Raw genomic sequence first — 56809 nt, 5'->3', positions numbered from 1 at the left:
GGTGGGCCTCCGTCACGGCCGTGCCGAGCGGGTCCCAGCCGGGGTCCTTGCCCTGAACCCCGGTGAGAGACCGGGACCAGGGCTCGTGCGGGGACGGCCACAGCGCGTCGGCGGACGGTCTGACCTGGAACACGACGGTGTTCAGCCCGCGGGCGACGGCGAGGTCGAGACGTTCGAGGAGTTCGGTGCGCTGCCGGGCGGCCGACAGCCCGGTCCGGGAGGGCCAGTCGAGGTTGGCGACCGTCGCCAGCCACATGCCCCGGAACTCGCGCCGCGGGGCCGACCGGCCGTTCGCGGACGCGGCGCTCGCGTCCCCCGCGGTCACCATGGCGGCGACCGCTCCCGCCGCGGCCGTCACCAGCGTCCTCCTGCCGAGGCTTCCCCTTCGACCGTCACGATCCATGCGCCCCTCCGATACTCAGCCGACACGTCCTCCGACACGGCCTCGATGCCCGTCGGTCCACGGCACAGCATGCCTGCCGACAGGGCCTGTACGTCGGATCCCGCCGGGCTCGCGTGCCGCGGAACGCCACCGGAGCCCTCGGCCCGGGGCTCGAGAACACCCCGAGAGCGTCCGCGCCGGACCCCGCTCCCCGCCCCGTCCCGATCCGGCGAACAGGCCCCTGGCGTCGTCCTTTCCCACGCCCGGAGTAACGTCATGGGGTCGACGCGGGCACCGGACCATATGGGAGAACCCGGAACCATATGCGGATTCCCGCACCGAAATCTGCGAAAGGCACGAGGTGACGGACTCAAAGGCCGACATTGCACGCGTCGGAGTGGTGGGCTGCGGCCAGATGGGCGCGGGCATCGCGGAGGTGTGCGCCCGCAGCGGCCTGGATGTGAGGGTCGCCGAAACCACGGGCGAGGCCCTGGAGATCGGCCGCACCCGTCTCTACAACTCCCTCTCGAAAGCCGCCGAACGCGGCAAGATCACCGAGGAGGAGCGTGACGCCACGCTGGAGCGCCTGAGCTTCACCACGGATCTCGGAGAGTTCGCCGACCGCGATCTCGTGATCGAGGCAGTGGTGGAGAACGAGCAGGTCAAGACGGAGATCTTCCAGGTGCTCGATCAGGTGGTGACACGGCAGGACGCGATTCTCGCCTCCAACACGTCCTCCATCCCGCTGGTGAAGCTGGCCGTCGCGACCTCGCGGCCCGATCAGGTGGTCGGCATCCACTTCTTCAATCCGGCCCCGGTCCAGAAGCTGGTCGAGCTGATCCCGGCGCTGACCACCTCCGAGGAGACGATCAAGCGCTCCGAGGCCATGGTCCGGGACCTGCTGGGCAAGCACGCCATCCGTGCGCAGGACCGCTCGGGTTTCGTGGTGAACGCGCTGCTCATCCCGTATCTGCTCTCCGCGATCCGGATGTTCGAGTCGGGCATCGCCAGCCGCGAGGACATCGACAACGGCATGGAACTGGGCTGCGCGCACCCGATGGGCCCGCTCAAGCTCTCCGATCTGATCGGCCTGGACACGGTGGCCTCGGTCGCGGACTCGATGTACGCGGAGTTCAAGGAGCCGCTGTACGCCGCTCCCCCGCTGCTTCAGCGGATGGTGGACGCGGGGCGCCTCGGCCGTAAGTCGGGATCGGGGTTCTACCCGTACTCCTGACCCGCCCGCTGTCGTCGGTCACCGAGAAACCCGAAGGCGCTGCCACCGCTCAGTGCGGTGGCAGCGCCTTCCTTACGCGGGTGACGCGGGGCCCGGCGGCCGACGGGGTCAGGCTCCGCGCAGAACCGCGCCCAGGCGCTCGGCGGCGAGCGCCACCGCCGCGTCACGCGCGGCCGTGGCCTCCTCCACCGTCAGCGTGCGGTCGGCGGCACGGAACCGGAGGGCGTACGCCAGCGACTTCTTGCCCTCGCCGATCTGCTCGCCGGTGAAGACGTCGAACAGCCGGATGGATTCCAGCAGTTCACCCGCGCCGACGGCGAGCAGATTCTCCACGGCGGCGGCCGGGATCCTCTGGTCGACGACGAGCGCCACGTCCTGGGTGGCCACCGGGAAGGTGGAGATGCGCGGTGCGACCAGAGCCGGTTCGGCGGCCCGCTCCACCAGGTCCAGGTTCAGTTCCATGGCGCAGGTCCGGGCGGGCAGTCCGAGCGCCTTGACGACACGGGGGTGCAGCTCTCCCGCGTAGCCGACGGAGGTCTTCACCCCGTCGACGGCGACGGACAGCTCGGCGCAGCGGCCGGGGTGCCAGGGGCCGTACTGTGCCTGGTCGACGGTGAGTTCGGTCCCGGTCTCGCGGGCGATCAGACGGGCGGCCCCGACGGCGTCCGCCCAGTCGGCCGGGCGGCCACGGCCCCACCAGCCGGCCTGCTCGCGGGCTCCGGCGAGGACGACCGCGGCGTGCCGCGGCTGTACGGGCAGAGCCGCGTCCAGGTCCGCCAGTTCCCGGTCGGTCGGCCTGCGGTCGACGGGCAGGGCGGCGGCGACGCGGGGCTCGTCGGCGGGGTGGAAGACCAGCCCGGTTTCGAAGAGCGCAAGGTCGTGGCCGCCGCGGCCGTCGTTGCGGCGGAGCGCGCCGAGCAGTCCGGGCAGCAGCGTGGTGCGGAGCGCGGGCTCCTCGTCGGAGAGCGGGTTGACGAGCTTGACGAGCCGGCGGCAGGGGTCGTCGGCCGGGAGGCCGAGCTGGTCGAGGACCTGCTCCCCGATGAACGGGTAGTTCAGCGCCTCCGTGTAGCCCGCCCCGGCGAGTGCGCGGCCGACCCGGCGGTGCAGCCGCTGCCGGGAGGTGAGCCCGCGGCCGGACGGTGGCTTGGGCAGGGTGGAGGGCAGGTTCTCGTAGCCCTCCAGCCGGATGACCTCTTCGGCGAGGTCGTTCGGCGCGGCGAGGTCGGGACGCCAGGAGGGGACGGTGACGACCAGTTCGTCCTGGCCGTAGACGTCGCAGCCGATCTCCTGGAGGCGGCGTACGACGGTCTCACGGCCGTAGGCGACACCGGCGACCCTGTCGGGGTGGTCGGCGGGCATGGCGACGGTACGGGGCGCGGACGGCGCGATGACATGGGTGACACCGGCCTCGGCGGTGCCTCCGGCGAGCAGCACCAGCAGGTCCACGGTCCGCTGGGCGGCCGCCGCGGCGGCGAGCGGGTCCACTCCGCGCTCGAAGCGCCGGGACGCCTCGGAGGAGAGCTTGTGACGGCGGGCTGTGCGGGCGATGGAGACGGCGTCGAAGTGCGCGGCCTCGATGACGACCTCGGTGGTGCCCCGGACCTCGCAGGTCTCGGGGTCGGTCACGGCGTCGGCGATCTCGGTGTTCGCGCCGCCCATGACGCCCGCGAGACCGATCGGCCCGCGGTCGTCGGTGATGACCAGGTCCTCGGCGTCCAGGACACGCTTGACGCCGTCCAGCGTGGTGAGCTTCTCGCCGGGCTCCGCGCGGCGGACGCCGATCGCGCCGTCGATGAGGGTGCGGTCGTACGCGTGGAGCGGCTGTCCCAGCTCCAGCATCACGTAGTTGGTGATGTCGACGGCGAGCGAGATCGGGCGCATGCCGGCCTTCTGGAGGCGGCGGGTGAGCCAGATCGGGGAGCGGGCCTCGGGGTCGAGGCCGACGACGGTCCGCGCGGTGAAGCGGTCGCAGCCGACGGGGTCGGCGACCTTGACCGGGTAGCCGTACGAGTTGGGTCCGGGGACGTCGAGGAGCGCCGGGTCGCGCAGCGGCAGCCCGTAGGCGGTGGCGGCCTCGCGGGCGACTCCGCGCATCGACAGGGCGTAGCCGCGGTCGGGTGTGACGGCGATGTCGAGGACCTCGTCGTACAGCTCCAGCAGCTCGATGGCGTCGGTGCCGACCTCGTGCTCGGGCGGGAGCACGATGATGCCGCCGCTCCCGTCGTCGCCCATGCCCAGCTCGTCGGCGGAGCAGATCATGCCGCGGGACATCCGGCCGTAGGTCTTGCGCTCGGCGATCTGGAAGTCGCCGGGCAGGACGGCGCCGGGCAGGACGACGACGACCTTGTCGCCGACGGCGAAGTTCCGGGCGCCGCAGACGATCTCCTGGGGCTCGCCGGTCCCGTTGGCCCGGCCGACGTCGACCGTGCAGTGGCGGATGGGCTTCTTGAACTCGGTCAGCTCCTCGATCGTGAGGACCCGGCCGACGACCAGCGGGCCCTTGAGTCCCGCGCCGAGCTGCTCGACGGTCTCGACCTCCAGCCCTGCCGCGACGAGCTTCGTCTGTACGTCACGGCCGGTCTGCGTCGCCGGCAGGTCGACGTACTCCCGCAGCCATGAAAGCGGGACCCTCATCAGATCTCCATCCCGAACGGCCGGGTGAACCGGACGTCACCCTCGACCATGTCTCGCATGTCTTCGACGTTGTGGCGGAACATCAGCATCCGTTCGATGCCGAACCCGAAGGCGAATCCGCTGTACTTCTCCGGGTCCACACCGCAGGCGACGAGCACCTTGGGGTTGACCATTCCGCAGCCGCCCAGCTCGATCCAGCCCTCGCTGGAGCAGGTGCGGCAGGGGCGGTCGGGGTTGCCGACGGACTCGCCTCGGCAGATGTAGCAGACCATGTCCATCTCGGCGGACGGCTCGGTGAAGGGGAAGAAGTTCGGCCGCAGCCGGGTCTTCATCCCCTCGCCGCCGAAGAGCGACTGGACCATGTGGTCCATGGTGCCCTTGAGGTCGGCCATGGTGAGCCCCTCGTCGACGGCGAGCAGCTCGACCTGGTGGAAGACGGGGGTGTGGGTGGCGTCCAGCTCGTCGGTGCGGTAGACCCGGCCGGGGCAGATGACGTACACCGGCAGCTCACGGTCCATGAGCGAGCGGATCTGCACGGGAGAGGTGTGGGTCCGCAGGACGACTCCGGACTCGGCTCCGCCTTCGGGGCCCTGGACGAAGAAGGTGTCGGCCTCGCCGCGCGCGGGGTGGTCGGGGCCGATGTTGAGGGCGTCGAAGTTGAACCACTCGGCCTCGGCCTGTGGTCCTTCGGCGACCTCGTAGCCCATGGCCACGAAGATGTCCTCGATGCGCTCCGAGAGCGTGGTGAGGGGGTGGCGGGCGCCCGCCGGGACGCGGTCGTACGGCAGGGTGACGTCCACCGCCTCCTCGACCAGCACCCGTGTGTCGCGCTCGGCCTCCAGTTCGGCCTGGCGGGCGGCGAGCGCCTTGTTCACGGCGCCGCGCGCCTGCCCGACGCGCTTGCCGGCCTCGGCCTTCGCCTGTGGCGGCAGGGCGCCGATCTCGCGGTTGGCGAGCGCGAGGGGCGAGGTTCCGCCGGTGTGCGCGACCTTCGCCTGAGCGAGCGCGTCGAGGTCGCCCGCGGCGGCGAAGGCGGCGAGCGCCTCGTCCCGCATGCGCTCGATCTCTTCCGGTTTCAGTGCCTCGACCTCGACGGGGTCGTAGGACTTGTTGGGTGCCGACATCTCTTCCCGTGCTTCCGTTTGGCTGGTGGGCGCGGCCCCGCTCGACGACTGAGGACGCAAAGGTGCCAAGGGTCGAGTCTAAAGGTCGCCGGAGGGGTGCGATTGCGGGGACGGTCCCCCTGGCCCGGTGGCCGGGCCCTGTGATGGTGCCCGCGGGCTGCTCAGGCCAGATAGGCGGGAGCGCCGACGGGCAGGATAAATCGGAACTCGGCGCCGCCGCCGGGTCCGCGGCCGACGGTGATCGTACCGCCGTGCGCCTCGACGATGCCCTTGACGATATAGAGGCCGAGGCCCGTCCCGCCACGCTTGCTCCCCCGCCAGAAGCGGGTGAAGACACGGCCCATCGACTCCTCGGGGATGCCGGGGCCTTCGTCGCTCACGGTGACCGCCGTGCCCTTCTCGTCGTCCTTCGCCGCTGCCGGCGCCACTTCGATGGTGACGGTTCCCTCGCCGTGGCGCACCGCGTTTTCCAGCAGATTGCCGAGGACCTGGTCGATTTTGTCGGGGTCGGCCCAGAGCTCGGGCAGATCGCGCCGGATGCGGACGAAGAACCGGTCGGGGCGCTGACCACTGGCTATATGGGCATGGACATGGCGTCCGACGGCGGCGGCGATGTTCACGGGCTGGCGTCGCACTTCGAGGCGTCCGGAGTCGATGCGGGAGATGTCGAGGAGTTCGGTGATCAGCCGGGTGACGCGGTTGGCGTCGGCGTCGACGGTCTCCAGCATCAGCCGCTTCTGGTCGTCGGTGAAGCGTTCCCACTTCGCGAGCAGGGTCGCGGTGAACCCCTTGACGGAGGTGAGCGGGGAGCGCAGCTCATGGGCGACGGTGGCGATCAGCTCGGCGTGGCTGCGCTCGTTGCGGCGGCGGGCCTCGGTGCCGCGCAGGCTGACGACGAGCCGGCGCATCGGCCCGGTCGGGTACTCGCGGACATAGCGGGCGGAGACGAGGACCTCACGGCCGCCGGGGAGCAGCAGATACCGCTCGGGCTGGCCGACCCGGGTGGCGAGCCCGCCGTACGGATCGGTCAGCGCCCACCAGCGCCGGCCCTTGAGGTCCTCCAGCGGCAGGGCGCGCTCCAGGGGCAGTCCGATGGCGTCGGCGCGGGGGACGGCGGTGATCCTGGTGGCGGCGGCGTTGAAACAGATCACCCGGCCCGTCTCATCGGCGACGACGAGTCCGTCGGGGAGGTCGTCCGGGTCGATGGCCGATATCTCGGGATCGCCGGAGGAGCACCGCACCGTCCCGCGTGTCTTTGCAGGTCCGCTCGTCCCGACAGCCATGCCCGTACCCCACCTCTCCACCGGCGCACTGGGCCACCGGGCCCGTCACCCTACTAGTTCCGTATGACAGTGCTAGGCCGCTGAGCGACTCCGTCCCCCGCGATGGGCCGCCGCCCGGTGCGTCGGTCCGCCGTCGCGTTCAGCGAGCGCCACCGGCGCGCTGGGCGCGCGCCGAGGCGTAGAGACATACGGCGGCGGCGGTCGCGAGGTTCAGACTCTCGGCTTTTCCGTGGATGGGAACGCGTACGACGGCGTCCGCGAGGGCCCTGGTCTCCTCGGGCAGGCCCCATGCCTCGTTGCCGAAGATCCATGCCGTGGGCCCGCCCATGGTGCCCGCGTCGAGTTCGTCGTCGAGATCGTCCTCGCCCGCGCCGTCGGCGGCGAGCACCCGTACCCCGGCGTCCCTCAGCCGTCGTACGGCCTGTTCGACGGGTACGCCGACGGCGACGGGCAGATGGAAGTGCGAGCCGACCGAGGCGCGTACCGCCTTGGGGTTGTACAGATCGACGGAGGCGTCGGTGAGGACGACGGCGTCGGCCCCGGCGGCGTCGGCGCACCGGAGCACGGTGCCCGCGTTGCCGGGGTCGCGCACATGGGCGAGGACGGCGACCAGCGTGGGCCCCGACCGGACGATCTCCTCGAAGGGCGTGTCCAGGAACCGGCAGACGCCGACGAGCCCTTGCGGGGTGACGGTCGTGGAGATGTCCGCGATCACCGTCTCGTCCGCGAGGTGCACCCGGGCACCGGCGTCCCGTGCCGCGCCGATGATGTCGGCGTACCGCTCGGCGGCGTCGAGGGTGGTGAAGAGTTCGACCAGCGTGGGCGTGCCGCCGGCCCGGTGGCCGGCCGCTTCGCGTACCGCCTGCGGCCCCTCGGCGAGGAAGAGCCGCTCCTTGCCCCGGAAGTTCCGCCGCGCCAGCCTTCGCGCGGCGGCGACGCGGGACGAACGCGGGGAGATCAGCTCGGGAGCGGCCATGGGCTCACTTTCATGGGGAGCGGGGTGCGGGCGGGCTCTTCGCCGTACGGACCGTGTGGGCAGGAGCGCGCACTCCACGGGACGGACGCCCTGAACGGGCCCGGCCCGGTTCCGCGGGCGGCCGGCCCGCAGGGCGGCCGCCCGGCCGGACACACCGGACCCGCAGGCCCGTGAACTGCGGGTGCCTGCGGGTCCGAAGGTATGCGCCTCGGCGCGTGTCCCCGGAGCGCGCGCGGCGCTCGGGAGCACACGGCTCAGGCAGCGGCCCTGGGGGCGTTGACGTCGGCCGGGAGGGCCTTCTGCGCGACCTCGACCAGCGCGGCGAACGCGTTGGCGTCGTTGACGGCCAGCTCCGCGAGGATCTTGCGGTCCACCTCGATGTTGGCGGCCTTCAGACCCTGGATGAGGCGGTTGTACGTCATGCCGTTCTGGCGGGCAGCGGCGTTGATGCGCTGAATCCACAGCTGACGGAAGTCGCCCTTGCGCTTCTTGCGGTCGTTGTAGTTGTAGACCAGCGAGTGGGTGACCTGCTCCTTGGCCTTGCGGTACAGGCGCGAACGCTGCCCGCGGTAGCCGCTGGCCTGCTCCAGGATCGCCCGGCGCTTCTTGTGGGCGTTGACTGCCCGCTTGACGCGTGCCACTTGTTAACTCCTTGTAGCGGGGCTGGAATCCACGGTGTCAGTGGCCCAGCCCGAATTCGAATGGGTCCCGGTCCAGACGTCGCACCTCCGTCTCCGCCAGCGGAGACGGCAGCGACGTCACTTGCCGAGAAGCTTCTTGATCTTCTTGGCGTCGGCCGGAGCCATCTCGGCGTTGCCCGAGAGGCGACGCGTCAACGTGGACGGCTTGTGCTCGAGCAGGTGGCGCTTGCCGGCGCGCTCGCGGAGCACCTTGCCGGAGCCGGTGATCTTGAAGCGCTTCTTGGCACCGCTGTGCGTCTTGTTCTTCGGCATCGCGCCGTATCTCCTCGTCAGTGGCGCTTCCCCGGCACACGGGTACCGGCGTGCGGAAGCGTCAGGCTCTTCGTTTCTGGGTCCGGGCGGGACCCGGGGCGCCTTTGCGGGCGGCCCCCGGGGTCACCCCTCGGAGGGCGTCTCCGCGGGCGCGTCGGCGTGAGCCTTCGTCGCGTCGCGGTCTGCCTTGCGTGCGGCCTGGGCCTCACGCGCCTCGGCCATGGCTTCGGTCTTCTTCTTGTGCGGGCCAAGAACCATGATCATGTTCCGGCCGTCCTGCTTCGGGTTCGACTCGATGAATCCGAGTTCCTCGACATCGGAAGCGAGACGCTGGAGCAGACGGAAGCCGAGTTCGGGGCGGGACTGCTCACGGCCACGGAACATGATCGTGATCTTGACCTTGTCGCCCTGCTTGAGGAACCGGACGACGTGACCCTTTTTGGTGTCGTAGTCGTGCGGGTCGATCTTCGGCCGGAGCTTCATTTCCTTGATGACCGTGTGCGCCTGGTTCTTGCGCGCCTCACGGGCCTTCATGGCCGACTCGTACTTGAACTTCCCGTAGTCCATGAGCTTGCACACGGGCGGCCGGGCGTTCGCCGCGACCTCGACCAGGTCGAGGTCGTACTCCTGGGCGAGCTCAAGGGCCTTGGCGAGCGGGACGATGCCCACCTGCTCGCCGCTGGGTCCGACAAGCCGCACTTCCGGAACGCGAATCCGGTCGTTGATGCGGGGCTCGGCGCTGATGGATCCTCCTCGGTAGCACCACGCGGCCGACTGGGAGGCAGCCGCGTAACGTCTGTTTGTGAGACCAACCGCGCCGGAACGAGAAAACGCCCCGGACGGGACACAGGCGGCAGCTCCTCGAATACCGGAGCACCGCCGCGGTGAGCCGCGGGGCGCGCATCGGGCGACTTCCATCGTCCGTACGGAACGATGGCAGCGCCTGACCGGTGACCCGCCGTCCTGGAGGACGGCCAGGTGGGAGATCGGAGCCTCCACTTGTGGGCCGGACACACACGTGTCCAGCCGGTCGTCACACAAGGTTAGCAGCTCCGGCCGGAACCGGCTAACCGGTGGCCGCGGCCGTGTCGTGCGCGCCGGGGCATATCGTGTCCGTCATGAGTGACGCGACACCGACCCCCGCTTCCGACGTCTCCGGACAGTCGGCCGACTTCGACGCCATGACCCGCGACATCGCGGAGGTCCCCGCCGTCGAGGTGATCGTCACGGTCGCGGTGAATCTGATGAGCGCCGCCGCCGTGAAGCTCGGTCTCACCGAGGACGGCGCGGAGCACAAGGACCTGGACGAGGCGCGCAAGCTGGTGCACGCGCTGGCGGGCCTGCTGGACGCCGGGTTCACGGAGATCAGCTCCTTCCACGCGGCGCCGCTGCGTGACGGGCTGAAGTCCCTCCAGCTCGCGTTCCGCGAGGCGTCGCTGGTGCCGGACGCGCCGGGCCAGGGGCCGGGCGAGAAGTACACCGGCCCGGTCTACGGCTGAGAGGCCCTGGGGCCTCCGCCGACGGAGGGCGCGCGGCTTCATTCCCGTACCGCGGCTTCATTCCCGTACGAAGAAGGGCTCGCCCGGAGGGGTGGCGGCGGCCGGCAGCAGCGCCAGGTCGAGGCCCCGCACCAGGCGGGCCCTCAGCACGTCATGGCCGGCGAGCGCTTCGGCGACGCGGCGGGCGGCCCCGGCCGGGTCGGCGTCCTCGGCGAGCACGAGGGCGAGGGTGCCGTCCGTGTCGCCCGGCAGTAGATGGGCCCGGATCACCGAGGGCTCGGCGGCGGCCACCTCCCGTACCGCCCCGGTGACGGCCGGATCGTCCAGCGGGTCGGCGCTGGTACGGCCCTCGGCGAGCGCGAGCAGCGCGGAGCCGGTCAGCTGATAGGGAACGGGCCCGGCCAGATCCAGTACGACGGTGTCGGCCTGCTCGTGGGAGGCGGCCTGGAGCGCCCGGCCCAGCGGTACGGCGATGGGCCGGGCCCCGGGGTCCCAGCGGTGGAGCGACTCGATCGAGGTGAACGCGGGCAGCGCCCGCCGGTCCCCCGCGGTCAGCACCGGCACGGCCATGTCGCTGGTCTTCTCCCGGCGCAGCACCCGTCCCGGCTTCGCCGCGGGGCTGCCCGCGGCGACCTCGACCGTCTCGGCCTCGCCGAGCCGGGCGACCACGGGGATCAGCAGTCGTGCGCCCAAGAGCGCCTCCAGCACCGGGCGTTCGGCCGTCCGGTCCGCGGCCCAGGCGGCGAGCGCGGCCGCCAGCCGTGGATCGGCGGTGCCGTCGTCGTCGGAGAAACCGGGGTCGGGAATGTTCTTGAGCGCCACGGGTCGAGCCTAGTGGCCGGGCGCCTTCCCGGTGGCGGCGGGTGGGCCGGGCACCGGACGCCGTGGAGTGCCGCGGTGCCGGAGCCGACGGCTGTTCCCGTTGCCGGAGCCGGGGCTTCAGACGCCGCCGGTGCGGGAGGCGCGCCAGAGGACGGTCGCGGCGGCGAGCGCCAGTGCGCCGAGGCCGCCGACGAGCGGGACGAGCCACGCGGCCGGACCGGAGTCGGACGCCGACGTCCGGGGGCCCTGGCCGAAGTACTTCTTGGTGTAGCCCGCCGTGGCCGCCTTGGGGTCCCCCGGCCGGAGTTTCGCCGCGGCCTTGATCGCGGCCGCCGGATCGACCATGCCGTAGCCGCGCGCGTCGTCCCGGCCCGCGCCGGGGCTGTCGCCCGCCGTGTCGATGAGGAGCTGCTTGATCTGCGCGGGGGTCAGTCCGGGGTGGGCGGAGCGTACGAGGGCGACCGCGCCCGAGACGAACGCGGCGGCGATGCTGGTGCCCCAGCCCTGGTAGTACTTCCCGTCCGGTTCCGGTATCACCACGTCGACGCCGGGCGCGCTGACCGTGGCGTACCAGCGGCGCGTGGAGAACGGCGCGCGGTTGCCGAAGCGGTCGACCGCGGTGACCGCTATCACCCCCGGATAGGCGGCGGGGTACGAGATGTGGTCGCCCTTCTCTCCGCCGTTCCCGGCGGAGGCGACGACGGTGACGCCCTTGGCGAGGGCGTACTGGACGGCCGCGTCCTCGCCCGAGTCCGCGCGCGCGGACTCGCTGTCGTCGCCGAGGGAGAGGTTGATGACGTCCGCGCCCTGGTCGGCGGCCCAGCGGATGCCTTCCGCGAGCGCGTTGCTGCGGGACCCGCGGGCCTTCTGGCGGGCCGCGTCGGTGCCTTCGAGGATGACCCGTACGGGCAGGATCTTCGCCTCGGGCGCGATGCCGATGACACCGGCCTCGTTGCCGAGGCCGTGGCCGTGGGCGGCGATGATGCCCGCCATGGCCGTGCCGTGGAGGGCCCATTCGCTGTCGCCGCGCGAGGCGCCGAAGCCTATGAGGTCCTTGCCCGGCAGCACGGACTCCTTCAGATCGGGGTGCTGGTCGTCGACGCCCGTGTCGAGCACGGCGACCGTGATGCCCGCGCCCTTGGTCGTACGCCAGACCTCGTCCGCGTTCAGGGCCTCGAGGCCCCACTGCTGGGCCCGGATGCCGTCGGCGTGCGCGGGGACCGACGGGAGGAGGGTGAACAGCGTGGCCGCGGCGATCGCGGCCACCCTCCGGCGACGGCGGCGGGCTGTGGTCGTTCCGGTCATTTCGGGGGCTCCGTGGCCGGCGGGGTGAGGGTTCTGGTCAGCGTCCGTCCGATGCCCTCCGCGAGTCCCTTCGCCTCATGGCCGAGCCCGGCCTGCGCGGGCGCGGAGGTCGCTCCCCTGGCCTGGGCCGCGGCGGCGGGCTGCGGATCGGCGACCGGGCGGCCGTCGGCGAATCCCGAGACCGCGTAGAGGACGACGGGTGCTTCGGTGAGGACCGTGATGGCCCAGCTCGCGCGCTGCCGGTCGCCGAACCGGGCGGCGACGGTGCCCTCGGCGGGGAAGGCGCGGGGCATCAGATCGGGGCGCTCGGCGAGGCTCTCCCGTGCGAAGCGGGCCTTCAGGGCCTTCATGTCGTCCGCTTCTGCCTCGGTGAAGACCATGCCGACGGTGGTGACGTTGGTGGAGGTCGCGTCGGTGTAGGTGGCGCGGAGCACGCGGGCGCAGCCGACGGGCTTCAGTGTGGTGACGAGCAGGGGGGCGAGCGCGGTCGCGCAGTCGCTGTCGGGGGCGACGGCGACCCGTGTCCAGATCCGGTCCGCTCGGCCCGGTCCCGCGTTGTCGCCCTTGAGCGTGCGCGGGAAGAGGGTGTCCACGGGGGCGGTGTGCCAGAGGGTGTGGCCCTTGCCGTAGGCGGTCTCGGCCGCGGTCTCGGCGCTGGAGTCACGGATGAGCCAGCCGGCGGTGATCGCGCCGCCGATCATCCCGAGCCCGAGGACGGCGCAGGCGACGGCGCCGAGGGCGCGGCCCGGACGGCGCGTGCGTATCGGGCGCAGCCGGGTGGTCACCTCGCCGGGCCGCTCGGGCGGCGGCCATGGGATCCGTCCGGCGTCGGACGCGGCGCCCGGTGCGGGGCCGGGCCCAGCGGTCGATGTCCACGGACTCCATCCGCCGTCCGGTGCGGCGGTTCGGGGCGCGGCGGCGCGCCTCAGCCGGGTGGTGGTCTCCGTCGGCGGGGTGTCTGGCCGGGGCGGGGCCGCCGGGGGGACGGGCGGGGCCGTGGGGCGCGGGGAGTCCGGGGTGGCCGGACCGCTCGGACCGTTCGGGGGACGCTGTGGCACCGGCCCGGTGCTCGCGGCGGGTGGTGTTCCCGGCGCGTCGGGCGGTGCGGCCGGGGATCGCGGGGGCGGTGCGCCGGTGTGGACGCCGGCTGCCGCGCCGGCTCCCGGAGGTTCGGCGCGCAGGCGGCGGGTGTCCTCGTCGGGCACGGGCGTCCCCGGCCGGGGCGTACTCGGCCCGGCGGGGGGCGCGGTGGGCCGGGGAGGGGCCGAGGGGCGGTCGGGGGCGGCCGGGGAGTCCTCGCGGAGCCGACGGGTGTCCTCGTCCCGATCGGCGGACACGGCCGGGCGAGGTGTGCCCGGCTCCCGGGGCGCGGGGCGGCTCGCGCCGGAAGCGCGCCGCGGGCTGTTCGGCGGGGGGCCGGGGGCGTACGACGGCGCGGGGCCGTGGCCCGGCCGGGCCGGAGGTGTCGGGGGGCGCGGCGGCACGGGAGGACGGTCGCCGGACGCGGAGCCGGCGGAGCCGGACGTGTCGCCGCTCGGGTCCGGTCGGGGGGCCGCGTCCGGGCGGGGCGGGAGTGTGTGTCGCCCGTCGTCCGGCGTGTCCGTGTGGGGCAGGAGCGCGGCGATGCCCGATGGCCGGGGCGGGTCCGGGGAGCGGAGCGCGTCCGTGATGCGGGACCGCTGAGGGTGCGGCGGGTGCGGGGGTGTGTCGTCGGGTGGGCCGGGAGGGCGTGGTGCCTCCGTGCTCATGCCGACCCCCGTCTCTCGTGCCCGTACGGCGACGGACCGCCCCTGGGAGCAGGCCCGTTCGTCGCCGCGTCTGCGTCACTCTACGGGTTCGAACGGGGCCCGCGGCACCGAGAACGGGGCTCCGTGGGGATCTGCCCAGAACATCCCCCTACCCGGTGGTAATCCGGTCTGGCAAGCTCAGGACATGACTCCCCGCGCAGCCGACCGGGCCCGTTTCGACCGTGCCACCGTCCATCTCGACGCACCGCTCGCCCTGGTCGACCTCGACGCGTTCGACGCCAACGCGGACGATCTGGTGCGCAGGGCCGGGGGCAAGCCCGTCCGGGTGGCGAGCAAGTCCGTGCGCTCCCGCGCACTGTTGGAGCGGGTGCTCGCCAGGGACGGGTTCGCGGGGGTCATGTCGTTCACGCTGGCCGAGTCGCTGTGGCTGGCGCGGGCGGGGTTCGGGGATGTGCTGCTGGCGTATCCGTCGGCGGACCGGAGCGGGTTCGCGGAGCTGGCGGGCGATCCGAAGCTGGCCGCCGCGGTGACCGTGATGGTCGACGACACGGCGCAGCTGGAGTGGATCGACCGGGCGAGGGCGGGCGGCAAGGAGGAGATCCGGGTCTGTCTGGAGATGGACACCGCGCTGCGTCTCCTCGGTGGCCGGGTGAGGATCGGGGCGCGCCGTTCGCCGCTGCGGGAGCCGGCGCAACTCGCCGGGCTGGCGCGGTCGGTCGCCCGTCGTCCGGGGTTCCGGCTGGTGGGGCTGATGGCGTACGAGGGGCATATCGCCGGGGTCGGCGACTCGGTCGCGGGAAGTCCGGTGCGTTCGGCGGCGGTTCGGCTGATGCAGCGGGCGGCGCGTACGGAGCTGGCGGAGCGGCGGGCCGCGGTGGTGCGGGCGGTGACGCCGGATCTGGAGTTCGTGAACGGCGGCGGCACGGGAAGCGTGCAGCACACGGCCGCCGAGGACGCGGTGACCGAGATCGCGGCCGGTTCCGGGCTGTATGTTCCGCGGCTGTTCGACGACTACACGTCCTTCTCCGGCCGTCCGGCCGCGCTCTTCGCCCTGCCGGTCGTGCGCCGGCCCGGTGTAGGGGTGGTGACCGTGCTCGGCGGCGGCTACCCGGCGTCCGGTGCGGCGGGCCGGGACCGGCTGCCGGTTCCGTATCTGCCGGAAGGACTGCGCTACGACCCGCGGGAGGGCGCGGGCGAGGTGCAGACTCCGCTGCTCGGCTCCCCCGCCGACGATCTGCTGATCGGCGACAAGGTGTGGTTCCGGCACGCGAAGGCCGGGGAGCTGTGCGAGCGCTTCGACACGCTGGAACTGGTCGAGGGTGACCGGGTGGTCGGGAGCGTGCCGACGTACCGGGGCGAGGGGCGGACGTTTCTGTAGCGTCCGGGGACGGCTGGCTGCGGCGTCAGCCGGTCCGCGGCGTCAGCCGGTGAACAGCCCGCAGGCGTACGGGAGGCCGGTGCGGCGGGGTCCGGGACCGGTCGCACCCGCCGGAGTCGCCGTCCTCGCCCCGGCCCCGGGGGTGCTGGGGCGTCCCGGGGGTGCTGGGGCGTCGGGGTGAGGACGGGTCGACGGGTGGGGCTACAGAGGCGTGACGTACGCGCCCGCGATGCCGCCGTCGACGAGGAAGTCCGTCGCGTTGACGAACGAGGAGTCGTCGCTGGCGAGGAAGGCCACGGCGGCGGCGATCTCGTCCGCCTCGGCGAACCGCCCGACCGGGATGTGCACCAGTCTGCGCGCGGCCCGCTCCGGGTCCTTGGCGAAGAGCTCTTGGAGCAGCGGGGTGTTGACGGGGCCGGGGCAGAGGGCGTTCACCCGGATGCCCTCGCGGGCGAACTGGACGCCGAGTTCGCGTGACATGGCGAGGACGCCGCCCTTGGAGGCGGTGTACGAGATCTGGGAGGTCGCGGCTCCCATGATCGCCACGAACGAGGCGGTGTTGATGATGGAGCCCCGGCCCTGGCGCCGCATATAGGGGATGGCGGCCTTGCAGCACAGGTAGACGGAGGTGAGGTTGACGTCCTGGACCCGCTTCCACGCGTCGAGGCCCGTGGTGAGGATCGAGTCGTCGTCGGGCGGTGAGATGCCCGCGTTGTTGAAGGCGATGTCGACGGAGCCGTAGGTCTCGAAGGCCGTCCGGAACAGCGCCTCCACCTGTTCGGCGTCGGTGACGTCCACGCGGACGAAGGTGCCGCCCACCTCGTCGGCCGCGGCCTTGCCGCCTTCTTCGTCGATGTCGCCGCAGACGACGTTCGCGCCCTCGGAGGCGAGTCGGCGTGCGGTCGCCAGCCCGATACCGCTGCCCGCGCCGGTGATGACGGCCGTACGGCCCACCAGGCGGCGGCAGACCTGCTCGGTCCCGGTGTTGGGTGCCTCGGTCATGGGTGCTCAGACCTCCGTGCTGAAGTAGACGTTCTTGGTCTCGGTGAAGGCGGTGAGGGCGTCCGGGCCGAGTTCGCGGCCGAGTCCGGACTGTTTCCAGCCCCCGAACGGAGTCGAGTAGCGGACGCTGGAGTGGGAGTTGACGGAGAGATTGCCCGCCTGGACCGCGCGGGAGACGCGGACGGCGCGGCCGAGGTCACGAGTCCAGATGGAGCCCGAGAGTCCGTATTCGGTGGAGTTGGCCAGCCGGATCGCGTCGGCCTCGTCGTCGAAGGGCAGGACCGCCGCGACCGGTCCGAAGACCTCCTCGCGGGCGGCCGGGGCATCGGGCGCGATATCGGTGAGGACGGTCGGGGGGAACCAGAAGCCGGGCCCGTCGGGGGCGGCGCCCCGGATGCCGGGCAGGTCGTCGGGGACGTACGAGCGGACCCTGTCCAGCTGGGCACGTGAGATCAGCGGGCCCATCGCGGTCCGCTCGTCGGCGGGGTCGCCGACGACGACCGACTCGATCGCGGGTGTGAGCAGTTCCAGGAAGCGGTCGTACACCGAGCGCTGCACGAGGATGCGGGTGCGGGCGCAGCAGTCCTGGCCGCTGTTGTCCAGAAAGGACATGGGGGTGGCGGCGGCGGCCGCTTCGAGGTCGGAGTCGGCGAAGACGATGTTGGGGCTCTTGCCGCCGAGTTCGAGGGTCACCCGTTTCACCTGCTCCGAGCAGATCGCCATGATCCGCTTGCCCACGCGGGTGGAGCCGGTGAACACGATCTTGGCGACGCCCGGGTGCCGGACGAGCGCTTCGCCCGCGACGTCGCCCGCGCCCGGAAGGACCTGGAAGAGCTGGTCCGGCAGTCCTGCCTCCAGGGCGAGTTCGGCCAGTCTGAGCGCGGTCAGGGGGGTCGTCTCCGCCGGCTTGAGGAGTACGGCGTTTCCGGCCGCGAGAGCGGGCGCGGCGCCCCAGGCGGCGATCGGCATGGGGAAGTTCCAGGGCGCGATCACGCCGACGACGCCGAGGGGTTCGAGGAGGGTGATGTCGAGGCCGCCCGCGACGGGGATCTGACGGCCATTCAGGCGCTCGACTCCCCCGGCGGCGAAGTCGAGGAGGTCGCGGACGTTGCCCGCTTCCCAGCGGGCGTTGCCGATGAGGTGTCCGGCCTCCTCGACCTCCAGCCGGGCCAGTTCCTCCCGGTGCTCGTCGACGACGGTCGCGAAGCGGCGCAGCAGCCGGGCCCGGTCGGCGGGGGCGGCCGCCGCCCAGCTCCGCTGGGCCGTGGCGGCGCGGGCGACGGCGGTGTCGACCTCGGCGGCCGTCGTCGCGGCGACCTTGCGGACGACCTCGCCCGTCGCGGGGTTGAGAACCTCGTGGTGCGTGTACGGCAAGACGTTCCTCACAGACATCGGGGCTGCGGTGAGCAGACGGGCTTCACAGGCGTTCGAAGGAGCGGCGCAGCTCCCAGTCGGTGACCGCGGCGTCGAAGGCGGCGAGTTCGATCCGCGCCATGTTCAGATAGTGCGCGACGACCTCCTCGCCGAAGGCCGCCCTGGCGATCGGGCTCTCCTCCCAGAGTCCGGCGGAGTCGCGCAGGGTGGTGGGCACCTGTGCGTGGCCCGCCGTGTACGCGTTCCCGGTGCACTCCTCGGGCGGCTCCAGTTCGTTCTCGATCCCGTACAGGCCCGCCGCGATCAGTCCGGCGACGGCGAGGTGGGGGTTGACGTCGCCGCCCGGCAGTCTGTTCTCGAAGCGCAGGGAACGGCCGTGTCCGACGACCCGGAGCGCGCAGGTGCGGTTGTCGTATCCCCAGGCGACGGCGGTCGGGGCGAAGGTGCCGGGCTGGAATCGCTTGTACGAGTTGATGTTGGGCGCGTACAGAAGGGAGAAGTCGCGCAGCGCGGCCAGTTGTCCGGCGAGGAAGTGGCGCATGAGCGGGGACATGCCGCCCGGCCCGTCGCCCGCCATCACCCCGTTCCCCTCGGAGTCGGCGAGCGAGAGGTGGATATGGCAGGAGTTGCCCTCACGCTCGTTGTACTTGGCCATGAACGTGATCGAGACGCCCTCCTGGGAGGCGATCTCCTTCGCGCCGGTCTTGTAGACGGCGTGCTGATCGCAGGTGACCAGGGCGTCGTCGTAGCGGAAGACGATCTCGTGCTGGCCGGGGTTGCATTCGCCCTTGGCGGACTCGACGGTGAGCCCGGCGACGGTCATGTCGTTGCGGATCCGGCGCAGGAGCGGCTCTATCCGTCCGGTGCCGAGGACGGAGTAGTCGATGTTGTACTGGTTGGCCGGGGTCAGTCCGCGGTAGTCGCGGTCCCATGCCTGTTCGTAGGTGTCCTTGAAGACGATGAACTCCAGCTCGGTGCCGACCCGTGCGGTGAGGCCCAGCTCCGCGAGCCGCTCCAGCTGGCGGCGGAGCACCTGGCGCGGGGCCGCGACGACGGGCGTGCCGTCGCTCCAGGCGAGGTCGGCGATGAGCAGCGCAGTGCCCTCGTGCCAGGGGATCCGGCGCAGGGTGGTGACGTCGGGGTGCATGGCGAAGTCGCCGTAGCCGCGCTCCCACGAGGACATCTCGTAGCCGTCGACGGTGTTCATGTCGGTGTCGACGGCGAGAAGGTAGTTGCAGCCCTCGGTGCCGTGTTCCAGGACCTCGTCCAGGAAGAACGGGGCGGCGAACCGCTTCCCCTGAAGCCGCCCCTGCATGTCCGGGAAGGCGAGCACCACGGTGTCGATCACGCCGTTCGAGACGAGGACGCGCAGTTCCTCGACCCCGAGCGGGGGTTTGCGGTCTGCCACGGGATTGTGCCTCCTTGGATCAGCCGAGAGCCATAAGGTATTACTGAAGACCATTGAATGGGAAGAGGAAACGTCGACGTGGCGAAGACGAATGACGCGGCGAACGCGGCGAACCCCCCGGACGCGGCGGATCCGGCCGGTCCCGCGGACATCGAGCGGATCGAGTGCGACGAAAGCACCGAGGGGGACGAGGGCGACGAGGGCGTCTCGGCCGCCGGAGGCGTTCCGGGCGTACTCGCGGCCACGGGTACGGGTGCGGGTACGGCGACAGGTGCGGGTGCGGGTGCGGGTACGGGTGCGGGCACGCCCGGGGAAGACCGCCTCACCCCCGTGCTCCGCCCCGTGCGCGCGGGCAACGGGTTCGAGGAAGCCCTGGAGCAGATCCTCCAGTTGCTGCGCCTCGGGCTCGTGCCCGGCGGGGAGCGGCTGCCGGCGGAGCGCGAGCTGGCCGAGCGGATGGGGATCAGCCGGGTCACGCTGCGCGAGGTGCTGAAGGTCCTCACCGATCAGGGACTGGTGGAGAGCAGGCGCGGCCGGTACGGCGGAACGTTCGTCCTCAGCCGCCCCGACGCGCACGGCGAGGACGAGCTGCGCCGGCGGGTGGCCGGGGTGAACGTGGAGGACACCCTGCGGTTCCGCGAGGTACTGGAGGTCGGGGGCGCGGGGCTGTGCGCGGCGCACGGGCTGACGGAGGACGGCGCGCGGCGGCTGCGTACGGCCCTCACGGCGACGCACGACGCTCCCCTGAACGAGTACCGGCGCCAGGACACCCTGCTGCATCTGACGCTCGCCGAACTCTCCGGGTCGCCGAGTCTGAGGGCCCAGTACGCGGCGGTACGGGCGACGCTCAACGACCTCCTGGACTGCATCCCGCTGCTCGTACGGAATCTGGAGCACTCGCAGCAGCAGCACGCGGCCGTGGTGGAAGCGGTGCTCGAAGGGGACGCGGACGGCGCGCGGGAGGTCATGCGGGAGCACTGCGAGGGGACGGCGGCGCTGTTGCGGGGCTTTCTGTCGTAGCGGGGAGGGGCCCGGCGACGACAGCGGCTTGACGCAAGGGGCTTGCGCATTCGGAGACGGACCGCAATGGTGTCCGCACAAACCTTTGAATGCCGGGAGTGACCCATGGCCGAAGGCACCACACAGAAGTCTCCCTTCCCAGCCGACACCCACCCCGACGACGCTTATCTGAGACGCCGCATGCTGCGCAGAGGCAGCGCGGGATGGCTGCTGCTCACCGGGCTCGGAGTGGCCTATGTCGTCTCCGGCGACTTCTCCGGCTGGAACATCGGTCTGTCCGAAGGCGGTTTCGGCGGACTCGCGATCGCCACCCTGGCGATGGGCGTGATGTACACCTGTCTCGTCTTCGCCCTCGCCGAACTCTCGGCCATCCTGCCCACCGCGGGCGGCGGCTACGGCTTCGCCCGGCGGGCGCTCGGCACCTGGGGCGGATTCCTCACCGGTACGGCGATCCTGATCGAGTACATCCTCGCGCCCGCCGCGATCTCGATCTTCATCGGCGACTATGTCGAATCCCTCGGTCTCTTCGGCCTGGAGTCGGGGTGGCCGGTGTATCTGGCCTGCTTCGCGGTCTTCATCGGCATTCATCTGTGGGGCGTCGGCGAGGCCCTGCGCTTCAGCCTGGTCGTGACCGCCATCGCCGTGGCCGCGCTGCTGATCTTCGCCGTGGGCGCGTTCACCGACTTCAGCGCGGGAAACCTCGATGACATCCCGGTCGACGAGGAGGCGTTCGGCTCGGGCTCCTGGCTGCCGTTCGGACTGCTGGGGATCTGGGCGGCGTTCCCGTTCGGGATGTGGTTCTTCCTCGGGGTCGAGGGCGTCCCGCTCGCGGCGGAAGAGGCCAAGGACCCCGTACGGTCGATGCCGAAGGCGCTCTCGATCTCCATGGGGATCCTGGTGCTGCTGGCCGTCCTCACCTTCTTCGCCGCCACGGGCGCCCGTGGCTCCGCGGCCATTCAGGAGGCCGGGAACCCGCTGGTGGTGGCGCTCCAGGGCGACGGCGATCCGACCGCGCTGAGCCGCTTCGTGAACTACGCGGGGCTCGCCGGGCTGGTCGCCTCCTTCTTCTCGCTCATCTACGCCGGCTCCCGCCAGCTCTTCGCCCTCTCCCGCGCCGGATATCTGCCCCGGTTCCTCTCGCTCACCAACCGCCGCAAGTCGCCCTACCTGGGGCTGCTGATCCCCGGCGCCATCGGGTTCGCGCTCGCCGCGTCCACCGGCGACGGCGCGCGGATGCTGAACATGGCGGTCTTCGGAGCGACTATCAGCTACGCGCTCATGGCGCTCTCCCATATCGTCCTGCGCCGCCGCGAGCCGGGGCTCGTCCGCCCGTACCGCACTCCGGGCGGCGTCCTGACCTCGTCCGTCGCCTTCGTGCTGGCACTGTCCGCGCTGGTGGCGACGTTCCTGGTGGACAAGGACGCCGCGTTGATCGCGCTGGTCGTCTACGCGGTCGCCCTCGCCTACTTCGCGCTCTACAGTCGCCGTCATCTGGTGGCCAGAGCCCCGGAGGAGGAGTTCGCGGCGCTCGCGGCGGCCGAGGCGGAACTCCAGCGGGACTGACGGCAGCTGGACTGACGGCAGCGGGGCTGACGGCAGCGGGGCTGAACGGAACAAGACGGAACGCGAACAAGTACGTGAACGAGAACGAGAACGGAATCGACCGGGCCCGACCCGGTCGAAGAGAACGGAGTCACCGTGCCCAAGCCGCTCATCGGCGTCACGACCTATCTCACCCCGGCCGCCTGGGGCGTGTGGGAGATGCCCGCCGCCCTGCTGCCCGCCGCCTATCCGTCACTGATCCAGCGGGCGGGCGGGCTCGCGGCGATGCTCCCGCCGGACGCGGACGCCGCGTCGGCCGACGCCGTCGTGGCCCGGTTGGACGGCCTGGTCATCGCGGGCGGCGGGGACGTCGAACCAGCACGGTACGGGGCCGAGCCCGACCCCCGTACCGGCCCGCCCTCGCGAGACCGGGACGCCTGGGAACTGGCGCTGATCCACGCGGCCCTGGCCACGGGAACGCCCCTGCTGGGAATCTGCCGCGGGATGCAGTTGCTGAACGTGGCGCTCGGCGGCACCCTGATCCAGCATCTGGAGGGCCACACCAAGGACGTGGGCGTCTTCGGCGTCCACACCGTGACCCCGGTAGCGGGCACCCGCTACGCCGCCATCGCCCCCGAGCCGGTCCGGGTCCCCACCTACCACCACCAGGCCGTGGCCCGTCTGGCCCCGCCCCTCATCGCCGGCGCGCACGCGGACGACGGGACGGTGGAGGCGGTGGAACTCGCGGACGCGGGGTGGGCGCTGGGGGTCCAGTGGCACCCCGAGATGGGGGACGACACCGCGGTGATGGCCGCGCTGATCGAGGCGACGGGCGGGGCGTGAGCCGTCGGCGGTGACGGACGGACCTGGGGCAGGGCCCGTACCGGCCCCTGCTGTCCGGACGGCCCGACGCGGTGCGGGTCAGGCCGACGCGGTGCGCGTCAGGCCCAGCAGGTCACGGGCGGCCCCCGTGGGCTTCTGGGAGCGCCGCCAGACGGCGCGCAGGGACCTGTCCAGACTGATGTCCGGGACGCGGACCTCGACCAGACGGCGGGAGGAGAGTTCTTCCCGCACGGCCAGCTCGCTCAGGACCGCGGGGCCCGCGCCGCTCACCGCCGCCGCCTTGGCCGCGGTGGTGGAGGCCAGTTCGAGCAGGGGATCGGCCAGGCCGCCGTACCCCGCGAGAGCCGAGTCGAGCACCTGACGGGTGCCGGACCCGTACTCCCGGAGGATCAGGGGGGTCCGGGCCAGCTCCCCGGCGGGAAGCGGGGTACGGCGGCGGGTCCAGGGGTGTCCCGGCGCGGCCACGACGATCAGGCGGTCGTGTCCGATGACGGCTCCGTCCAGGCCCTCGGGGACCGCGAGGCCCTCCACGAAACCGAGGTCGGCCTCGCCCGCGAGCAGGTGCGCGGCGACCGCCGCCGAATTGTCGGCCATCAGGGAGACCGCCGTGTCCGGGCGGTGCGCCCGGAGCGCGATGAGCCAGCCCGGCAGCAGATACTCCGCGATGGTCATGGACGCGGCGACCCGTAGCCGGGAGTCCCTGTCTCCCCGCAGCGCCCGCGTCCCCGCGTCGAACGCCTCCGCCGCCTCGACCACCCGCCGCGCCCAGTCCGTGACGAGCACCCCCGCCTCGGTGAGCCGCGACCCGCGCGGGGAGCGGTCGACCAGGGCGACGCCGAGCCGGCGTTCCATGGAACGGACGCGGCCGCTCGCGGCGGGCTGGGTGATGCCGAGTTCCCGCGCGGCCAGCCCGAGGCTGCCGTGGCGGGCGATCGCGATGAGCAGCTCCAGCGCGCCGAAGTCCGGTACCCGGTGCGCGAGCGGCACCCACTGATCACCCATGCTCATTAGTCCAGCTTATGGGGTCATAGGAACAACATCCCTGGTGGGAGGCGGCTCACGGCCCGAGAGTGAGGTCATGGTCACCGCCGTGCACCCGCGTGTCCGCGCCCGTTCGTCCCCCGTACGGCTGCCATCCCTCCGCCGCGTCGGACCCAACTGGTACGCGACCGTCATGGGCACCGCGGTCGTCGCCAACGCGGGCGCGGCGCTCCGCCTTCCCGTGCCCTCCGCCGTGCTGGTCGCGGTCTGGGCGGTGTCCGCCCTGCTGCTCGGCCTGATGCTGTGCGCCCGTGCCGGGCACTGGATCCACCACCGTGACCAGGCACGCGCCGATCTCCTCGACCCGGCGGTGGCACCCTTCTACGGCTGTCTGTCCATGGCCCTGCTGGCGGTGGGCATGGGCGCGCTCTCCGTCGGCCGGGAGCTGATCGGCGAGCGCGCGGCCGTCGCGATCGCCCTGGGGCTCTTCGCCGCCGGGACGGCGGTGGGGCTGGCGGCGGCCGTCGCCGTCCCGTATCTGATGATCGCGCGCCACCGGATCGCGCCGGGCACGGCCTCGCCCGTGTGGCTGCTGCCGGTGGTGGGCCCCATGGTCGCGGCCTCCTTCGGTCCCCAGCTCGTGCCGCATCTGCCGTCCGGCCAGTGGCGTGCGGCGATGCTGCTGGGGAGCTGCGCGATGTTCGGGATCAGCCTGCTGGCGACGCTGATGATCCTTCCGGTGGTGTTCTCCCGGCTGGTCCACCAGGGGCCGCTGCCGCTCGCGGCGACCCCGGCGCTCTTTCTGGTGCTGGGGCCGCTCGGCCAGTCCACGACCGCCGTGGGCCATATGGCGGACATGGCCCCGTATGTCACAGCCGCCCCCTACGCGGGCCCGCTCGCCGTGCTGTACGGGGTCTCGGTGATGGGGTTCGCCGTGCTGTGGCTGGCGCTGGCCGGTGCGCTGGTGGTGCGGGCCGCGCGCCGGGGGATGCGGTTCTCGATGACCTGGTGGGCCTTCACCTTTCCCGTCGGCACCTGTGTGACGGGCGCCGCGAGCCTGGCTCACCGTACGGAGTTCGCGGCGTTCGGCTGGCTCGCCGCCGGGTTGTACGGGCTGCTGGTGACGGCCTGGGCAGTGTCCGGGGTCCTCACCGTACGCGGCCTCCTCAGCGGAGAGCTGCTCGCAGCGCCGCGCCGAGCACGGCCGGGGCCTCGGTGAGCGACGGCCCGTACCAGGTGAGATGACGACCGCTGACGAGTGCGGCGGGCAGATCCGGAAACTCCTCCGGCCCGTCGGACGCGGTGAAGCGGTACGGCTCGTCGGGCAGGACGAGCAGCCGGGCTCCGGCGGCGCGGAGTTCGCCGAGGGGGACGCGGGGGTAGCGTTCGGCGTGGTCCGCGTACACAGCACACCCCTACCGGTCACCCACCGACGCACAGACACCCGCGCACCCATCCGGTCGCTCGCCCTGCACCGCCCCCCGACCCCAGCGCACCCCATCCGCTCACTCGCCAGGGAGACACCCGTCCAGACGGCCCCGCTCCCTGAACCGGCCCGATCCGAACGGACAACCCTAGGTTTCCGGCGGCGACTCGATGTGCTCGGCGACCGTGACGACTAGGATGCGGGTCTCCGTGCCGGTGGCCCGCCAGCGATGCCGTACGCCACCGGACAGGAACAGGGTGTCACCACGGCCCAGCCGGTAGGCGCGGCCCTCCGCCTCGACCTCCACGATGCCGTCCGCGATGTACATCAGTTCGTCGTTGCGGTGCTGGAACTCGCCTTCGGTGTCGTGTTCGCCGCTGAACTCCAGGGCTTCCAGCTGGTGCCGTCCCCGGACCAGCCGCCGGGCCCTCGGCACCGTCGGGATCCGGTCGGGATCCGCGCGGACGACGGCGACGGTGCGAGCGGCGTCGGACGCGGCCATCAGCTTTCCGGTCGTCGTCTCCAGGGCGTCGGCGACCCGCTGGAGGGAGCGGACGCTGGGGCGGGCGCGGTCGTTCTCGATCTGGCTGAGGAACGGTACGGAGAGCCCGCTGCGCTCCGCGACCGAGGCGAGGGTGAGGTCGAGCGCCCTCCGCCGCCTGCGCACGGCGGTGCCCACCCGAAGACGCTCGGTCTCTTTCGGGTCCTTGCCGTCCTTGGCGTCAGCGTCCATGCGCCGGGCTCCCCTTCCTGCGTTCTGTACAACCTTACGCAGCTTCCGGCGCGGCTTCCCCCGCGCAGAGGTCCCGAAGCGGTACCGGTGGGAGGACAGCCGGACGGGGCGGTCGCCGCCACTGGCGGGGACCGCCCCGTTCCGCTGCGTGACAGAACCTACCGGGAGGCCGGGGCCACCCGGTCCACGAAGCCGGGGTTCGCCTTCAGCCAGGTGCGTACGGCGTCCTGTTCCCTGCCCTTGCCGGAGCGCTGGATCTCGGCCTCCAGACCCGTGAGCTCCTTCTCGGTCATACGGAAGTCCTTGAGCCACTTCGCGGCCTGGGGGTGGTCCTCTGAGAAGCCGTCGCGCGCGAGGGTGTGCACGCCGTCGCCCTTGCCCCATGACCCCTTCGGGTCCTTGAGCTTCTTCAGGTCGTAGGTGCTGTACGCCCAGTGGGGGGACCAGAGCGTGGTGAGGATCGGTTCCTGCTTGGCGTAGGCGCGCTTCAGCTCGGCGAGCATGCCGGGCGTCGAGCCGTCGACGACCTTGTACTCGCCCTCCAGGCCGTACTCCTTGAGGACCTTGTCCTTGAGGAGGCCCATCATTCCGGCGCTCGGCTCGATGCCGATGATCCGGCCCTTGAACTCGGCGGACCGGCCCTTGAGGTCGTCGAGCGAGTCGATGCCCTTCACATAGGAGGGGACCGACAGCTCCAGGGAGGTCGGGCCGAACCAGGATCCGAGGTCTTCGAGCCTGTCGCCGTACTTCTCCCAGTAGGAGGCGTGGGTGATGGGCAGCCAGGAGTCGGTCTGGAAGTCGATCTGACCGTTCGCCATGCCGGTGTAGAGGGCGCCGGTCTCCAGTTGCCGGACGTCGACCTCGAAGCCGCGCTGTTCCAGGATCTCCTTCCACAGGAACGTCGAGGCGATGGCCTCGTCCCAGGGGATGTAGCCCATGCTGAGCTTCTCGCCCTTGCCGATGTCGGACGCCCCGGCGGCGGACCCGGTGGCGGGGGCGGCGGGGCCGAAGAGGCTCATCCCGCCCGCGACGAGCGCGAGGACGACGACGCCGACGACCGCGAAGGAGGTCTGCGGGCGGCGGTTCCAGATCTTTCGGCCGCCGGCCGCGGAGGCCGCCGCGGCGATCGCCCGGCGGCCGAGCGGGGAGACCTGGCGGCCCAGCTCGCCGGTGATCCGGTCGAGGTACATGGCGAGGACGACGATGGAGACGCCCGCCTCGAAGCCGAGGCCGATGTCGACATTGCCGATGGCGCTGTAGACGGCGCCGCCGAGCCCGCCGCCGCCGACCATGCCCGCGATGACGACCATGGACAGACCCAGCATGATCACCTGGTTGACGCCGGCCATGATCGTGGGCAGCGCCAGTGGGAGCTGTACCCGCAGCAGGGTGTCGCGCGGGGTGGTGCCGAAGGCTTCGGCGGCCTCGACGAGTTCCTCGTCGACCTGGCGGATGCCGAGTTCGGTCATCCGTACGCCGGGTGGCAGGGCGAACACGATGGTGGCGATGATGCCCGGAACCACGCCCACGCCGAAGAAGATGATGCCGGGGATCAGATAGACCATGGCGGGCATCGTCTGCATGAAGTCCAGGACCGGCCTGATGAGAGCGCTGACCGCCTTGGAGCGGGAGGCCCAGATGCCGACCGGAACGGCGATCGCCAGGGTGACGACCGTGGCGACGAGCACCAGGGAGAGCGTCGCCATCGCCTCGTCCCACAGCCCGACCGAGTCGATGAGCGCGAAGCCCGCGAAGGCGAGCACTCCGGGCAGCAGTCCGCGCAGCCACCAGGCGAGGACAGCGAGGATCCCGCCGAAAAGCAGCGGCTCGGGCGCGGAGAGGACCGCGTCGAGGCCGTCGTACATCCCGGTGACGAGCGAGCTGACGGCGTCGAAGAGCCAGGTGAGGTGGGACTGGAGCCATTCGACACCGCTGTCGACCCAGTCGCCGAGCGGGAGCCTAGGCACCGGCCACCGCCTGGGCGTGACCACGGCCTCGCGACGGGGACGGGGGTCCGGACGGTGCCCGCCGCGGGGACGGACCGGACGGTGTCCGGGGGGACGGGTCGGGGGTCGTGTCGCCGAGGGCGGCCAGCAGCCGGGACCGTGTGACGACTCCGATCAGCCCGCCCTTCGCGCAGGTGACGGCGACGGCCGCCCCGCTGGCCGAGCAGGGGGCGAACAACTCGGTGATCGGCGTGTCGGCCGGGACGGCGGCGGGCGCGGCGGCCAGGACGTCGGCCGCGCTCCTCGGCCCGCCGCCGCCGGCCGCGTACGCGGACTCGGGGCCGGTCATGATCGCGCCCGCGGTGAGGAACCGTGAGCGATCGACGTCACGGGTGAAGGAGGCGACATAGTCGTCGGCCGGGTCGACGAGGATCTCCTCTGCGGTGCCGGTCTGGACGATGCGGCCGTCCCGCATGACCGCGATGCCGTCGCCGAGCCGCATGGCCTCGTTGAGGTCGTGGGTGATGAAGACGATGGTCTTCTTCAGCGTCTTCTGGAGTTCGAGGAGCTGGTCCTGCATATCGCGGCGGATCAGCGGGTCGAGCGCGCTGAAGGACTCGTCCATCAACAGCAGATCGGCGTCCGTCGCGAGCGCGCGGGCGAGTCCGACGCGCTGCTGCATACCGCCGGACAGCTCGTCGGGCCAGGAGTCCTCCCAGCCCGCGAGCCCCGCCATGCCGAGCGCTTCGGCGGCGCGCCGGTCGCGTTCGCGACGGTCGACGCCCTGCACCTCGAGGCCGTAACCGGCGTTCTCCAGGACGCTGCGGTGGGGGAAGAGCGCGAAGTGCTGGAAGACCATGCTGATCTTCCGGGAGCGCACGGTCCGCAGCTCACGCGGGCTCAGGGCGGTGAGGTCCTGGCCGTCGAACAGGACACGGCCCGCGGTGGGCGCGAGCAGGCCGTTCAGCATGCGCAGCAAGGTGGACTTGCCGGATCCGGACAGACCCATGACGACGAACGTCCGGCCCGGCTCCACGGTGAACGAAGCGTCGATCACCGCCGCCGTCGTGCCGTCGGCACGCAGCTCGTCGCGGTCGGCGCCGCCTTCGAGCCTGCGTACCGCGTCATCGGGTCGTTTGCCGAACACCTTGTACACATGCTCGGCCTGAAGCCTGGACACATACACCTCACGCGTAGAACGGGAAACGGTCTGCCTCCCCCGTCGGCAGACCGTGGAGCACGACGGGTTCCGCCCGCTTCCCGGCACGACGCGTGGCGTCGCATCCGGGTCCGCTCCGGGCTCGCGCCTGCCCCCGACCTCACGCATCAAACGCAACAGTGACTCACATCACGCAACTGTGCTGGTCAGGGACCGGGAAGAACGGCGGCGACCGATACTCGCAGGGTTCCCGGCCGGTGGCTGCCCGCCGCTGTCGGTGCGCTGCGGCATCATCGGGGTGTGACGCGACGCCTGATGCTCCTCGACACCGCTTCCCTGTACTTCCGGGCCTATTTCGGGGTCCCCGACTCGGTCCGCGCCCCGGACGGCACCCCGGTGAACGCGGTGCGCGGACTGCTCGACTTCATCACCCGACTGGTGCAGGACCATCATCCGGACGATCTGGTGGCCTGCTGGGACAACGACTGGCGGCCGCACTGGCGGGTCGAACTGATCCCCTCGTACAAGGCGCACCGGGTGGCCGTCGAGACCCCGACGGGCCCGGACGAGGAGGAGACCCCGGACACCCTCGCCCCCCAGGTCCCGGTGATCGCGGAGGTGCTGGACGCGCTCGGGGTCGCCCGTGTGGGCGTGGACGGGTACGAGGCGGACGATGTCATCGGCACCCTGACCGCGAGGGCCACCGGCCCGGTCGACATCGTCACCGGCGACCGCGACCTCTACCAGTTGGTGGACGACGCCCGTGGGCGGCGGGTGCTGTACCCGCTGAAGGGGGTCGGGACGCTCCAGACGACGGACGAGGCGTGGCTGCGGGAGAAGTACGGCGTGGACGGCCCCGGCTATGTGGATCTGGCGCTGCTGCGCGGCGATCCGAGCGACGGGCTGCCGGGGGTGCCCGGCATCGGGGAGAAGACGGCGGCCAAGCTGCTGGACGCCTTCGGCGATCTGCCCGGGATCATGGCCGCCGTCGACGATCCGGCGTCCCGGCTGACGCCGTCGCAGCGCAAGCGGCTGGACGAGGCCAGGGACTATGTGGCGGTGGCGCCGAAGGTGGTACGCGTGGCGTCGGATGTACCGCTGCCCGCGTTCGACCCGGCGCTGCCGTCCGGGCCGCGCGATCCGGCGGCGCTCGACGCGCTGGCGGCGCGGTGGGGTCTCGGCGGCGCGCTCCAGCGGCTGCTGACCACGCTGCGGGCCTGATTCCGCGGAGCGCCGAGGGCCCGCTCCCCCGGAGCCCCGCGGGCCTGATTTCCCGGAGCCCCGCGTTCCGGGCGATGGATCGTCCGCTGTTCCCGTGCTGAGGTTTCAGGACTCGAGTGTTAACTTAGGCAAGCCTAAGCCAAGCATGAGTTCAGCAGTGCACGAGTTCAGGGAGACCGCCGTGGCAGACCGACCGGCCCGTAAGTCACCGACGCCGTACGAGGCGCGTGTGGTCCGCACCGAGCGGCTCAGCCCGCATATGACGCGTGTCGTCCTCGGCGGGGAGGGGCTGGCCGGCTTCTCCCTCGAGGGGTACACCGATCACTATGTGAAGCTGCTGTTCCCGCCGCGGGGCGTCGCGTATCCGGAGCCGTTCGACCTCGAGCGGATCCGGGCGGAGTTCCCGCGCGACCAGTGGCCGGCCAACCGCACGTACACGGTGCGGAGCTGGGACGAGGCCGACCGTGAGCTGGTGATCGACTTCGTGGTCCACGGCGACGAGGGGCTCGCGGGCCCGTGGGCGGCCCGCGCCCGGATCGGCGAGCCGATGTGGATCATCGGTCCCGGCGGGGGTTACGCCCCCGATCCGGCGGCCGACTGGCATCTGCTGGTGGGTGACGAGAGCGCGCTCCCCGCGGTCGCCGCCTCTCTGGAGCGGATGCCCGCCGGCGCGGTCGTCCACGCCTTCGTGGAGGTCGAGGACGCCGGGGAGGAGCTGAAGCTCACCGCTCCCGACGGAGTCGAGGTCCGGTGGCTGCACCGCGAGGGCCGTCCCGTCGGCGAGGCGCTGGTGGCCGCGGTGTCCGAACTGGACTTCCCCGAAGGCCGGGTGTGCGCCTTCGTGCACGGCGAGGCGGCCTTCGTGAAGGAGCTGCGGCGTCATCTGCGGCTGGAACGGCAGGTGCCGCGCGAGCAGTTGCATATCTCGGGCTACTGGCGGCTCGGCCAGACCGACGAGGCGTGGCGCGCGGTCAAGCGGGACTGGAACGCGCAGGTGGAGCAGGAGCAGGAACAAGAGCGGGCGGCCTGACCGCCTTTCATTTCTCCCGTCGCACGCGGTCCGGCGGATGGCTTCGACAGCCGTCCGCCGGACCGCGTTCGTGTGGGCGCGGGGCCCGCCGGAACCGGCCCCGCGCGAGAGGACCTCCCCGCCCCGGTGGCCTTGGCGCCCCGGTGGCCGTCACACCCTGACGGACCGCCAGAAACCCTTACGGAAGGGCGGATCCTACGGAAGGGCGGATCCGTCGCACGGCCGGGCAGCCCGCCCTGCCGGTCACGCATGAGCGATGACGGGAAGGCCCGCGTACCTCGAACGCGTGCGACCATCTGCGCACCCGGACCAATCCGCCGCCGCCCCGGCGTCGAATGGCCGATGAGATCCGTCCGGACCACCTGCCGCACAGTGGAGGAGAGCCGCGTGAACGACCCCGTATTCGTCGGCGGTCCCGCCTCGGCGAGACCGGATCTGCAACAACTGCTGGGCCAGGTGGCCCAAGGCGATCAAGAGGCTTTCTCGCGGGTGTACGACGCGGTCTGCGGACCGGTGCTCGGGCTGGTGCGGGCCGTGCTGCGCGATCCGGCCCAGTCGGAGGAGGTGGCCCAGGAAGTGCTGATAGAGGTGTGGCGTACGGCCGCCCGCTTCCAGCCCGCCCGCGGATCGGCCATGACCTGGGTCCTGACCCTCGCCCACCGGCGGGCCGTGGACCGGGTCCGGTCGGCCCAAGCCGCGACCGACCGCGAGCGCCGAGCGGCACTGCTCGACCGAACCCCCGCGTTCGACGAGGTCACCGAGCAGGTGGAGGCCCGGCTGGAACGCGAGCAGGTACGGCGCTGTCTGGGCGGGCTCACGGAACTCCAGCGGCAATCGGTGACCCTCGCGTACTACCGGGGTCTGGCCTACCGCGAAGTGGCCGAACTGCTCTCCGTACCGCTGGGCACGGTCAAGACGCGACTGCGCGACGGCCTCATCCGGCTGCGCGACTGTCTGGGGGTGAACGTATGACCGCCGCCGATCTGCACACACTGACCGGGGCCTATGTCCTGCACGCGCTGGCGTCCGAGGAGCGGGCCGAGTTCGAACGGCATCTGCGGGAGTGCCCCTCCTGTGCCCAGGAGGTACGCGAACTGGCCGCCACCGTCGGCAGGCTGGGCCTCGCGGTGGCGGTGACTCCGCCGCCCGCGCTCAAGCAGCGGGTGATGCGGCAGGTGTCCGCCGAACGCCAGCAGCCGCCGCGTGTCAGCGGAATCCACGCGGGACGCCGCCGCGGCGGGCGGGCGTCGCGCTTCGTCCTGGCGGCCTGTGTCGCCGCGGCGGTGGCCTTCGGCGGAGTGTCCTTCTGGCAGCACCAGGAGGCCGAGGACGCGCGGCAGGCCGCCGAGCGGGCCGAGCGGCGGACCGCCGACCTGGCCGCGGTGCTCGCCGCGCCGGACGCCAAGGTGACGACGGGGAAGCTGAAGGAGGGCGGAAACGGCACGGTCGTCGTCTCCCGGAGCCGCGACCGAGCGGCCTTCCTCGCCTCCGGAATGCCGAAGCCGCCATCGGGCAAGGTCTACCAACTGTGGTTCGACGACGGCGGCACCATGCGCCCGGCCGGCCTGATGGACCCGGACTCCTCCGACAGCGCCGTACTCATGAGCGGCCCCCTGGGCGAGGCGTCGGGCATGGGCGTCACGGTCGAACCGGCGGGCGGCTCGGCCCAGCCCACGACGGATCCCGTGGCGCTGTTGAGCTTCTCCACATGAGCCGGCCGGCCTCCCCGGAGCACCCAGCGCTCCCGGACCGCCCTCCGCCCTCCGCCCTCGCGTATCCGCACCCCCGGGCTCCTCGGCCGCCCGCGGCGCATCCGCCCCCTCACACCATCCGATACACCGGAAATTCCAGATATAGGAGTGATGACCGCTACGGTCGGATTGCCCGAGGAACCGCCCGGTGAGCCGAGCCCTCCGCTCCCGCCGTTGAACTCACCCGCCTGATGCGCTTCCCCGCCCGAGGAAGGACGACGTATGGCCGTCTCCGTCATGCTCTTCACCTCCGATCTGCGCGTGCACGACCAACCGGCGCTGAGCGCCGCGGTACGCGAGTCCGGAACGGTGGTACCGCTGTTCGTGCTCGACCGGGGAGTACGGCGGGCGGGGTTCGACGCGCCCAACCGGCGTGCCTTCCTCGCCGACTGTCTGGCTTCCCTGGACACGGGCCTGCGGGAGCGCGGCGGCAGGCTCGTCGTCCGTCGCGGCGATGTCACCGAGCAGGTCTGCCGGGTCGTCACCGAGACCGGCGCCCGCTCGGTGCACATCGCGGGAGGCGTCAGCGCGTACGCCAAACGCAGGGAGGACGAGCTGCGCGTCTCGCTGAAGGCGGTCCGGTGCGCGCTGCACGTCCATGACGGCGTGGTCACCGCGCTGCCACCCGGCCGGGTGACGCCCGCCGACCGCGACCATTTCGCGGTCTTCACCCCGTACTTCCGCAGATGGGGGGAGACCGGGCCGCGCCTGGCCCTGGCCGCGCCGCGACAGGTGGTGGTGCCCGAGCTGCCCGGTCATCCGCTGCCCCGGCGCGCTGCGGTGACCGGGGTGTCGCCGGGACTCGCCAGGGGCGGCGAGCACGAGGGGCGGGTCCGGCTGAAGAGCTGGCTGGCCCGTGCCCGTACCGGAATCGCGTCGTACGAGGACCGCCATGACGATCTGCCCGCCGACGCCACCTCCCGGCTGTCGCCGCATCTGCACTTCGGCACGCTGTCGGCGACCGAACTCGTGCAGCGGGCCCGGCGAAAGGGCGGACCGGGGGCGGAGGCGTTCGTTCGGCAGCTGGCCTGGCGGGACTTCCATCACCAGGTCCTCGCCGCCCGTCCCGACGCCTCACACGCCGACTACCGGGCGCGCGGCGACCGCTGGCGCGAGGACGAGAGGGAGATCGCCGCCTGGAAGGAGGGCCGCACGGGCTGCCCCATCGTGGACGCGGGCATGCGGCAGCTGCTCCACGAGGGCTGGATGCACAATCGGGCCAGACTACTGACGGCGAGCTATCTCACCAAGACGCTGTACGTGGACTGGCGCATCGGAGCCCGTCACTTCCTGGACCTGCTGGTCGACGGGGACATCGCCAACAACCAGCTCAACTGGCAGTGGGCGGCGGGCACCGGCACCGACACCCGCCCCAACCGGATCCTCAACCCGCTCGCCCAGGCGAGGAGATTCGACCCGCGGGGTGACTACGTCCGCCGCTGGATCCCCGAACTGTCCTCCCTGAAAGGGCCGGAGATCCACCGGCCCCAGGAACTGTCCGGTGCGGAACGCGCCCGACTCGACTACCCGGAGCCCCTGGTGGACCCCGCGGAGGGCCGGGCACGTTTCGAGAGGGCACGGGGCCTGCGCTGACCGGACCCGGCCCACGGCCCGGTACGGCTCCGGGTCCCGCCGGGCGGCACCGCGTCCGACGGGACCCGACAGCCGCCGGACGCCGCCGGTGTCGCCGCCGGACAGGTCACGCCCGGTCCTTGGTGAACATCAACTGCTCCACGTCCAGACATCCGGAGCGGAACCCCGCCTCCGAGTAGGCCAGATGGAAGTCCCACATCCGCCGGAACGTGGCACCGAAGCCGAGCGCCTCGGCATCGGCGGCCCGGACGTTGAACCGTTCCCGCCACAGCCGCAGGGTTTCGGCGTAGTGCGGTCCGAAGGTGTCGCGACCGGTGGGACGAAGGGAGGTACAGCCCATGGATATCTGCTCGATGGCCTTGGTCGACGGCGGCAGCCTCATCCAGGGATTCGATGCCGGCACGCCGGTGGATTGGTTGAATCCGCCCGCTCTCCTCGGCGAGTGCGCTGAAGGGGCGGCGCGCCGTCCGGGGTTCTCCCTGGGCGAGTGAGCTGGAGGGGCGCGCGGGTGTCGAAAGGGAGAGCGCGCGGAGGCCGCGAGGAACGAGCGGCCGAGCACGGTCGACCGTCGACACACGCTCAAAGCGACCCGTGGGGGTCCCCCCGGACGGAGTCCGAGGGAGAACCGAGCCCAGGAACAGCCGCTCCTCTCACCCCACCGAGCTGTACGCCACAACCCCCCTCAGCAGCGCGTCCACAGCCCTGCGGGCGTTCTTCGCGACCGTGCTGTTCTCCCTGGGGGCAGCCGCCGCGATCTGGCCGAGGACGTCGATGACCTGCTTGCACCAGCGGACGAAGTCACCGGCGGGCATTTCGGCCTCGCGCAGCACCTCGTCGAGGCTCCGGTCCGAGGCCCACTGGTGGACGGCCCAGGCGAACCCGAGGTCGGGTTCCCGCTGGCCGACGCCCTCCGCCTGGTTGATCTTGAAGTCTTCCTCCAGAGCGTCGAGGCGGCCCCAGATGCGGACCATCTCGCCGAGCGCGGCCTTCGCGTTCCCGCCGGGGACCTTGGGCGCGACCGCGTCGTCGGACTGGCGTGCCTCGTAGACGAGCGCCGAGACGCACGCGGCGAGTTCGGCGGGGCTGAGGCCCTCCCAGACCCGGTCCCGGAGGCATTCGCTCGCCAGCAGGTCCAGTTCGCCGTAGAGCCGCGCGAGGCGTTTGCCGTGTTCGGTGACCACGTCGTCGCGGAGGTAGTCCAGTTCGGTCAGGAGGGCGACGATACGGTCGAACGTGCGGGCGATGGTGTTCGTCCGGCCTTCGATGCGGCGCTCCAGCTGGCGGGTGTCGCGCTGCAGGCGGTGGTAGCGCTCCGCCCATCGGGCGTGGTCCTCGCGCTCGGCGCAGCCGTGGCAGGGGTGGGCGCGCAGTTCCGCCCGGAGCCGGGCGATCTCGCGGTCGTCGGCGGCGGTGGACCGCTGCTTGCGGTGCCGCTCGGGAACGATGTGCCCGGCCTTCGTCCTCAGTGCCGATGCCAGATCGCGCCGAGACTGGGGCGAGCGGGCGTTGAAGGTCTTGGGGATCCTCATCCGCTCCAGCGCCTCCACCGGTACCGGGAAGTCGATCGACGCCAGCCGCTTGACCTGTCGCTCGGCGGTGAGGACAAGGGGGCGGGGACCGTCGTCGTGTTCGAATCCCCGGTGGCCGTTGGTCCGGCCGGCGGGGATGCCGGGATCGAGTACCAGCGCGAGGCCCGCGAACTTGCCCGTCGGGACGTGGATGACATCGCCGGGCTTGAGCTTCTCCAGTGAGACCGCGGCCGCGGCCCGGCGCTGGGCCGCGCCCCGCTTGGCCAGGTCTGTCTCCCGGTCCTTGAGGTCGCGGCGCAGCCGCGCGTACGCCTCGAAGTCGCCGAGGTGGCAGGTCATGCCCTCGCGGTAGCCGTCGAGTCCCGCCTCGTTCTTCTGCACCTGACGGGAGATGCCGACGACCGAACGGTCCGCCTGGAACTGGGCGAACGACGTCTCCAGCAGTTCACGCGAGCGGTGCCGGCCGAACTGCTGCACCAGATTGACCGCCATGTTGTACGACGGCTTGAAGCTGGAGCGGAGCGGGTACGTGCGGGTGCCGGCGAGGCCGGCGAGCGCGGCCGGGTCCATGGCCCGCTGCCAGAGCACCACCGCATGGCCCTCGACGTCGATGCCGCGCCGTCCGGCGCGGCCGGTGAGCTGGGTGTACTCGCCGGGGGTGATGTCGGCGTGCTGCTCGCCGTTCCACTTGACGAGTTTCTCCAGCACGACGGAGCGGGCGGGCATGTTGATGCCGAGCGCGAGGGTCTCGGTGGCGAACACGGCCTTCACGAGCCCGCGGACGAACAGTTCCTCCACGACCTCCTTGAACGTCGGCAGCATCCCCGCGTGATGCGCGGCGATGCCCCGCTCAAGGCCCTCCAGCCACTCGTAGTAGCCGAGGACGTTCAGGTCCTCGGTGGGGATGGAGGCGGTCCGCTGCTCGACGATCTCGCGGACCTTGAGCCGTGACGCGTCGTCGTTGAGCCGCAGGCCCGCGTACAGGCACTGCTGTACGGCGGCTTCGCAGCCGGCCCTGCTGAAGATGAAGGTGATCGCGGGCAGCAGCCCTTCCGCGTCGAGACGCTCGATGACCTCGGGCCGTCCGGGCGTCCAGATCCGGCTGCGCTGGCGGCGCTCGCGCTCGCGGTCGGCCTCGCGGATCATCTTGCCGCGCCGGCGGTCGCGGGGGTTGTACGTGCGCTGGTTCTCCATCCGGGCCAGCCGGACGAGGTCGGGGTTGACCTCGCGGCGGGCGGTGCCGCGGCCGCCGTGGTCGGACTCCTCCTCGAAGAGGTCGTACATCCTGCGGCCGGCCATCACGTGCTGCCACAGCGGTACGGGCCGGTCCTCGGAGACGATGACCTCGGTGTCCCCGCGGACGGTGTCCAGCCAGTCGCCGAACTCCTCCGCGTTCGAGACGGTCGCGCTCAGTGACACGAGGGTCACCGACTCGGGGAGGTGGATGATCACTTCCTCCCACACGGCACCCCGGAAGCGGTCGGAGAGGTAGTGGACCTCGTCCATGACCACATAACCGAGGCCGAGCAGCGACTGCGAGCCCGAGTACAGCATGTTCCGCAGGACCTCGGTGGTCATGACGACGACCGGCGCGTCCGGGTTGACGCTGTTGTCGCCGGTCAGCAGGCCGACCTTGTCCGCGCCGTACCGCTTGGCCAGATCGGTGTACTTCTGGTTGGACAGCGCCTTGATGGGCGTGGTGTAGAAGCACTTCCGGCCCTGTCCGAGGGCCAGATGGACGGCGAACTCGCCGACGATGGTCTTGCCGGAGCCGGTGGGCGCGGCGACGAGCACGCCTCTCCCCGCCTCCAGGGCCTGGCAGGCTTCGATCTGGAAGGGGTCCAGGTCGAATTCGTACATCTCGCGGAAGGGGGCCAGTGCGGTGGCCTCCTCGGCGGCGCGGATGCGGGCGGCGGCATAGCGCTCGGCGGGAGAGAGGTCCTCGGTCATCTTGTTGACGAGCCTACCCGCCAGGTCCGACAGTCAACGCGGAATTGATCGCCCCGAGCACCTATCGGACATTGCCGGGCATTTTCTCTCAGTGGGACCCGTGGGGCGGGTGGGGTGTATGCAGCGCGTGCCGTGCCGAGGGCGGTGCGAGCACTCGTAGCGCTCCCGGCACGCAGCGCGCCGTCAGGGGCAGCGGGCCGAGTGGCTCTCCGTCCGCGTAGCCGGTGACCGCCTCGGCCTCCAGCGTGATGGAGCGGACCCGGTGCACGGTGACCTCGGGGCGGTCGAGATGCGTGCCCCGGTAGACCCGTGGGAACACCCGGAGCAGGGTGGTGCGGGTGCACCCGGCGACCACGGTCACATCGAGGAGCCCGTCGTCCGGCTCGGCCGCGGCGCAGATCCGCATGCCGCCGCCGTACGACGTCCCGTTGCCGACGGCGACGAGGGTGGCCTCGATCTCGTGCGCCGGGCCGTCGTCGAGGGTGATCCGGTACGGGATGGGCCGCAGCGCCGCGAGTTCGGCGAGCATCGCGATGTCGTAGGTGAACCGGCCGCCGGGCCATCGCATCCGGTTGCCCCGGTCGTTGACGCGTGAGTCGAATCCGGAGGCCAGGACGGTGCCGTACCACCTCTCCCCCACGCGCCCCAGGTCGATCTCCCTGGTCTCGCCGCGTCTCAGCGCCCCGGCGGCGAGCCGTCCGGCGGCGGCCGGATCGCGGATCGGGAGCCCGAGGGTGCGGGCGAAGTCGTTGCCGGTGCCGACGGCGATCACTCCGAGGGGGGTCGGGGTCCCGGCGACGGCCTGGAGGGCGAGGGAGACCAGTCCGTCGCCGCCGACGGCTATGAGCGCTCCGGTTCCGCCCGCGACGGCCTCCCGGACCCGGCGCAGCGCGTCGGCGGAGTCCTCGCCGAGGACGGTCCGTACCGGGAATCCGGCGTCGCGCAGTGCCCGCGCGGCGGGCTGTGCCGCCCGCGCGCCCCGGCCGCGGCCTGCGGCGGGGTTGACGAAGAGGGTGATCTCGCTGGTCATCCGCGTGACGTTACTGCCGTTTCCGCAAGGTCAGGAAGGTGCGGAGGGGCCGTACGGAGTTTTCCTCCGCACGGCCCCTCGCGGCGCGCCTCAGTGGTGTGTCTCAGTGGTGTGTCTCAGGTGATGTCGTCGTATCCGTTGACCCGGTGGGCGCGTCCGCCGTCCGCGTCGCCGCCGGTCTGCTCCGGCAGGGCGCGGGCCGCCGAGACCGGTTCGATCTCGCCGATGTCCTCCGGGGTGAGATCGAGTTCGGAGGCTTCGTCGGCGCCCGGTTCCCGGGCCTCGCGCAGGGCCCGCCTACGGTCGTTGATCAGCGAGATGCCGGTGGCGAGGAAGTACAGGACCATGATGGGCGCGGCGAGGGCCATCATGGTGATCGGCTCGGTGCTGGGGGTGGCGACGGCCGAGAAGACCGTGATGCCCATGATCATTCCGCGCCACCAGCCGAGCATCCGCCGGCCGCTGACGACGCCGCCCATGTTGAGCATGACCAGCAGCAGAGGCAGTTCGAACGCGAGGCCGAAGACGACCACCATACGGGTGACCAGGTCGAGCAGATCGTCCAGCGGCAGGAGGTTGTCCACGCCGAAGGGGGTGAACTCGATCAGCACTTCCGCGGTGGTCGGCAGCACCGAGTAGGCGAAGTAGCCGCCGCCGAGGAAGAGCGGGAAGCCGGCGCTGACGAAGGCCATCGCGTACTTCTTCTCGGTCCGGTGCAGACCGGGAGCGAGGAAAGCCCAGAGCTGGTACAGCCAGATCGGCGAGGCGAGGACGACACCCGCCATCAGCGAGACCTTCAGCGCCAGGGTGAACGGCGTCAGCAGGCCGTTGATGGTGATCTGCGCGCAGGTGGTGTCCTTCGGTTTCTGCGCCAGCTCGGAGAAGGAGTAGTTGTCACAACCCACCGACTCCAGCACCGGTTTGGTGAAGAAGTTGATGATGTCGTTGTAGAAGAAAGCCGCGACGACCGTGACGACGACGATCGCCAGGAGTCCCTTCGCGAGCCGGTTGCGGAGCTCACGCAGGTGCTCGACCAGAGGCATCCGCCCCTCGGGATCCTTCTCCTGCTTGCGGGCAGACTTGAGCAACCCACGTCCTCATCTCGTGCGGCAGGCCCTCACCGGGAGTGGGGGGCCTGTGGGCGGCCCTGTCTAACGCTGCGAAGCGGAGTCCGTCGGCTCGGCGACCGGGCGCGCACTGGTGACATCACCGGGCGCGGCCTTGATCGTACGCTGAGCGGACTGGTCCTGGGCGGGGCCCGGCTGGGGCGGGTCGGCCGGCGCGGGCTGCTGGCCCTCGGACTTCATCGCCTTTGCCTCGCTCTTGAGGATGCGCGCGGACTTACCCAGGGAACGGGCCATGTCCGGAAGCTTCTTGGCGCCGAACAGAAGAATGACGACGACGAGGATCAGGATGATCTCAGGAGCGCCGATCTTTCCACCGAACATAAGCTTGTACCTTCTCACCGAGGCGGCTGGGGTGTAGCTGGCGCGGTGACCGGACAGGAGCCCGACCACCGTGCTATGAGCGATCGTAACCCGGAGGAGTAAACCCAGGGCAATGCCTGTGCGTACTCCACATTGACACCAACACTTTCTGACCTGGGTCGTTCCGGTCGGCGCCGTCCGCGTGCGCAAGGGTCGTCCGGTCTTCGGAACAGCGGGCGGAACGGTTCAGCGCAGCGCCTCGCCGGTGCGGGCGAGACCGGCGGCGGCCCGCTCCAGGTCCTCCGCGGCCCGATTGACCCGCTCGGTGGTGCGTACGACCTCCCGCCCCAGCCGCTGGGCCTCGATGAACACCCGGATTCCGAGGATGCCGAGGACGGCGATCCCGAGGAAGCCGAGGGCGATGGCGAGCATGGGCCAGAACATATACAAGAACCTAGACGTTCGGAGCGGTGGACTGGAGGGTCTGGAGCCGGAGCGTGCTGACGCCGCCGCCGGTGAGGAGCTCGATGATCCGTTCCCCGGCCGGTTTGCGGACGGCGGAGCCGCACTCGGGGCAGGTGAACGAGTAGAAGGTCGTACGGTGGCTGCCCCCGATCGCCAGCCTGATGGCTTGTGCGGACAGTTCGAACCGGCCGCGGCAGTCGGGGCACGCGGCCCTGAAGAGGACAGGGCCCACCGAGGCCGAAAGATCAGACATCAGAGACATAAGACCCAGATCTCCCTTTTCCGAACGGTGTTTCCCGATCACCGCTCACTCCGTCACTCACTGCGGGCGGCTCTTTCCCGCCATTTCCCGACCGATGATCCCGTGCTTGCCCGCCCGCTGTCTGCCCCGGCGGGAAATTGGCGGCTCGCGCTGCGGCCGGGACGCGCCCGCCGCCCGCCCCGTCTACCCGGCCCCGTCGTAGGCCGCGAGCGCGTCGCGCGCCGCCTGTCGAGCGCTGTCGGCCAGCTCAGCCGGTTCGACGATCCGCCCGTCCCGGCCCAGCCGCAGCGCGAGCCGCCGCAACGAGGACGGGGACGAGGTGCGCAGGGTGATGCGCAGTCCCCCGCCGGCCAGTTCCTCCGCGCTGTCGTGCGGGTAGTACTCGGCCACCCAGCGCCCCGACGGACCCACCTCGACCACCACCTCGGGATCGTCGGCCGAGGGCTGCACCAGCCCCTCCGACAGATCCCGCAGCTCGATCTCGGGCGGCGCGGCCGGGGCGTCGAGGAGCCGGATCTCGGCCACGCGGTCCAGCCGGAAGGTCCGGCGCGCCTCGGAGAGGCGGCACCAGCCCTCCATATAGGTGTGCCCCACGGCGAAGAGCCGGATCGGGTCGACCTCGCGCTCGGTCAGCTCGTCCCGCGCGGGCGAGTAGTACCGCAGCCAGAGCCGCCGGCGCTCCGAGATCGCCCGGTCGACGTCGGCGAAGACCCCGCCCTCGGACTCGAACGTCACCGAGAGCCGGGAGGAGGCCCAGGCCGCCTCGCCCGCCGCCGTCTCCAGCTTCGCCGTCGCGCGCACCAGCGCCTCCCGGTCGCCCTCGCGCAGTCCCGGCAGCATCGCCACGGCCCGCGCGGCCACCAGCAGCGCGGTCGCCTCGTCGGCGGCCAGCCGCAGCGGCTCGGCGACATCGTCGGGGTTGTGCCACCAGATCCGGTCGCCGTCGGTGTCGATGTCGAGGAGGTCACCGCCGCGGAAGCTGGTCCCGCACATCGGCAGCAGATCGAGATCGGAGATCAGCTCGTCCTCGGTGATGCCGAAGGCACGGGCCACATCGCCGACGCGCGCGCCGGGACGCTCCCGCAGATAGGTCACCAGCGAGAGCATCCGCCGGGTCTGGTCGATGGCATTGGCGGCCATGGTCGTACGCCTTCCCCTCAGCCTTTGGCCACGGCACGCAGCCGGTCCACCACATCGTCCCGCAGATCGGCGGGCTCCAGTACGACGACGTCCGGGCCGAACTCCACGAGCCAGGCGTCCAGACCGTGCCCGTACGGGATCTCCAGCTCGTCCCAGCCGCCGCCCAGCTCCCGTACCGACCGGGCTCTGGCACGCAGCGGATAGCCGCATCCGGAACGCAGCCTGATCCGCGCGGTACGGGTCGCGGTCTCCCCCGCCCAGCTCTCCACCGTCTCCCTGACGGTGACCACGTCGGGCACGGGCACGGTGAACGCCCCCGCGCGGGAGCGGACCCGTCCGGTGATCCGGGAGAGCCGGAACACCCGCTCCGCACCTCGGGTGCGGTCCCAGCCCGCCAGATACCAGTGGCCGCGCCAGCACTCCAGCGTCCAGGGCTCGACCTGGCGCTCCTCGGGGCGCGCGGCGGTGGCCTTGCGGTAGTCGAAGACGACGGGCCGCCGGTCGCGGCAGGCGAGCATCAGCGGCTCGAACGCGGACTCGTGGACGGGGATACGCGGTTCCAGCGCGCTGTGCTGCGCCTCGTACGAATCCTCCGCCTCGGGCATCCCGGCGGCGCGCAGCTTCTGGAGGGCCCCGCTGGCCGCCCCGGCGAGCCGCGCCTGCTGCCACACCCTGGCGGCGAGACCGAGCGCGGCGGCCTCCTCGGCGTCGAAGGTGATCGGGGGCAGCCGGTTGCTGTCGCGGCGGGCGAGATAGCCCACGTCGCCGTCGAGGTTCTCCACCGTCTCGATGATCAGGCCGAGTTCCCGCAGATCGTCCTTGTCACGCTCGAACATCCGGTTGAAGGAGTCGTCGGACCCCGACGCGGCCTCGCTCGCGCGGTACGCCTCGACATACGCCTCGATGGATTCGCGCAGCTCGCGCTTGCTGAGCGGGCGCCGCGTCCCCAGCAGGCACAGCGCCAGATTCATCAGCCGCTCGGCCTTGGCAATCGCCATCGACGCCCCGCACCTCTTCTGATCGAGTCGCATTTCGCCCGATGACCGTACCGTCCCGGAGTGTCACCGGAAAAGCCGAGGGCAAAATAGGGGCAAAGTCACGGCAAACCCGGGGCGCGGCCGGGCAAGGCGATGGGCCCGTGTTCCCGGGGAACACGGGCCCGTGACGGCCTGCGGCGGCTCAGACGGAGACCAGGTCGCAGACGAAGATCAGGGTCTCGCCCGGCTTGATCCGGCCGCCCGCGCCACGGTCGCCGTACGCGAGGTGCGCGGGGATGACGAGCTGGCGGCGTCCGCCGACCTTCATGCCCTGCACGCCCTGGTCCCAGCCGGAGATGACCTGACCGACGCCGAGCTGGAACTTCAGCGGCTGGCCGCGGTTCCAGGACGCGTCGAACTCCTCGCCGGTGGAGAAGGCCACGCCCACATAGTGGACGGAGACCATGTCTCCCGCCTTGGCCTCGGGGCCGTCGCCCTCCCAGATGTCCTTGATCTCCAGGTCCTTCGGCGGCTCGCCGCCCGGGAAGTCGATCTCGGGCTTCTCGATGCTCACTGAACTAGCTCCTCAAAATGATGTACGGGCAACCGGGACAGTCTTACACCTTCGTCAGAAGGTCCACGGAGAAGACCAGCGTGGAGTTCTTCGGGATGTTCTGCTGCGCCTTGTCGCCGAAGCCCTGGTCCGGCGGGATGACGAGCAGCACCCGGCTGCCGACCTTCTTGCCGACCAGACCGTCCTTCAGGCCCTTCACGAGCTGTCCCAGCGGGAAGTTCTGGGTCGACTGCGCCTTGTAGGTGCTGTCGAACTGCTTCGCTCCGTCCCAGACGTACGCCTCGTACTTGACCATGACGTTGTCCTTGTCGGTCAGCACGGGGCCCGTGCCCTCCAGGACGTAGTTGGAGACCAGCTTCTTCGGTGCGCTCGCCTTGGGGAACGTCACCGACGGCGCCTTGCCGTCCGTGTTGACGCCCACCTTCGGGATGTCGATGTTGTCCTGGGCGACCGGGGTGCCCTTGGCCGAGACCGGGATGGTGGTGCTCTTGACGATGTCCATGACGAACACCAGCGTGGCGTTGGCCTTGATGTCGCCCTTCTCCTCGGCTCCGTAGCCGAGGTTCGGCGGGATCGACACCTCCAGGCGGCTGCCCACCTTCTGGCCGTCGAGCGCCTTCTGCCAGCCCTCGATGACGCCCTGGCCGCCGACGGAGACCGGCAAGGGCTGGCCCTTGTCGAAGCTGTTGTCGAAGGGCTTGTCCTCGTCCCACTCCTGGCCGAGGTAGTTCACCTCGGCCTGGTCGCCCTTCTTGAGCACCGCGCCCTTGCCCTCGCTGATGACCTCGATCTTCAGCTCCTTGGGGGGAGCGCCCTCCCCCTTCGCCAAGGTCGGTTTCTCACCGACCTTGGCACCGGCGGTGATGGCGGGCAGCCCGCCCTTGGACGAGATGGAGTCGGAGCCCTTGTCCTCGCTGCCGCAGGCCGCTGTGGACACCAGCAGCAGGGGGACGGCGATAAGGCCGGCAAGTCGGCGCACGTGTTCCTCAGATCTCAGACGTCACAGGATTAAGGTCCCCCGACACTCTAGGGCGTGCCGAGGCCCCGTACGCGAAACGTACGGGGCCCGAGTGGCGTTCCTGGAATGCGCGAGTCCGTATTGAGTCCGTGGGGGCGCTTATGTGCCGGGACGGCGGATCACATGCCCGCGATGAGCTTCTCCACGCGGTCGTCCACCGATCGGAACGGGTCCTTGCAGAGCACGGTGCGCTGAGCCTGGTCGTTGAGCTTGAGGTGCACCCAGTCGACGGTGAAGTCGCGCCGCTGCTCCTGCGCCCGGCGGATGAAGTCGCCTCGCAGCCGCGCGCGGGTGGTCTGGGGAGGCACCGACTTGCCCTCGAAGATCTTTATGTCGTTGCAGATCCGGGCGGCCTGGCCCTTCCGCTCCAGCAGGTAGTACAGGCCGCGCCTGCGGTGGATGTCGTGGTAGGCGAGGTCTATCTGCGCGACCCGCGGATGCGACATGGTCATGTTGTGCTTGGCCCGGTACCGCTCGATGAGCTTGTACTTCATGACCCAGTCGATCTCGGTGCCGATGCGGTCGAGGTCCTCCTCGTCGATCGCGTCCAGCGTGCGGCCCCACAGCTCCAGCACCTGCTCGACGACCCCGGTCCGGATGCCGCGCCGGTCGACGAAGTCGACGGCCTTCTCGTAGTACTCCCGCTGGACCTCCAGGGCGGACGCCTCGCGTCCGCTGGCGAGGCGCACCTTGCGCTGGCCGGTGATGTCATGGCTGACCTCGCGGATCGCCCTGATCGGGTTCTCCAGGGTGAGATCGCGCATCACGGTGCCCGCTTCGATCATGCGCAGGACGAGATCGGTCGCGCCGACCTTGAGGAGCATGGTCGTCTCGGACATGTTCGAGTCGCCGACGATGACATGGAGGCGGCGGTAGCGCTCGGCGTCAGCGTGCGGTTCGTCGCGGGTGTTGATGATCGGGCGCGAGCGGGTGGTGGCGGAGCTGACGCCCTCCCAGATGTGCTCGGCGCGCTGGCTGACGCAGTAGACGGCGCCGCGCGGGGTCTGGAGCACCTTGCCCGCGCCGCAGAGCAGCTGACGGGTGACCAGGAAGGGGATGAGGATGTCCGCGAGCCGGGAGAACTCTCCGTGGCGGGCGACGAGGTAGTTCTCGTGGCAGCCGTAGGAGTTTCCCGCAGAGTCGGTGTTGTTCTTGAAGAGATAGACGTCGCCCGCGATTCCCTCCTCATGCAGACGGCGTTCGGCGTCGACGAGAAGCCCTTCCAGAATGCGCTCGCCGGCCTTGTCGTGTGTGACCAGCTCGGTCAGATTGTCGCATTCGGGTGTCGCGTATTCCGGATGCGAACCCACGTCGAGGTAGAGGCGGGCGCCGTTCCGCAGGAAGACATTGCTGCTGCGGCCCCATGAGACGACACGGCGGAAGAGGTAGCGCGCCACTTCGTCAGGTGACAGTCGGCGCTGTCCCCTGAACGTGCACGTGACGCCGTACTCGTTCTCCAGCCCGAAAATGCGGCGGTCCATGTCTGAACATTACGCCTCAAGCCCTGAGCTGAAACCGGGTTCGGTCACACCGTTTCGATCATTTTCCGCCGAGCCGGTCGCCGGAGCGGTGCCGGAGACCACGGTGCCCTTGGTACGTACGGGAACGGAGAGCACCCGCTGAGTGGCCGTCAGCACCAGCGTCGCGGCGATTCCGCCCGCCCCCGCGACCGCGAAACTCCAGCTGGTGCCGCTCAGCTCGACCACGGGACCCGCGACGGCGGTCCCCGCGGCGGCGCCGACCCCGAAGGTGGTCACCAGCCAGGAGAACGCCTCGGTGACCGTTCCTCGCGGGGCGTGCCGGTCCACGACGATGAAGGCGCAGGCGATGGCCGGGGCCAGGAACACGCCCGCGACGGCGGTGAGGGCCGTCATGGCGGCGACACCGGGGGTGAGGGCGAGCGGCAGATAGCCGAGCGCCAGCAGGGCGACGATGACGCGGAGTCTGCGCTCGGGGGCGCCCGTCCACTGGCGCGCGCCGTAGCAGACGCCGCCGACCAGCGCGCCGAGGCCGAGGGCGGCCATCAGCCAGCCGTACACCGCTTCGCGGCCGTGGTCGTCGGCGTAGGCGACCCCGGCGACCGTGATCGAACCGAGGGCCAGCCCGACGAAGAAGAACGCTCCCAGCAGGGCGAGCAGCCCCGGCGACCGCAGTGCCCCCAGCCAGTGGGCCTCGCGGGGTGCGGAGCGCCAGGTACGGGAGGGCTTGGACACGACGACGCTGAGCGCGCCGAACACGCCGACGGCGTTGATCACCAGCAGAGCCGCGCCCGCCGACCAGAACGAGACGAGGAGCGTGACCAGCAGGGGCCCGACGGTGAACATGATCTCCTGGGCGACCGCGTCCAGGGCGTACGCCCGGTGGACCCGGTCCTCCCGGCCCAGCACACTCGGCCACAGGGCCCGCAGCCCGCCTTCGAGGGGCGGGGTGAAGAGCCCGGCCACGGCGACGGCCGCATAGGCGAGCGGGAGCGATCCGGTCCCGGCGAAGGCGAGGAGCACCATGCCGAGCGCCGAGACGACGGCCGCGGGGAGCTGGACCCGCGGCTGGCCCCGCAGATCGACGGCCCGTCCCAGGAGGGGCTGCCCGATCGCGTTCGCGATCCCGTAGACGGCGGCGAGCCCGCCGGCGAGGCTGTAGCTCCCGCCCTCGGCCCTGGTGAACAGCACGATGGCCACGGGCGCGGTGGCGTTGGGCAGCCGCCCCACGAGCGTCCCGGCGAGCAGCCGTGCGGCGTGCGGAGCCCTGAGCAAGTCCCCGTAGCCGGTGGCTCCTGTGGCCATGTCCCGCCCCTCTCCCCTCGGACCCATCCGAGGTTTTACGTATAACGTCGATGGTCATACGTACCATGTCGCCAGTCCGCCGGTCTACCGCGCCGCCACGGCGGACGCCGGTGGAACAGGGCGGCCGATCAGTCCGAGGACGGCACGCATGGCACACGGGTCTCCCGCCGACGGCGACGGGCCGAGGGGGCCGAGGACAGCCCGGCCGCACCCGGATCCCTCCCGGTCCGCTCCGGCGGCCGTACCGGCGGGCGTACGTCCACCCTCCGGCGACACCCGGACGGACACGGCCGGCCCTGCCCTCGCGGGCTCGGGGGCCGACAGGGGCACGGGGGCCCGCGAAGGCTCGCCCTCCCCGTCCGGGCGGCCGGGCGGCAGCGGCGGGCCGGGCAACGCGGCGCGCACGGAGACCGGGTCCGCCGCGGAGGGACCGGCCGGTACGGAGACGGGCGCGGGCGTCACGGGCCGGGCGCGGGGCAGCGGTTCCCGGCCCACCAGCCGGGATGTGGCGCGGACCGCGGGGGTGTCGCAGGCGACGGTGTCGCTCGTCCTGGGGGACAAGTGGCGGGGCAGGGTCTCCGCGCGGACCGCCGACGGTGTGCGGGAGGCGGCGCGAGCCCTGGGATACCGGCCCAATCTCGCCGCGCGGAATCTGCGGCTCGGGCGGACCAGGACGGCCCTGCTCGTCGTGCCCGCCCTCACCAACGAGTTCTTCGCCCGCGTCTACTCCGGGGCGTCCGCCGTCGCGGCCGAGCACGGCTTCGGGGTGGTCGTGTATCTGTTCCCCGACGGCGTCGGGAACGCCAAGGACCCCTTCGCCTCGGCCCGTGCGTCCCTCGACGGGGTGATCGCCTCCTCCATGGCCTCCGAAGCGCTCTCCGCGTTCCGAGGGACGGATCTGCCGCTGGTGATGCTCGACAGCGATCCGGCCGACCGGGGCGCCGCCGCCCATGTGAACCTCGACATCGCCGACGGCGTACGGCAGGCGGCGGACCATCTGCTCGCGCAGGGCCACCGCCGCTTCGTGCATCTCGCTTCGGCGGTGGCGTCGTGGACGTTCGACGTGCGCGCCCGGTCGCTCGCGGCGGTCGTCGGCCCGGTGCCCGGGGCCTCGGTGCGGACCGTCCGCGCGCCCTTCGACGTGGGCAGGGCCCGCGAGGCCGTGGAGGGGGCGCTCACCGGACCGGGGCCGCGGCCCACCGCGATCGTGTGCGACGGCGACATTCTGGCCGCCGGGGCCTGCAAGGCCGTCCGGCGGCTGGGGCTGCGGATCCCCGAGGACGTGTCGGTCACCGGGTTCGACGACCTGGCGCTCGCCACCGCCCTGGAGCCCGAGCTGACGACGGTGAGCCTTCCGGCCGAGCGGGTCGGCGAGCGCGGTATGTCCGCGCTGCTGGCGGTCCTCGACGGGCGAGCACCCGAGGAGGGGGATCTCCCGGTCGAACTGGTCGTACGCGGATCATCGGGCCCGGCCGCACAGGACTGAGGCCCTGCGGCGGGACCAGACCGGCCCCGCGGGCCGTGGCTGCCGTGAACGCCGCGCGCCGAGCCCCGAGGCGGCGGGAACGATGATGCCCCGGACCTCCCGCGCGTGCGGGGGTCCGGGGCACCGCCGAACAGCCACCCGGCCGAGAGACACAGCCGGCGTCGGGAGCGGCGGGCTACCGCTCTCCGGTCTCCCCTGTCTCCCCGGTCTCGGGGGTCTGCCCGGTCTCCCCGCTATCCCCGCTCTCCTCCGCCGTATCGGACGGCGCGTCCGTCGGGGCGGAGGCGGCGCCGTCGGCCTCCAGCAGGCGTTCCAGCTGCCGGCCGACGATCCGCTTGAACTTCCGCTGCTGGGGGCGCGTACGGTCCAGGACCGCCACCTCCAGCCGCTCCGCCGGGATCTCCCGGTCCGTGCCGTTGGTCTGGTTCGACAGGGCCTGAACGGCCAGCTTCAACGCCTCCGCCAGCGACATCCCGTCGCGATGCCGCTGATCGAGGAAGGTGCTGATCTGCTCGGCGCTGCCGCCGACCGCGACGGAGCCGTGCTCGTCGACGATCGAACCGTCGTGCGGAAGGCGGTAGATCTGGTCGCCGTCCGCGGTGGCCCCGACTTCCGCGACCACCAGTTCCACCTCGTAGGGCTTCTCGGCCGAAGAGGAGAAAATGGTGCCCAGGGTCTGGGCATAGACATTGGCGAGACCGCGGGCGGTCACATCGTCGCGGTCATAGGTGTAACCGCGCAGATCCGCATAGCGCACTCCGCCGATCCGCAGATTCTCGTACTCGTTGTACTTTCCGGCCGCTGCGAAGCCGATACGGTCGTAGATCTCGCTGAATTTGTGCAGGGCACGGGACGGATTCTCACCGACGAAGACAATGCCGTCGGCGTACTGCAGCACCACGAGGCTGCGTCCACGGGCGATGCCCTTCCGGGCGTATTCCGCCCGGTCCTGCATGGCCTGTGCGGGCGAGACATAGAACGGCGTCGTCACCGGCTATCCGTCCCTTTCTGTCAGTGGCGTAGGAGCGCCTTCCGGCGGCGTCTGGAGAAACATCACAGGAGCGCGGCGCGCGGGCCGTCGGGCTGTTCGAGACGGCGCTCCAGGATCGAGCGGGCGATCTCGGAGGACTCCTCGTCGGTGACCCTGCGGACACCCTCACCGCTGATGACGGTGACGATCGGGTAGATCCGCCGGGCCACGTCGGGCCCGCCGGTCGCCGAGTCGTCATCGGCGGCGTCGTACAGCGCCTGGACCACCAGGGTGGTGGCCTGCTCCTCCGTCAGATCGTCCCGGTAGAGCTTCTTCATGGCTCCGCGGGCGAAGATCGATCCGGAGCCGGTGGCGGCGAAGCCCTGTTCCTCGGAGCGGCCGCCCGTGACGTCGTACGAGAAGATCCGGCCCTTGTCCCGGTCGACGTCGTACCCCGCGAAGAGCGGGACCACGGCGAGGCCCTGCATGGCCATGCCGAGGTTGCTGCGGATCATGGTGGAGAGCCGGTTCGCCTTGCCCTCCAGCGAGAGCTGGGCGCCTTCGACCTTCTCGAAGTGCTCCAGCTCCAACTGGAAGAGCTTGACCATCTCCACCGCGAGACCGGCGGTGCCCGCGATGCCCACGGCCGAGTACTCGTCGGCCGGGAACACCTTCTCGATGTCACGCTGCGCGATCATGTTCCCCATCGTGGCCCGCCGGTCGCCGGCCAGCACCACACCGCCGGGGAACGTCGTCGCGACGATGGTCGTGCCGTGGGGCGCCTGGACGGCCCCCTGGACGGGCGGCAGCGTACGCCTTCCCGGCAGCAGCTCGGGTGAGTGCTCGCCGAGGAAGTCCATGAAGGAGGAGGAGCCAGGCGTCAGGAAGGCAGCTGGTAGACGCCCGGTGCCACGAGTGTTGGCTTCCACGAGTTTCCTTCCAAGTAGGCGGCAGCCCTGCGGACGGTGTCGGGATCGTTTCCCAACTTGCCGATGGCCGAATCGCAGTTGAAGCACAGTACGCCAGGGACCTTACCCGTCCCATGGCAGTGATCCACATGAACGGCGGGAGCCGCCGGGCATCTGCGGCGGATGCCCGTCCGCTCGGCGGTCGTCCCGCCGCGGGCGGAGACGGCGACGCCTTAAGGAGCCCGTCCTTCCGGTTCTCGTCCGCCGCGAGGGAAGTGGGCGGAACCACCCGCTCACCACCCGCGCGGCACACCGGATCGACGGGGTCCGGCGTCGCCGCTACTCTCCGCCCTTCTGCACGAATGACCGCACGAAGTCCTCGGCGTTCTCTTCGAGCACGTCGTCGATCTCGTCCAGTACGGAGTCGACGTCGTCGCTCAGCTTCTCCTGGCGCTCCTTGAGGTCTTCCGCGGCCTGCGCCTCCTGCGCCTGCTCCTCGACCTCCTCGGTGGAACGCGTGGCCTTCTGCTGTCCGCCGCCGGTGTCCTTGGTCGCCATGTCCCTCACCCCGCTCGGTTTGCCCTGACGTGAGTTCGTTCCTGTCAAGATCAGACCCTACAAGCCCGGTCCGACATCGGCCCCACACTTCCCACAACGCTCGGGGACCATCCCGATGATTCCCGGAGATGATTCCCTTACCGGGACCTTTTAGGCCGCTTCTGATGGATCTTGCCGGGCTCGCGCCCCCTGGCACCTCCCCCTCGGCCCTGCGGCCCGGGAGGTACCCCCACCGCATGAACTCCCTCCTCCGCCTTGCGATCCACGGCACCAGATCCCGCTCACTGATCCAGCCTGATCCATCGGAAACGACCTAGCCGCCCGAGAGCACCCGGACCAGATCTTCCGCGGTCCGGCAGCGGTCCAGCAGCTCCTTGACGTGGTTGCGGGTGCCGCGCAGCGGTTCCAGGGTGGGAACCCGCTGGAGCGAGTCCCTGCCGGGGAGGTCGAAGATGACCGAGTCCCAGGAGGCCGCGGCCACGTCGTCCGCGTACTGCTCCAGGCACCGGCCGCGGAAGTAGGCGCGGGTGTCCTCCGGGGGCTTCGTCCCGGCCCGTACGACGTCCTGCTCGTCCAGGAGCCGCTTCATCCTGCCGCGGGCCGCCAGACGGTTGTACAGGCCCTTGTCGGGCCGTACGTCGGCGTACTGGAGGTCCACCAGGTGGAGCCGGGCCGCGTCCCAGTCCAGACCGTCCCGCCTGCGGTAGCCCTCCATCAGCTCCTTCTTCGCGATCCAGTCCAGCTCGCCCGACAGGCTCATCGGATCGTTCTCCAGCCGGTTGAGGGTGTCCTCCCAGCGGAGCAGGACGTCCGCGGTCTGCTCGTCGGCGTCCGAGCCGAAGCGTTCCTCGACATATTTTCTCGCCAGCTCGAAGTACTCCATCTGGAGCTGGACGGCGGTGAGTGTCCGGCCGCTGCGGAGAGTGATCAGACGTTTGAGGCTCGGGTCGTGGGAGACCTGGTGCAGGGTCCGCACCGGCTGCTCGACCGCGAGATCGACCGCGATGAAACCGTCCTCGATCATCGACAGCACCAGGGCCGTGGTGCCGAGCTTGAGATAGGTCGAGATCTCGGACAGATTCGCGTCGCCGATGATCACATGGAGGCGGCGGTACTTCTCGGCGTCGGAGTGGGGCTCGTCGCGCGTGTTGATGATCGGGCGCTTCAGGGTGGTCTCCAGGCCCACCTCGACCTCGAAATAGTCCGCGCGCTGACTGATCTGGAAGCCGTGCTCGTGGCCGTCCTGGCCGATTCCGACCCGTCCGGCACCGGTGACGACCTGGCGGCAGACGAAGAACGGCGTCAGATGGCGCACGATGTCCGAGAAGGGGGTTTCCCGCTTCATCAGGTAGTTCTCGTGGGTGCCGTAGGACGCGCCCTTGTTGTCGGTGTTGTTCTTGTAGAGAAGGATGGGCTGGGCGCCGGGGAGCTGGGCTGCCCGTTCGGCGGCCTCGGCCATGATGCGCTCGCCGGCCTTGTCCCATAGGACGGCGTCCCGCGGGTTGGTGATCTCGGGCGAGCTGTACTCGGGGTGTGCGTGGTCGACGTAGAGCCGGGCGCCATTGGTGAGGATCACATTGGCCAGGCCGATGTCCTCGTCCGTGAGCTGGCTGGAGTCGGCGGCCTCGCGGGCGAGGTCGAAGCCCCGGGCGTCCCGCAGGGGATTCTCCTCCTCGAAGTCCCAGCGGGCGCGCCGCGCCCTGTGCATCGCCGCCGCGTAGGCGTTGACGATCTGGGACGAGGTGAGCATGGCATTGGCGTTCGGATGGCCCGGAACGGAGATGCCGTACTCCGTCTCGATGCCCATTACTCGCCGTACGGTCATGCGGCCCTCCTTGCCCGGCGGCGTTCTCATTCGGGAACGGCGCTCAAGTACCGCTGTTGCTCCGATGCGCGTGCGGTGCCCGTCCCCGCGCTGCGCGACTCGGCGGTACCGAAGAGCGTAGAACGCCTCTGCGCTGGTGGGGAGATCAATTCGGTCATTGCTGCGGTGTGGCGGCACCTGTGTGGAAAGACACCGGCTGCGGATGCCCGGACCGGGCATCCGCAGCCGGTGTGCGATCTACAGGTACTGTCCGGTGTTCGCCACCGTGTCGATGGAGCGTCCGGTGTCCGCGCCCTGCTTTCCGGTGACGAGGGTGCGGATGAAGACGATCCGCTCGCCCTTCTTACCGGAGATCCTGGCCCAGTCGTCCGGGTTGGTGGTGTTGGGCAGGTCCTCGTTCTCCTTGAACTCGTCCACGCATGCCTGGAGGAGGTGGGAGACCCGAAGGCCCTTCTGGTTGTGGTCGAGGAATGCCTTGATGGCCATCTTCTTGGACCGGTCGACGATGTTCTGGATCATCGCGCCGGAGTTGAAGTCCTTGAAGTAGAGGACTTCCTTGTCGCCGTTCGCGTACGTGACCTCGAGGAAGCGGTTCTCCTCGGTCTCGGCGTACATCTGCTCGACGACGGACTGGATCATCGCCTGGGCGGCGGCTTCCTTGGAGCCGTTGTGCTCGGAGAGATCGTCGGCGTGCAGCGGCAGGGAGGGCGTGAGGTACTTCGCGAAGATGTCCTTCGCGGCCTCCGCGTCCGGGCGCTCGATCTTGATCTTCACATCGAGGCGTCCGGGGCGCAGGATCGCGGGGTCGATCATGTCCTCGCGGTTGGAGGCGCCGATGACGATGACGTTCTCCAGGCCCTCCACACCGTCGATCTCGGCGAGGAGCTGCGGGACGATGGTGTTCTCCACGTCCGAGCTGACGCCCGATCCACGGGTGCGGAAGAGGGACTCCATCTCGTCGAAGAAGACGATCACGGGGGTGCCCTCGCTGGCCTTCTCACGAGCACGCTGGAAGACGAGGCGGATGTGCCGCTCGGTCTCGCCGACGTACTTGTTGAGCAGCTCGGGACCCTTGATGTTGAGGAAGTAGCTCTTCCCCGCGGGCTGCCCGGTGACCTCGGCGACCTTCTTGGCGAGTGAGTTCGCGACGGCCTTGGCGATCAGCGTCTTGCCGCAGCCCGGCGGGCCGTAGAGCAGGATGCCCTTCGGCGGCCGCAGTTCGTGCTCCTTGAAGAGATCGGGGTAGAGGTAGGGGAGTTCGACGGCGTCACGGATCATTTCGATCTGTCCGCCGAGGCCGCCGATCTTGGTGTAGTCGACGTCGGGGACCTCTTCGAGGACCAGTTCCTCGACCTCGCTCTTGGGCACGACCTCGTAGACGTACCCGGAGCGCGGTTCGAGCAGCAGGGCGTCACCGGGCCGGATGGTGATGTCCAGCAGGGGCTCGGCGAGCCGTACCACCCTTTCCTCGTCGGTGTGCCCGACCACCAGGGCGCGCTCGCCGTCCTCAAGGATCTCCTTGAGGGTGACGATGTCGCCCGCGCGCTCGTACGCCATGGCCTCGACCACGTTGAGCGCTTCGTTGAGCATGACTTCCTGGCCACGCCGCAGCTCGTCGAGCTCGACGCTGGGGCTGACGTTCACCCGGAGCTTGCGGCCCCCGGTGAAGATGTCGCAGGTGCCGTCCTCGTTCGCTTGCAGGAAGACACCGAAGCCGGCCGGCGGCTGCGCGAGCCGGTCGACCTCCTCCTTGAGGGCCACGATCTGGTCGCGGGCCTCACGAAGCGTGTTGGCGAGCCGCTCGTTCTGCGCGGACACGCCGGCCAGGTTGGTCTGCAGCTCGACGATCCGCTCTTCGAGAATCCTCGTGTGTCGCGGAGAGTCGGCGAGCTTGCGGCGCAGGACGGCGATTTCCTGCTCTAGATAGGCAACCTGGCCGGCTGGGTCTTCAGACCCCCGCCCCGGCCGGATGCCGCGGTTGATGTCGTCGTCGTGGGCTGCCACGGTCCTCACCTCCTCCAAGGGGAGCTGGACGCTTCCTGACCCTACCTGGGTGGGTGATGATTGAAACCCCTAGATCACAAAGACCGGGGGGTGTGTCCGATCTTCACCCTTGCGCTCTCCCTCACGCCAGGGGGATACCCACCCAGCTACACCCGGAAGCGGGCGGTTGTATCGTCGGAGTGTTCAACACCCGTCAGGGCTGGCACGACTTGCTTCACGTTGTTCCGGTGGACGCTCTCATCCGAAGCAGGAAACGACAGGAGACATGACCGTGCAGCACGAGGCCCCGTCCGATGGCGCCACGGAGGAGATGGAGGTCTGGATCGACCAGGACCTCTGCACCGGGGACGGGATCTGTGCGCAGTACGCACCCGAGGTCTTCGAGCTGGACATCGACGGGCTGGCGTATGTGAAGAGCGCGGACGACGAATTGCTGCAGGAACCTGGGGCGACGACGAGGGTGCCGCTGCCGCTGCTGCGGGATGTGGTGGATTCCGCGAAGGAGTGTCCTGGGGACTGCATCCATGTCCGTCGCGTTTCGGACAGGGTGGAAGTGTACGGCCCGGACGCGGGGTGATGTGTTGATCACCCTCCGCGCTTGAACCGTCTCAGTTTTTCATCCGGCCAGTGTTTCATCCGGCGCTGCCGGGCCCGGCTTCTCGTGTCATACGCCAAGGGCCTGGTCCGGCGATTTCTCTGATGTCCGTACGAACGCGCCGCCCTGCCACCGCCAGGTGACCGTCTCCGTCTGATCGGGGCAGCAGCTGGGCACGTCGGGGGACGAGTAGCCGAGGAGGGTGGCCGTGATCGCTCCGTCACGCAGGGCGAGCTCTCCGACGGTGAGCCGGTCGGCGGGCGACACCAGGGTGGCGACCACGCGGGGGCCCGCCTCCCGCGATCCGGCCAGTACGTAGACGCCGCTGGGCGGGGTCCCGGAGCCCGCGTCGCAGCGGGCCGCGACCACGGTCTCGGGGCCGCCGTCGCCGTCGAGGTCGCCGGTCGCCTTCTTCGTCACCGCGCTCGGGACGCCTCCGCACTCCAGCGGCAGCTTCACCTGCGCCGGGTCGGGCGCGGGAGCCGCGGCGACCCCTGCGCCGGGCCCCGGGCCCTTCTGTGCGGCGGGCTGGGTCGCGGTGGCGTCGTCGGGCTGGAGGAGACCCGCCAGAGCGACGACGGCGGCCATGGCGGTCGCGGTGGCGAGCCAGTGCACCGGCCGGGTCTGGGTGTGCGCGAGGTCCGGGGCTGCGGAGGTCTGCACGCGTGAAGTCTCCTGTGAATGCGAAGCCGGGGTGGAGTCGGCGGCGGGAGGGAGATCTGCATCGTGCCATACGTCACAAGGGCGCGGAACAGCGGGGGCGGCTGTTTTCGGAGTACCGCGAGGGTCCTTCGAAGGAGCAACAGGAGGACCCCGCGGCCGAGTTCCCGGTCGTGAACCGGGCACAGCACCGGGCAGAGAGAGCGCTAAGCCGACAGACCGGGTGCGGGGTGCGCGGACATCAGCTCGGCGACCTCGGCGCGGATGACGGCGAGCGC

50 protein-coding genes and 3 pseudogenes (1 of these 53 cut by a window edge) are annotated in these 56809 nt (G+C 71.0%); 14 read left to right on the top strand and 39 right to left on the bottom strand.

What is annotated here, in order from left to right; genetic code table 11:
* Positions 1-328: the start of a glycoside hydrolase family 10 protein gene (locus tag ACWEFL_RS10330; protein WP_451710434.1), read on the bottom strand. 854 nt of this gene lie to the left of the window's left edge; only the first 328 of its 1182 coding nucleotides appear in the window; its start codon is at positions 326-328; the stop codon falls past the left edge of the window.
* A 415-nt stretch (positions 329-743) separates the two neighbouring features.
* Between ACWEFL_RS10330 and ACWEFL_RS10325 the strand changes: the two genes are divergently transcribed.
* Positions 744-1616 (top strand): 3-hydroxybutyryl-CoA dehydrogenase, encoded by an 873-nt coding sequence (locus ACWEFL_RS10325; RefSeq protein WP_451710100.1) that lies wholly within the window; start codon positions 744-746, stop codon positions 1614-1616.
* 108 nt (positions 1617-1724) lie between these two features.
* On the opposite strand, the gene pheT is transcribed toward ACWEFL_RS10325, so the two are convergent.
* The 7 genes from pheT to infC form a co-directional block, all read right to left on the bottom strand.
* On the bottom strand, positions 1725-4253 hold the full coding sequence (gene pheT / locus ACWEFL_RS10320; RefSeq protein WP_451710098.1) for a phenylalanine--tRNA ligase subunit beta: 2529 nt from the start codon (positions 4251-4253) through the stop codon (positions 1725-1727).
* Positions 4253-5377, bottom strand: a complete 1125-nt coding sequence (gene pheS, locus ACWEFL_RS10315) for a phenylalanine--tRNA ligase subunit alpha (RefSeq protein ID WP_451710096.1) — start codon at positions 5375-5377, stop codon at positions 4253-4255. The genes pheT and pheS overlap by 1 nt, the downstream gene beginning before the upstream one ends.
* A gap of 161 nt (positions 5378-5538) precedes the next feature.
* Positions 5539-6660 carry an ATP-binding protein gene (locus ACWEFL_RS10310; protein ID WP_451710094.1) on the bottom strand — a complete coding sequence of 374 codons (1122 nt, stop codon included), beginning with the start codon at positions 6658-6660 and terminating at the stop codon, positions 5539-5541.
* Between the two features lie 139 nt (positions 6661-6799).
* Positions 6800-7636, bottom strand: a complete 837-nt coding sequence (locus ACWEFL_RS10305; protein ID WP_451710093.1) for a TrmH family RNA methyltransferase — start codon at positions 7634-7636, stop codon at positions 6800-6802.
* 254 nt (positions 7637-7890) lie between these two features.
* A complete protein-coding gene (gene rplT, locus ACWEFL_RS10300) occupies positions 7891-8277 on the bottom strand; it encodes a 50S ribosomal protein L20 (RefSeq protein WP_451710091.1) in 387 nt (128 codons plus the stop codon).
* A 117-nt stretch (positions 8278-8394) separates the two neighbouring features.
* Complete coding sequence (gene rpmI, locus ACWEFL_RS10295; RefSeq protein ID WP_313947359.1) at positions 8395-8589, bottom strand: 50S ribosomal protein L35; 195 nt, start codon at positions 8587-8589, stop codon at positions 8395-8397.
* A 123-nt stretch (positions 8590-8712) separates the two neighbouring features.
* Positions 8713-9333 carry a translation initiation factor IF-3 gene (infC, locus tag ACWEFL_RS10290; RefSeq protein WP_451710432.1) on the bottom strand — a complete coding sequence of 207 codons (621 nt, stop codon included), beginning with the start codon at positions 9331-9333 and terminating at the stop codon, positions 8713-8715.
* A gap of 374 nt (positions 9334-9707) precedes the next feature.
* On the opposite strand from infC, the gene ACWEFL_RS10285 reads away from it, so the two are divergent.
* The gene (locus ACWEFL_RS10285) at positions 9708-10088 is read left to right on the top strand and encodes a DUF1844 domain-containing protein (RefSeq protein ID WP_451710090.1); all 381 of its coding nucleotides are present in this window, start codon (positions 9708-9710) and stop codon (positions 10086-10088) included.
* Between the two features lie 57 nt (positions 10089-10145).
* Here ACWEFL_RS10285 and ACWEFL_RS10280 read toward each other — a convergent pair whose 3' ends face one another.
* The 3 genes from ACWEFL_RS10280 to ACWEFL_RS10270 form a co-directional block, all read right to left on the bottom strand.
* A complete protein-coding gene (locus ACWEFL_RS10280; RefSeq protein ID WP_451710089.1) occupies positions 10146-10910 on the bottom strand; it encodes an SseB family protein in 765 nt (254 codons plus the stop codon).
* Positions 10911-11027: 117 nt separating this feature from the next.
* On the bottom strand, positions 11028-12215 hold the full coding sequence (mycP, locus tag ACWEFL_RS10275; protein ID WP_451710088.1) for a type VII secretion-associated serine protease mycosin: 1188 nt from the start codon (positions 12213-12215) through the stop codon (positions 11028-11030).
* Entirely contained in the window at positions 12212-13000 is a 789-nt protein-coding gene (locus tag ACWEFL_RS10270) for a hypothetical protein (RefSeq protein WP_451710087.1), read from the bottom strand. Before ACWEFL_RS10270 ends, mycP begins: the two co-directional genes overlap by 4 nt.
* Before the next feature lie 1147 nt (positions 13001-14147).
* On the opposite strand from ACWEFL_RS10270, the gene ACWEFL_RS10265 reads away from it, so the two are divergent.
* Positions 14148-15341: an amino acid deaminase/aldolase gene (locus tag ACWEFL_RS10265; protein WP_451710086.1), complete on the top strand. Its 1194-nt coding sequence runs from the start codon at positions 14148-14150 to the stop codon at positions 15339-15341.
* A 201-nt stretch (positions 15342-15542) separates the two neighbouring features.
* On the opposite strand, the gene ACWEFL_RS10260 is transcribed toward ACWEFL_RS10265, so the two are convergent.
* From ACWEFL_RS10260 to ACWEFL_RS10250, 3 genes are read right to left on the bottom strand one after another with little or no spacing between them, the layout of a single operon-like run.
* The gene (locus ACWEFL_RS10260) at positions 15543-16343 is read right to left on the bottom strand and encodes a 3-oxoacyl-ACP reductase (RefSeq protein WP_451710085.1); all 801 of its coding nucleotides are present in this window, start codon (positions 16341-16343) and stop codon (positions 15543-15545) included.
* A gap of 6 nt (positions 16344-16349) precedes the next feature.
* Entirely contained in the window at positions 16350-17735 is a 1386-nt protein-coding gene (locus ACWEFL_RS10255; protein ID WP_451710084.1) for an aldehyde dehydrogenase family protein, read from the bottom strand.
* Between the two features lie 25 nt (positions 17736-17760).
* Positions 17761-19125 (bottom strand): glutamine synthetase family protein, encoded by a 1365-nt coding sequence (locus ACWEFL_RS10250; RefSeq protein ID WP_451710083.1) that lies wholly within the window; start codon positions 19123-19125, stop codon positions 17761-17763.
* A 330-nt stretch (positions 19126-19455) separates the two neighbouring features.
* Between ACWEFL_RS10250 and ACWEFL_RS10245 the strand changes: the two genes are divergently transcribed.
* From ACWEFL_RS10245 to ACWEFL_RS10235, 3 genes are all read left to right on the top strand, one after another.
* The gene (locus ACWEFL_RS10245) at positions 19456-20145 is read left to right on the top strand and encodes a FadR/GntR family transcriptional regulator (protein ID WP_451710430.1); all 690 of its coding nucleotides are present in this window, start codon (positions 19456-19458) and stop codon (positions 20143-20145) included.
* A 105-nt stretch (positions 20146-20250) separates the two neighbouring features.
* On the top strand, positions 20251-21708 hold the full coding sequence (gene eat / locus ACWEFL_RS10240; RefSeq protein WP_451710082.1) for an ethanolamine permease: 1458 nt from the start codon (positions 20251-20253) through the stop codon (positions 21706-21708).
* A 135-nt stretch (positions 21709-21843) separates the two neighbouring features.
* Positions 21844-22530, top strand: a complete 687-nt coding sequence (locus ACWEFL_RS10235) for a gamma-glutamyl-gamma-aminobutyrate hydrolase family protein (protein WP_451710081.1) — start codon at positions 21844-21846, stop codon at positions 22528-22530.
* Between the two features lie 78 nt (positions 22531-22608).
* On the opposite strand, the gene ACWEFL_RS10230 is transcribed toward ACWEFL_RS10235, so the two are convergent.
* Positions 22609-23538, bottom strand: coding sequence for a LysR family transcriptional regulator (locus ACWEFL_RS10230; RefSeq protein ID WP_451710080.1), 930 nt, complete (start codon positions 23536-23538; stop codon positions 22609-22611).
* Between the two features lie 70 nt (positions 23539-23608).
* Here ACWEFL_RS10230 and ACWEFL_RS10225 point away from each other — a divergent pair, with 70 nt between their 5' ends.
* A complete protein-coding gene (locus tag ACWEFL_RS10225; protein WP_451710079.1) occupies positions 23609-24730 on the top strand; it encodes a TDT family transporter in 1122 nt (373 codons plus the stop codon).
* Here ACWEFL_RS10225 and ACWEFL_RS10220 read toward each other — a convergent pair.
* The 4 genes and pseudogenes from ACWEFL_RS10220 to ACWEFL_RS10205 form a co-directional block, all read right to left on the bottom strand.
* Positions 24678-24917 (bottom strand): annotated as a pseudogene (locus ACWEFL_RS10220) (helical backbone metal receptor); the annotation flags it as partial. The gene ACWEFL_RS10225 and the pseudogene ACWEFL_RS10220 overlap by 53 nt on opposite strands.
* 168 nt (positions 24918-25085) lie before the next feature.
* On the bottom strand, positions 25086-25670 hold the full coding sequence (locus ACWEFL_RS10215) for a helix-turn-helix domain-containing protein (RefSeq protein ID WP_451710077.1): 585 nt from the start codon (positions 25668-25670) through the stop codon (positions 25086-25088).
* 158 nt (positions 25671-25828) lie between these two features.
* On the bottom strand, positions 25829-27637 hold the full coding sequence (locus ACWEFL_RS10210) for an ABC transporter permease/substrate binding protein (RefSeq protein WP_451710075.1): 1809 nt from the start codon (positions 27635-27637) through the stop codon (positions 25829-25831).
* A complete protein-coding gene (locus tag ACWEFL_RS10205) occupies positions 27630-28796 on the bottom strand; it encodes a quaternary amine ABC transporter ATP-binding protein (protein ID WP_451710074.1) in 1167 nt (388 codons plus the stop codon). Before ACWEFL_RS10205 ends, ACWEFL_RS10210 begins: the two co-directional genes overlap by 8 nt.
* A 294-nt stretch (positions 28797-29090) precedes the next feature.
* Between ACWEFL_RS10205 and ACWEFL_RS10200 the strand changes: the two genes are divergently transcribed.
* From ACWEFL_RS10200 to ACWEFL_RS10180, 5 genes are all read left to right on the top strand, one after another.
* Positions 29091-29996, top strand: a complete 906-nt coding sequence (locus ACWEFL_RS10200) for a 5'-3' exonuclease (protein WP_451710428.1) — start codon at positions 29091-29093, stop codon at positions 29994-29996.
* 181 nt (positions 29997-30177) lie between these two features.
* The gene (locus ACWEFL_RS10195; protein ID WP_451710072.1) at positions 30178-31026 is read left to right on the top strand and encodes a siderophore-interacting protein; all 849 of its coding nucleotides are present in this window, start codon (positions 30178-30180) and stop codon (positions 31024-31026) included.
* A gap of 342 nt (positions 31027-31368) precedes the next feature.
* A complete protein-coding gene (locus tag ACWEFL_RS10190; protein ID WP_451710070.1) occupies positions 31369-31998 on the top strand; it encodes a sigma-70 family RNA polymerase sigma factor in 630 nt (209 codons plus the stop codon).
* Positions 31995-32738, top strand: coding sequence for an anti-sigma factor (locus ACWEFL_RS10185; RefSeq protein WP_451710068.1), 744 nt, complete (start codon positions 31995-31997; stop codon positions 32736-32738). Before ACWEFL_RS10190 ends, ACWEFL_RS10185 begins: the two co-directional genes overlap by 4 nt.
* A gap of 261 nt (positions 32739-32999) precedes the next feature.
* Complete coding sequence (locus tag ACWEFL_RS10180; protein WP_451710066.1) at positions 33000-34370, top strand: cryptochrome/photolyase family protein; 1371 nt, start codon at positions 33000-33002, stop codon at positions 34368-34370.
* Positions 34371-34476: 106 nt separating this feature from the next.
* On the opposite strand, the pseudogene ACWEFL_RS10175 reads toward ACWEFL_RS10180, so the two are convergent.
* The 13 genes and pseudogenes from ACWEFL_RS10175 to ACWEFL_RS10115 form a co-directional block, all read right to left on the bottom strand.
* Positions 34477-34746: pseudogene (locus ACWEFL_RS10175) on the bottom strand (class I SAM-dependent methyltransferase); the annotation flags it as partial.
* Positions 34747-35020: 274 nt separating this feature from the next.
* Positions 35021-37849 (bottom strand): DEAD/DEAH box helicase, encoded by a 2829-nt coding sequence (locus tag ACWEFL_RS10170; protein ID WP_451710064.1) that lies wholly within the window; start codon positions 37847-37849, stop codon positions 35021-35023.
* Between the two features lie 88 nt (positions 37850-37937).
* Complete coding sequence (locus ACWEFL_RS10165; protein ID WP_451710062.1) at positions 37938-38879, bottom strand: diacylglycerol kinase; 942 nt, start codon at positions 38877-38879, stop codon at positions 37938-37940.
* A gap of 116 nt (positions 38880-38995) precedes the next feature.
* On the bottom strand, positions 38996-39967 hold the full coding sequence (gene tatC / locus ACWEFL_RS10160) for a twin-arginine translocase subunit TatC (RefSeq protein ID WP_451710061.1): 972 nt from the start codon (positions 39965-39967) through the stop codon (positions 38996-38998).
* A 63-nt stretch (positions 39968-40030) separates the two neighbouring features.
* Positions 40031-40327: a Sec-independent protein translocase subunit TatA gene (gene tatA / locus ACWEFL_RS10155; protein WP_451710059.1), complete on the bottom strand. Its 297-nt coding sequence runs from the start codon at positions 40325-40327 to the stop codon at positions 40031-40033.
* A gap of 225 nt (positions 40328-40552) precedes the next feature.
* The gene (locus tag ACWEFL_RS10150; protein WP_451710058.1) at positions 40553-40750 is read right to left on the bottom strand and encodes a hypothetical protein; all 198 of its coding nucleotides are present in this window, start codon (positions 40748-40750) and stop codon (positions 40553-40555) included.
* 10 nt (positions 40751-40760) lie between these two features.
* On the bottom strand, positions 40761-41033 hold the full coding sequence (locus ACWEFL_RS10145; RefSeq protein ID WP_451710056.1) for a hypothetical protein: 273 nt from the start codon (positions 41031-41033) through the stop codon (positions 40761-40763).
* Positions 41034-41216: 183 nt separating this feature from the next.
* Entirely contained in the window at positions 41217-42173 is a 957-nt protein-coding gene (locus ACWEFL_RS10140; RefSeq protein WP_451710054.1) for a helix-turn-helix transcriptional regulator, read from the bottom strand.
* A 17-nt stretch (positions 42174-42190) separates the two neighbouring features.
* Positions 42191-43171, bottom strand: coding sequence for a helix-turn-helix transcriptional regulator (locus tag ACWEFL_RS10135; RefSeq protein WP_451710052.1), 981 nt, complete (start codon positions 43169-43171; stop codon positions 42191-42193).
* 181 nt (positions 43172-43352) lie between these two features.
* Positions 43353-43724, bottom strand: coding sequence for an FKBP-type peptidyl-prolyl cis-trans isomerase (locus tag ACWEFL_RS10130; RefSeq protein WP_451710050.1), 372 nt, complete (start codon positions 43722-43724; stop codon positions 43353-43355).
* A gap of 43 nt (positions 43725-43767) precedes the next feature.
* On the bottom strand, positions 43768-44703 hold the full coding sequence (locus ACWEFL_RS10125; protein ID WP_451710049.1) for an FKBP-type peptidyl-prolyl cis-trans isomerase: 936 nt from the start codon (positions 44701-44703) through the stop codon (positions 43768-43770).
* A 158-nt stretch (positions 44704-44861) separates the two neighbouring features.
* Positions 44862-46223: a Pup--protein ligase gene (gene pafA / locus ACWEFL_RS10120; protein ID WP_451710047.1), complete on the bottom strand. Its 1362-nt coding sequence runs from the start codon at positions 46221-46223 to the stop codon at positions 44862-44864.
* A 9-nt stretch (positions 46224-46232) separates the two neighbouring features.
* Positions 46233-47525, bottom strand: a complete 1293-nt coding sequence (locus ACWEFL_RS10115) for an MFS transporter (protein ID WP_451710045.1) — start codon at positions 47523-47525, stop codon at positions 46233-46235.
* A gap of 505 nt (positions 47526-48030) precedes the next feature.
* Between ACWEFL_RS10115 and ACWEFL_RS10110 the strand changes: the two genes are divergently transcribed.
* Positions 48031-49011, top strand: coding sequence for a LacI family DNA-binding transcriptional regulator (locus ACWEFL_RS10110; RefSeq protein ID WP_451710426.1), 981 nt, complete (start codon positions 48031-48033; stop codon positions 49009-49011).
* A 175-nt stretch (positions 49012-49186) separates the two neighbouring features.
* Here ACWEFL_RS10110 and prcA read toward each other — a convergent pair whose 3' ends face one another.
* The 6 genes and pseudogenes from prcA to arc form a co-directional block, all read right to left on the bottom strand.
* Positions 49187-50002: a proteasome subunit alpha gene (prcA, locus tag ACWEFL_RS10105; RefSeq protein WP_451710043.1), complete on the bottom strand. Its 816-nt coding sequence runs from the start codon at positions 50000-50002 to the stop codon at positions 49187-49189.
* Between the two features lie 62 nt (positions 50003-50064).
* Complete coding sequence (prcB, locus tag ACWEFL_RS10100; RefSeq protein WP_451710041.1) at positions 50065-50910, bottom strand: proteasome subunit beta; 846 nt, start codon at positions 50908-50910, stop codon at positions 50065-50067.
* Positions 50862-51062 (bottom strand): annotated as a pseudogene (locus ACWEFL_RS10095) (endonuclease domain-containing protein); the annotation flags it as partial. The gene prcB and the pseudogene ACWEFL_RS10095, both read right to left, overlap by 49 nt.
* Positions 51063-51228: 166 nt before the next feature.
* Complete coding sequence (locus ACWEFL_RS10090; protein WP_037777052.1) at positions 51229-51447, bottom strand: ubiquitin-like protein Pup; 219 nt, start codon at positions 51445-51447, stop codon at positions 51229-51231.
* Positions 51448-51760: 313 nt separating this feature from the next.
* The gene (gene dop, locus ACWEFL_RS10085; protein ID WP_451710039.1) at positions 51761-53272 is read right to left on the bottom strand and encodes a depupylase/deamidase Dop; all 1512 of its coding nucleotides are present in this window, start codon (positions 53270-53272) and stop codon (positions 51761-51763) included.
* Between the two features lie 237 nt (positions 53273-53509).
* Complete coding sequence (gene arc, locus ACWEFL_RS10080) at positions 53510-55276, bottom strand: proteasome ATPase (protein WP_451710037.1); 1767 nt, start codon at positions 55274-55276, stop codon at positions 53510-53512.
* Positions 55277-55541: 265 nt separating this feature from the next.
* On the opposite strand from arc, the gene ACWEFL_RS10075 reads away from it, so the two are divergent.
* Positions 55542-55853: a ferredoxin gene (locus tag ACWEFL_RS10075; protein ID WP_451710035.1), complete on the top strand. Its 312-nt coding sequence runs from the start codon at positions 55542-55544 to the stop codon at positions 55851-55853.
* An 87-nt stretch (positions 55854-55940) separates the two neighbouring features.
* On the opposite strand, the gene ACWEFL_RS10070 is transcribed toward ACWEFL_RS10075, so the two are convergent.
* Complete coding sequence (locus ACWEFL_RS10070; RefSeq protein WP_451710034.1) at positions 55941-56534, bottom strand: hypothetical protein; 594 nt, start codon at positions 56532-56534, stop codon at positions 55941-55943.
* Positions 56535-56809 lie beyond the last annotated feature (275 nt).

It is taken from the genome of Streptomyces sp. NPDC004838 (genome assembly GCF_053600955.1).
This window is presented reverse-complemented; position numbering and strand designations above follow the sequence as displayed.

What these genes read in the sequence shown, in the direction of transcription:
- pheT (WP_451710098.1), bottom strand. Translation starts at nt 4,253, where the DNA reads ATGAGGGTCCCGCTTTCATGGCTGCGGGAGTACGTCGACCTGCCGGCG.
- pheS (WP_451710096.1), bottom strand. Translation starts at nt 5,377, where the DNA reads ATGTCGGCACCCAACAAGTCCTACGACCCCGTCGAGGTCGAGGCACTG.
- ACWEFL_RS10310 (WP_451710094.1), bottom strand. Translation starts at nt 6,660, where the DNA reads ATGGCTGTCGGGACGAGCGGACCTGCAAAGACACGCGGGACGGTGCGG.
- ACWEFL_RS10305 (WP_451710093.1), bottom strand. Translation starts at nt 7,636, where the DNA reads ATGGCCGCTCCCGAGCTGATCTCCCCGCGTTCGTCCCGCGTCGCCGCC.
- rpmI (WP_313947359.1), bottom strand. Translation starts at nt 8,589, where the DNA reads ATGCCGAAGAACAAGACGCACAGCGGTGCCAAGAAGCGCTTCAAGATC.
- ACWEFL_RS10285 (WP_451710090.1), top strand. Translation starts at nt 9,708, where the DNA reads ATGAGTGACGCGACACCGACCCCCGCTTCCGACGTCTCCGGACAGTCG.
- mycP (WP_451710088.1), bottom strand. Translation starts at nt 12,215, where the DNA reads ATGACCGGAACGACCACAGCCCGCCGCCGTCGCCGGAGGGTGGCCGCG.
- ACWEFL_RS10265 (WP_451710086.1), top strand. Translation starts at nt 14,148, where the DNA reads ATGACTCCCCGCGCAGCCGACCGGGCCCGTTTCGACCGTGCCACCGTC.
- ACWEFL_RS10260 (WP_451710085.1), bottom strand. Translation starts at nt 16,343, where the DNA reads ATGACCGAGGCACCCAACACCGGGACCGAGCAGGTCTGCCGCCGCCTG.
- ACWEFL_RS10255 (WP_451710084.1), bottom strand. Translation starts at nt 17,735, where the DNA reads ATGTCTGTGAGGAACGTCTTGCCGTACACGCACCACGAGGTTCTCAAC.
- eat (WP_451710082.1), top strand. Translation starts at nt 20,251, where the DNA reads ATGGCCGAAGGCACCACACAGAAGTCTCCCTTCCCAGCCGACACCCAC.
- ACWEFL_RS10230 (WP_451710080.1), bottom strand. Translation starts at nt 23,538, where the DNA reads ATGAGCATGGGTGATCAGTGGGTGCCGCTCGCGCACCGGGTACCGGAC.
- ACWEFL_RS10225 (WP_451710079.1), top strand. Translation starts at nt 23,609, where the DNA reads ATGGTCACCGCCGTGCACCCGCGTGTCCGCGCCCGTTCGTCCCCCGTA.
- ACWEFL_RS10215 (WP_451710077.1), bottom strand. Translation starts at nt 25,670, where the DNA reads ATGGACGCTGACGCCAAGGACGGCAAGGACCCGAAAGAGACCGAGCGT.
- ACWEFL_RS10200 (WP_451710428.1), top strand. Translation starts at nt 29,091, where the DNA reads ATGCTCCTCGACACCGCTTCCCTGTACTTCCGGGCCTATTTCGGGGTC.
- ACWEFL_RS10190 (WP_451710070.1), top strand. Translation starts at nt 31,369, where the DNA reads ATGAGATCCGTCCGGACCACCTGCCGCACAGTGGAGGAGAGCCGCGTG.
- ACWEFL_RS10185 (WP_451710068.1), top strand. Translation starts at nt 31,995, where the DNA reads ATGACCGCCGCCGATCTGCACACACTGACCGGGGCCTATGTCCTGCAC.
- ACWEFL_RS10180 (WP_451710066.1), top strand. Translation starts at nt 33,000, where the DNA reads ATGGCCGTCTCCGTCATGCTCTTCACCTCCGATCTGCGCGTGCACGAC.
- ACWEFL_RS10170 (WP_451710064.1), bottom strand. Translation starts at nt 37,849, where the DNA reads ATGACCGAGGACCTCTCTCCCGCCGAGCGCTATGCCGCCGCCCGCATC.
- ACWEFL_RS10165 (WP_451710062.1), bottom strand. Translation starts at nt 38,879, where the DNA reads ATGACCAGCGAGATCACCCTCTTCGTCAACCCCGCCGCAGGCCGCGGC.
- tatA (WP_451710059.1), bottom strand. Translation starts at nt 40,327, where the DNA reads ATGTTCGGTGGAAAGATCGGCGCTCCTGAGATCATCCTGATCCTCGTC.
- ACWEFL_RS10150 (WP_451710058.1), bottom strand. Translation starts at nt 40,750, where the DNA reads ATGTTCTGGCCCATGCTCGCCATCGCCCTCGGCTTCCTCGGGATCGCC.
- ACWEFL_RS10145 (WP_451710056.1), bottom strand. Translation starts at nt 41,033, where the DNA reads ATGTCTCTGATGTCTGATCTTTCGGCCTCGGTGGGCCCTGTCCTCTTC.
- ACWEFL_RS10140 (WP_451710054.1), bottom strand. Translation starts at nt 42,173, where the DNA reads ATGGCCGCCAATGCCATCGACCAGACCCGGCGGATGCTCTCGCTGGTG.
- ACWEFL_RS10135 (WP_451710052.1), bottom strand. Translation starts at nt 43,171, where the DNA reads ATGGCGATTGCCAAGGCCGAGCGGCTGATGAATCTGGCGCTGTGCCTG.
- pafA (WP_451710047.1), bottom strand. Translation starts at nt 46,223, where the DNA reads ATGGACCGCCGCATTTTCGGGCTGGAGAACGAGTACGGCGTCACGTGC.
- ACWEFL_RS10115 (WP_451710045.1), bottom strand. Translation starts at nt 47,525, where the DNA reads ATGGCCACAGGAGCCACCGGCTACGGGGACTTGCTCAGGGCTCCGCAC.
- ACWEFL_RS10090 (WP_037777052.1), bottom strand. Translation starts at nt 51,447, where the DNA reads ATGGCGACCAAGGACACCGGCGGCGGACAGCAGAAGGCCACGCGTTCC.
- dop (WP_451710039.1), bottom strand. Translation starts at nt 53,272, where the DNA reads ATGACCGTACGGCGAGTAATGGGCATCGAGACGGAGTACGGCATCTCC.
- ACWEFL_RS10075 (WP_451710035.1), top strand. Translation starts at nt 55,542, where the DNA reads ATGACCGTGCAGCACGAGGCCCCGTCCGATGGCGCCACGGAGGAGATG.